Annotated in this window: 40 protein-coding genes and 1 riboswitch (1 of these 41 cut by a window edge); of the genes, 21 read left to right on the top strand and 19 right to left on the bottom strand. The window is 36.8% G+C overall.

Features of this window, described 5'->3' with window-relative positions; genetic code table 11:
* Nucleotides 1-422: 422 nt before the first annotated feature.
* The 13 genes from ACIQ2D_RS14295 to ACIQ2D_RS14235 all read left to right on the top strand — a co-directional run bounded on the left by ACIQ2D_RS14295 (nucleotide 423) and on the right by ACIQ2D_RS14235 (nucleotide 13237).
* Complete coding sequence (locus ACIQ2D_RS14295) at nucleotides 423-1655, top strand: substrate-binding domain-containing protein (protein ID WP_402865106.1); 1233 nt, start codon at nucleotides 423-425, stop codon at nucleotides 1653-1655.
* A 103-nt stretch (nucleotides 1656-1758) separates the two neighbouring features.
* A complete protein-coding gene (locus ACIQ2D_RS14290) occupies nucleotides 1759-2526 on the top strand; it encodes an ABC transporter ATP-binding protein (protein WP_402865104.1) in 768 nt (255 codons plus the stop codon).
* Nucleotides 2510-3217 (top strand): ABC transporter ATP-binding protein, encoded by a 708-nt coding sequence (locus tag ACIQ2D_RS14285; protein ID WP_402865102.1) that lies wholly within the window; start codon nucleotides 2510-2512, stop codon nucleotides 3215-3217. The genes ACIQ2D_RS14290 and ACIQ2D_RS14285 overlap by 17 nt, the downstream gene beginning before the upstream one ends.
* Before the next feature lie 15 nt (nucleotides 3218-3232).
* Nucleotides 3233-4105, top strand: coding sequence for a branched-chain amino acid ABC transporter permease (locus tag ACIQ2D_RS14280; protein ID WP_402865100.1), 873 nt, complete (start codon nucleotides 3233-3235; stop codon nucleotides 4103-4105).
* Nucleotides 4102-5121, top strand: coding sequence for a branched-chain amino acid ABC transporter permease (locus ACIQ2D_RS14275; RefSeq protein ID WP_402865098.1), 1020 nt, complete (start codon nucleotides 4102-4104; stop codon nucleotides 5119-5121). The genes ACIQ2D_RS14280 and ACIQ2D_RS14275 overlap by 4 nt, the downstream gene beginning before the upstream one ends.
* A complete protein-coding gene (locus ACIQ2D_RS14270) occupies nucleotides 5118-6122 on the top strand; it encodes a 3-oxoacyl-ACP synthase (RefSeq protein WP_402865096.1) in 1005 nt (334 codons plus the stop codon). Before ACIQ2D_RS14275 ends, ACIQ2D_RS14270 begins: the two co-directional genes overlap by 4 nt.
* Nucleotides 6123-6134: 12 nt before the next feature.
* A complete protein-coding gene (gene phaZ, locus ACIQ2D_RS14265) occupies nucleotides 6135-7046 on the top strand; it encodes an intracellular short-chain-length polyhydroxyalkanoate depolymerase (RefSeq protein WP_402865094.1) in 912 nt (303 codons plus the stop codon).
* Complete coding sequence (gene fabG, locus ACIQ2D_RS14260; protein ID WP_402865092.1) at nucleotides 7030-7761, top strand: 3-oxoacyl-ACP reductase FabG; 732 nt, start codon at nucleotides 7030-7032, stop codon at nucleotides 7759-7761. Before phaZ ends, fabG begins: the two co-directional genes overlap by 17 nt.
* Nucleotides 7762-7779: 18 nt before the next feature.
* Nucleotides 7780-9237 carry an AMP-binding protein gene (locus ACIQ2D_RS14255; protein WP_402865090.1) on the top strand — a complete coding sequence of 486 codons (1458 nt, stop codon included), beginning with the start codon at nucleotides 7780-7782 and terminating at the stop codon, nucleotides 9235-9237.
* A 225-nt stretch (nucleotides 9238-9462) separates the two neighbouring features.
* Nucleotides 9463-10017, top strand: a complete 555-nt coding sequence (locus tag ACIQ2D_RS14250) for a DJ-1/PfpI family protein (protein ID WP_402865088.1) — start codon at nucleotides 9463-9465, stop codon at nucleotides 10015-10017.
* Between the two features lie 193 nt (nucleotides 10018-10210).
* Entirely contained in the window at nucleotides 10211-10474 is a 264-nt protein-coding gene (locus ACIQ2D_RS14245; RefSeq protein ID WP_402865086.1) for a YhdT family protein, read from the top strand.
* On the top strand, nucleotides 10474-11919 hold the full coding sequence (panF, locus tag ACIQ2D_RS14240) for a sodium/pantothenate symporter (protein ID WP_402865084.1): 1446 nt from the start codon (nucleotides 10474-10476) through the stop codon (nucleotides 11917-11919). Before ACIQ2D_RS14245 ends, panF begins: the two co-directional genes overlap by 1 nt.
* Before the next feature lie 187 nt (nucleotides 11920-12106).
* Entirely contained in the window at nucleotides 12107-13237 is a 1131-nt protein-coding gene (locus ACIQ2D_RS14235; protein ID WP_402865082.1) for an NAD(P)-dependent alcohol dehydrogenase, read from the top strand.
* 47 nt (nucleotides 13238-13284) lie between these two features.
* Here ACIQ2D_RS14235 and ACIQ2D_RS14230 read toward each other — a convergent pair whose 3' ends face one another.
* The gene (locus ACIQ2D_RS14230; protein ID WP_402865080.1) at nucleotides 13285-13659 is read right to left on the bottom strand and encodes a nucleotide excision repair endonuclease; all 375 of its coding nucleotides are present in this window, start codon (nucleotides 13657-13659) and stop codon (nucleotides 13285-13287) included.
* Between the two features lie 303 nt (nucleotides 13660-13962).
* A riboswitch (SAM riboswitch) is annotated at nucleotides 13963-14073 on the top strand.
* A 94-nt stretch (nucleotides 14074-14167) separates the two neighbouring features.
* Between ACIQ2D_RS14230 and metA the strand changes: the two genes are divergently transcribed.
* Nucleotides 14168-15103, top strand: a complete 936-nt coding sequence (gene metA, locus ACIQ2D_RS14225) for a homoserine O-acetyltransferase MetA (protein WP_402865078.1) — start codon at nucleotides 14168-14170, stop codon at nucleotides 15101-15103.
* Nucleotides 15104-15136: 33 nt separating this feature from the next.
* Here metA and ACIQ2D_RS14220 read toward each other — a convergent pair whose 3' ends face one another.
* From ACIQ2D_RS14220 to plsY, 6 genes are all read right to left on the bottom strand, one after another.
* The gene (locus tag ACIQ2D_RS14220; protein WP_402865076.1) at nucleotides 15137-16297 is read right to left on the bottom strand and encodes a GerAB/ArcD/ProY family transporter; all 1161 of its coding nucleotides are present in this window, start codon (nucleotides 16295-16297) and stop codon (nucleotides 15137-15139) included.
* Nucleotides 16298-16343: 46 nt separating this feature from the next.
* Entirely contained in the window at nucleotides 16344-16580 is a 237-nt protein-coding gene (locus tag ACIQ2D_RS14215; protein ID WP_402865074.1) for a hypothetical protein, read from the bottom strand.
* A 6-nt stretch (nucleotides 16581-16586) separates the two neighbouring features.
* On the bottom strand, nucleotides 16587-17783 hold the full coding sequence (locus tag ACIQ2D_RS14210; protein WP_402865072.1) for a Ger(x)C family spore germination protein: 1197 nt from the start codon (nucleotides 17781-17783) through the stop codon (nucleotides 16587-16589).
* Nucleotides 17784-17800: 17 nt separating this feature from the next.
* The gene (locus ACIQ2D_RS14205; protein WP_402865070.1) at nucleotides 17801-19354 is read right to left on the bottom strand and encodes a spore germination protein; all 1554 of its coding nucleotides are present in this window, start codon (nucleotides 19352-19354) and stop codon (nucleotides 17801-17803) included.
* Nucleotides 19355-19483: 129 nt separating this feature from the next.
* Nucleotides 19484-19774, bottom strand: coding sequence for a HesB/YadR/YfhF family protein (locus ACIQ2D_RS14200; protein ID WP_402865068.1), 291 nt, complete (start codon nucleotides 19772-19774; stop codon nucleotides 19484-19486).
* Between the two features lie 19 nt (nucleotides 19775-19793).
* The gene (plsY, locus tag ACIQ2D_RS14195; protein WP_402865066.1) at nucleotides 19794-20396 is read right to left on the bottom strand and encodes a glycerol-3-phosphate 1-O-acyltransferase PlsY; all 603 of its coding nucleotides are present in this window, start codon (nucleotides 20394-20396) and stop codon (nucleotides 19794-19796) included.
* Between the two features lie 348 nt (nucleotides 20397-20744).
* Between plsY and parE the strand changes: the two genes are divergently transcribed.
* The 3 genes from parE (at nucleotide 20745) to ACIQ2D_RS14180 (ending at nucleotide 26641) form a co-directional block, all read left to right on the top strand.
* On the top strand, nucleotides 20745-22721 hold the full coding sequence (parE, locus tag ACIQ2D_RS14190) for a DNA topoisomerase IV subunit B (protein ID WP_402865064.1): 1977 nt from the start codon (nucleotides 20745-20747) through the stop codon (nucleotides 22719-22721).
* Nucleotides 22718-25147 carry a DNA topoisomerase IV subunit A gene (parC, locus tag ACIQ2D_RS14185; RefSeq protein WP_402865062.1) on the top strand — a complete coding sequence of 810 codons (2430 nt, stop codon included), beginning with the start codon at nucleotides 22718-22720 and terminating at the stop codon, nucleotides 25145-25147. The genes parE and parC overlap by 4 nt, the downstream gene beginning before the upstream one ends.
* 249 nt (nucleotides 25148-25396) lie before the next feature.
* On the top strand, nucleotides 25397-26641 hold the full coding sequence (locus ACIQ2D_RS14180; RefSeq protein ID WP_402865060.1) for a Fic family protein: 1245 nt from the start codon (nucleotides 25397-25399) through the stop codon (nucleotides 26639-26641).
* Nucleotides 26642-26982: 341 nt separating this feature from the next.
* Here the strand turns inward: ACIQ2D_RS14180 and ACIQ2D_RS14175 are convergent, their stop codons facing one another.
* From ACIQ2D_RS14175 to ACIQ2D_RS14155, 5 genes are all read right to left on the bottom strand, one after another.
* Nucleotides 26983-27162 carry a hypothetical protein gene (locus ACIQ2D_RS14175; protein WP_402865058.1) on the bottom strand — a complete coding sequence of 60 codons (180 nt, stop codon included), beginning with the start codon at nucleotides 27160-27162 and terminating at the stop codon, nucleotides 26983-26985.
* A 96-nt stretch (nucleotides 27163-27258) separates the two neighbouring features.
* Nucleotides 27259-28803 carry a solute symporter family protein gene (locus ACIQ2D_RS14170; RefSeq protein ID WP_402865056.1) on the bottom strand — a complete coding sequence of 515 codons (1545 nt, stop codon included), beginning with the start codon at nucleotides 28801-28803 and terminating at the stop codon, nucleotides 27259-27261.
* Entirely contained in the window at nucleotides 28800-29138 is a 339-nt protein-coding gene (locus ACIQ2D_RS14165) for a DUF485 domain-containing protein (RefSeq protein WP_402865055.1), read from the bottom strand. Before ACIQ2D_RS14165 ends, ACIQ2D_RS14170 begins: the two co-directional genes overlap by 4 nt.
* A gap of 433 nt (nucleotides 29139-29571) precedes the next feature.
* Entirely contained in the window at nucleotides 29572-31125 is a 1554-nt protein-coding gene (locus tag ACIQ2D_RS14160; protein WP_402865053.1) for a solute symporter family protein, read from the bottom strand.
* Nucleotides 31126-31461 carry a DUF485 domain-containing protein gene (locus ACIQ2D_RS14155; protein ID WP_402865051.1) on the bottom strand — a complete coding sequence of 112 codons (336 nt, stop codon included), beginning with the start codon at nucleotides 31459-31461 and terminating at the stop codon, nucleotides 31126-31128.
* Between the two features lie 603 nt (nucleotides 31462-32064).
* Here ACIQ2D_RS14155 and ACIQ2D_RS14150 point away from each other — a divergent pair.
* Nucleotides 32065-32652: an SCO family protein gene (locus ACIQ2D_RS14150; RefSeq protein WP_402865049.1), complete on the top strand. Its 588-nt coding sequence runs from the start codon at nucleotides 32065-32067 to the stop codon at nucleotides 32650-32652.
* A 169-nt stretch (nucleotides 32653-32821) separates the two neighbouring features.
* Here ACIQ2D_RS14150 and ACIQ2D_RS14145 read toward each other — a convergent pair whose 3' ends face one another.
* From ACIQ2D_RS14145 to ACIQ2D_RS14115, 7 genes are all read right to left on the bottom strand, one after another.
* On the bottom strand, nucleotides 32822-34528 hold the full coding sequence (locus tag ACIQ2D_RS14145) for a putative bifunctional diguanylate cyclase/phosphodiesterase (RefSeq protein WP_402865047.1): 1707 nt from the start codon (nucleotides 34526-34528) through the stop codon (nucleotides 32822-32824).
* A gap of 240 nt (nucleotides 34529-34768) precedes the next feature.
* Nucleotides 34769-35362 carry a P-loop nucleotide/nucleoside kinase family protein gene (locus ACIQ2D_RS14140; protein ID WP_402865046.1) on the bottom strand — a complete coding sequence of 198 codons (594 nt, stop codon included), beginning with the start codon at nucleotides 35360-35362 and terminating at the stop codon, nucleotides 34769-34771.
* Nucleotides 35363-35558: 196 nt separating this feature from the next.
* On the bottom strand, nucleotides 35559-35729 hold the full coding sequence (locus ACIQ2D_RS14135) for a transcriptional regulator (RefSeq protein WP_402865045.1): 171 nt from the start codon (nucleotides 35727-35729) through the stop codon (nucleotides 35559-35561).
* 1 nt (nucleotide 35730) lies between these two features.
* Nucleotides 35731-35886 (bottom strand): transcriptional regulator, encoded by a 156-nt coding sequence (locus tag ACIQ2D_RS14130; RefSeq protein ID WP_402756266.1) that lies wholly within the window; start codon nucleotides 35884-35886, stop codon nucleotides 35731-35733.
* Between the two features lie 209 nt (nucleotides 35887-36095).
* Nucleotides 36096-36245 carry a transcriptional regulator gene (locus ACIQ2D_RS14125; protein ID WP_402865043.1) on the bottom strand — a complete coding sequence of 50 codons (150 nt, stop codon included), beginning with the start codon at nucleotides 36243-36245 and terminating at the stop codon, nucleotides 36096-36098.
* A 153-nt stretch (nucleotides 36246-36398) separates the two neighbouring features.
* On the bottom strand, nucleotides 36399-37355 hold the full coding sequence (locus ACIQ2D_RS14120) for a tyrosine recombinase XerC (RefSeq protein WP_402865041.1): 957 nt from the start codon (nucleotides 37353-37355) through the stop codon (nucleotides 36399-36401).
* A gap of 175 nt (nucleotides 37356-37530) precedes the next feature.
* Nucleotides 37531-37809: a hypothetical protein gene (locus tag ACIQ2D_RS14115; RefSeq protein ID WP_402865039.1), complete on the bottom strand. Its 279-nt coding sequence runs from the start codon at nucleotides 37807-37809 to the stop codon at nucleotides 37531-37533.
* Between the two features lie 737 nt (nucleotides 37810-38546).
* On the opposite strand from ACIQ2D_RS14115, the gene ACIQ2D_RS14110 reads away from it, so the two are divergent.
* The 3 genes from ACIQ2D_RS14110 to ACIQ2D_RS14100 all read left to right on the top strand — a co-directional run.
* Nucleotides 38547-40037 carry a circularly permuted type 2 ATP-grasp protein gene (locus ACIQ2D_RS14110; RefSeq protein ID WP_402865037.1) on the top strand — a complete coding sequence of 497 codons (1491 nt, stop codon included), beginning with the start codon at nucleotides 38547-38549 and terminating at the stop codon, nucleotides 40035-40037.
* Nucleotides 39991-40956 carry an alpha-E domain-containing protein gene (locus tag ACIQ2D_RS14105; protein WP_402865035.1) on the top strand — a complete coding sequence of 322 codons (966 nt, stop codon included), beginning with the start codon at nucleotides 39991-39993 and terminating at the stop codon, nucleotides 40954-40956. Before ACIQ2D_RS14110 ends, ACIQ2D_RS14105 begins: the two co-directional genes overlap by 47 nt.
* 61 nt (nucleotides 40957-41017) lie before the next feature.
* Nucleotides 41018-41279: the beginning of a transglutaminase family protein gene (locus ACIQ2D_RS14100; RefSeq protein ID WP_402865033.1), read on the top strand. 593 nt of this gene lie beyond the right edge of the window; the window shows 262 of its 855 coding nt (coding positions 1-262); its start codon is at nucleotides 41018-41020; its stop codon lies off the right edge, out of view.

Here is a 41279-nt window from a genome sequence, read left to right as displayed (position 1 = left end):
ATAGAAAAACACCTCCACATTGATTATTTCAGGTTTAAATACCCGTTATTCAATGAAAGGTGTTTTTATTTGTCTCATGTTATTAGGTCAGTCCCGTAACGTGAATTTGCTAGAAAGATGGTGCTTTTATATTTCATCAAGAAGATCTGTCGCTTACAACTATTTATTAGCAAAATTAGATATCCCCACCGCCCTTTACTATCCTGAATAGTAAAAACCTCTTTTCTAAAAAATATCTAGTTGATTGGAGTGGAAAGCGTCCACCTGTAACGGAAATCAACGGGTTCTTTGGACAAACGTTCATAATTAATTTATTGACATAATTGCTTTTTGTAACTAATTTGTAACTTGCCTTTTATATAGTTAAAGCACAGCGAAGAAAGCGCTTACGAAACATCTCATATTAAGGAAGGGGTTTTGTAATGAAAAAATATTGGCTAGCTTTGTTATTACTTGTACTGACTCTGGTCGTTGCGGCATGCAGCGGGGATAAACCAGCAGATAATACTAAACCTGCTGATGATGACAAAGGGACAGAATCAACTGATGAAGGGGGCACAATTAAAATTGGTGTACTTGCCTCTTTGACGGGTGCACTCGAGTCTTATGGCAAGCAAACACAACGCGGTTTTGACTTAGGAATTGAGTATGCAACAGATGGCAGCATGGAGGTCAACGGCAAGAAAATTGAAATTATTTATGAAGATACCGAAACAAAGCCCGAGGTAGCTGTGCAAAAGGCTACAAAACTATTAGAAGATGATAAGGTTGATTTTTTAGTGGGTTCTTCTAGCTCTGGAGATACGCTAGCTGTACTGCCTTTAGCAGAAGAATACGAAAAAATCATGGTTGTTGAACCAGCGGTGGCAGACAGTATTACAGGTTCCGAGTTTAATGAGTATATCTTCCGCACAGGACGTAATTCATCACAAGATGCGTATGCTGCAGCAGCGGCGATTGCTGGAAAAGGTGTGAAAATTGCAACATTTGCACCTGACTACTCATTTGGTTGGGACGGTGTAGAAGCATTTAAAACTGCAGCAGAAAAACTTGGTGCTGAAATTGTACTAGAGGAATTTGCAGACCCAGCCGCAACAGATTTCACTTCAAATTTACAAAAAGTGATTGATGCTAAACCAGACTATCTATTTGTAGTTTGGGCGGGTGCAAACTCTCCGTGGAATCAAATTGCAGATCTTAAAATTCAAGAAAAAGGCATTAAAATTTCTACTGGTGCTCCAGATATTATTGCATTGAAATTCATGAATCCATTAGTGGGCATGGAAGGCTTCTCTGTTTACTATCACACACTACCACAAAATGATGTGAATAAGTGGTTAGTGGATGAACATCAAAAGCGTTTTAATGAAGTACCTGACTTATTTACACCAGGCGGTATGTCTTCTGCCATTTCAATTGTAGAAGCTTTAAAACAATCTGAAGGCGTTGCAGATGCGAAAAAGTTAATTGACATCATGGAAGGCATGTCATTCGAAACACCGAAAGGAACAATGACTTTCCGAGAAGAAGACCACCAAGCCTTACAATCGATGTATTCGATCCGTTTAGAAAAACAAGAAGGCTTAGACTATCCAGTGCCAGTGCTTATTCGTGAGCTAAGTCCTGAAGAGACGGCTCCACCAGTTATGAATTAGGCTAAACCAATTATTAGGAGACAGAATAATCATTACGTTCTGTCTCTCTTCATCTACTTTCAATTGAGAGCACGTGAAGAGAGATAGAGGGAGGGGATTTGTGATGGAGCCTATTTTGCAAACAAAAAATTTAACAATTCGATTCGGTGGGCACATAGCTGTAGACAAAGTGAATTTCAAAATGCCAGAGAAGCAATTGAAATCGATTATTGGACCAAATGGCGCGGGGAAAACAACATTTTTTAATTTAATTAGTGGTGAATTAAAGCCAACTAGCGGCGACGTTTACTTTAAAGGAGAATCACTTGCCCAAAAATCATCAATTGAACGAACTCGCATGGGGTTAGGGCGTTCTTTTCAAATTACAAATGTCTTTCCTAATTTGACTGTTTTAGAAAATGTACGATTAGCCGTCCAATCAAAAGAAAAAGTACGGTATCAAATATTTCGTCATTATAAAAGCTATAAAGCGATTACAGATAAAGCAGATGAATTATTAAAGCTAGTATTACTCGATAACAAGAGAGATGCAATTACCACAATGCTATCTCATGGTGAAAAAAGAAAACTAGAGATTGCCATGCTGCTAGCGCTCGATACTGAAATACTTTTGCTCGATGAACCGACTGCAGGGATGTCTTTAGAAGAGGTACCTGCAATTTTGGAAGTAATACGTACGATAAAGAATAATGGCGACAAAACAATACTTCTCATTGAGCACAAGATGGATATGATTTTAGATTTGTCAGATTCCATCATGGTGTTATTTAATGGGCAGCTACTTGCAGACGGGACGCCAGACGAAATCATGCAAAATGAAACCGTACAAAATGCTTACCTAGGGGGTCTTTACGATGAGCACCTTACTTAACTTAAAAGACGTTCATACGCATATTGGCCAGTACCATATTTTGCAGGGGGTGAATTTTGAAGCTAAGGAGGGGCAAGTGAGCGTACTCCTCGGTAGAAATGGCGCTGGAAAAACAACTACTTTAAAAACAATCATGGGATTAACACCCGCTTCTAAAGGTGATGTTGAATTTCAATCACACTCCATTAAGAAGATCCCCACTCATAAAGTTGCTAAATTAGGGGTTGGCTACGTGCCAGAGAATCAAGGGATTTTTGCAGATTTAACTGTCGAGGAGAATATGAAAGTAGCTATGCGTAAGGAGGATACGGCAGCACTTGAACGGCAAGATTATGTACTTGAGCTTTTTCCAGATTTAAAGAAATTTTGGCATAAAGCTGGCGGGCATCTTTCAGGTGGTCAAAAGCAAATGTTATCCATGGCACGAGCATTTATCAATGATAGTAAATTGATCTTGATTGATGAGCCTTCTAAAGGGCTAGCACCCATTGTCGTAGAGAAAGTGATGGAGGCAATTGTTGAGATGAAGAAACAGACGTCCATTGTTCTTGTCGAACAGAATTTCATCATGGCAAGCCGAATTGGTGATACGTATACCTTAATTGATGATGGTCGGACAGTACATGCAGGGAGAATGGAGGATCTTATCCATAATGAAGAGTTAAAACGAAGATATCTTGGAATCGGGTAGAGGAGGTGTTGCGCATTGGAATTATTAGCGAATTTAATTATTAACGGCTTAGCAACAGGAATGTTAATTTTTTTACTAGCAGCGGGACTAACCCTGATTTTTGGGCTGATGGATGTTTTAAACTTTGCGCATGGTGGTTTATTTGTCTGGGGTGCATATGCTGGGATTTTTACTTATATGTCGACAGAAAGCTTTGTAATTGGCATTGTGGGAGCTATTGTGACGGGTGCATTTTTAGGTCTTGTCACAGAGAAGTTCATTATTACACCGGTTTATGGCAATCATATTCAACAAATTTTAATTACGTTAGGTTTAATGCTCGTTCTTCAAGAGATGATAAAAGTTGTGTTTGGACCAAATGGAGTACCAGTGCAGACACCTAGTTATTTAGCAGGGAGCTGGGAAATCGGCGACGTTATTATCATAAAATATCGATTATTTATCATTGTAGTAGGCTTTGTTATCTTCGGTATTTTCCAATATATGCTGAAGCGCACGAAAATTGGGCTAATCGTTCGTGCTGGTGTACAAGATAAAGAAATGGCTCAAGCACTTGGTATTCATATTAAAAGAGTTTTTCTTTATGTATTTATGGTCGGAGCGGCACTAGCTGCACTAAGTGGAATGTTAATGGCTCCATATTCCGGGGTCATCTATGCGGAGATGGGAATGGAATACGCTATTTTAGGATTTATCGTTGTAGTAATTGGCGGAATGGGCAGCTTTTCTGGTTCTCTTTTAGCGGCAATATTAGTAGGTTTAGCGGGTAGTTTTATGGCGTATTATGTGCCCGTTTTATCACTTGCAGTCAATATGATTTTAATGGCTATCGTGTTAATTTTCCGTCCTCAAGGCTTATTTACACTAAGAAGGGAGAGATCAACATGATGAAAAAGCTCTCTAGGCAGCATTTATGTTTTTTTCTCATTCTCGTGTGCCTAATCCTTTTCCCGTTCATTAATGATTCTCGTACGCTTATCATTTTGCTAACGCAAATTTTCATATTTGGGATTTTAGCGATGAGTTATGACATTTTGCTGGGGTATACAGGTATTGTATCTTTTGGTCACGCAATGTTTTTTGGTATAGGGGCTTATACAACCGCCGTTATGCTGAAGCAAGTGGATACTACGATTGCTATCTTTTTATTATCAATTGTAGTCGGTATGGTTATTGCAGGGTTTATTAGCTTCCTTGTAGGGTTACTGACACTACGTTTGAAAAGTCACTTCTTTGCAATGCTTACCTTATCATTTTCAGGCTTGTTTTTAGTGGTTGCTGAGAAATGGCGTTCAATAACTTATGGAAATGACGGTTTTACATTTAGAGCTCCTGAAATTTTTAAAGATCGAATGACATTTTATTTCTTCGTATTAACATGTTTAGTCCTTATTTTTGTAGCGCTTTATCGATTTGTAAATTCTCCAACGGGAAGGATATTAATTGCTGTTCGAGAAAATGAACAACGAACAAGATCATTAGGTTATAACACGTTGCACTATAAAGTGATTTCTTCAGTAGTAGCTGGTGTTGTGGCAAGTTTAGCAGGGTCTTTATATTCACTGTCACTGCGCTTTGTTAATACGAGTGTTATGACAATGGATATTACCTTAGATGCGTTGTTAATGACGATCATCGGTGGGGTTGGTACATTAGTCGGTCCGTTACTTGGAGCGGCAGTGATTGAGTATGCACAGCACACGCTTTCAGGGTTAGCGAGAGATTATCCTATTTTTGAACGCTGGATTATTTTCTTTGGTATTCTCTATATTTTGGCGGTAATCTTTTTCCCTAAAGGGATAATAGGCTCTATTCGAATGCTATTTGTGAAATGGGGTTTCAAATTAAAGGAAAGAAAGAAAGCTCCAACTTCTCTTCCACAAGAAAAGGAGCGATTTGAATGACTGTAGGTATTGTAAGTACAGGAATTTATATTCCACAAACGAAAATGACATCAAAAGAAATTGCAGTACTATCTGAAATACCAGAAGAAATCATTCGTCAAAAAATGGGGATTTACGAAAAGCCGATTCCCGGTCCTGAAGATCATACAGTTCAGATGGGGATTTGGGCTGCACAAGATGCTTTAAAAAAGGCTAACATCGAACCAAAATCAATCGATGTTGTGATGTATATAGGAGAAGAACATAAAGAATATCCACTTTGGACCGCTTCTATCAAAATGCAAGAAGAACTTGGTGCAGTAAATGCTTGGGCCTTCGATGTCCAATTAAGGTGTGGCACGACAATAATGGCTCTGAAATTAGCAAAAAGTTTAATGGAATCTGATGAATCTATTCATACAGTTTTACTTGCTGGTGGCTATCGAAATGGGGATTTTATTGATTATCAAAATCCTAGAACTCGTTTCATGTATAATTTGGCAGCTGGAGGTGGTGCATTAGTTTTACAAAAGAACTATGAGAAAAACCAATTGCTAGAGGCAGATATTATTACCGATGGATCATTTTCAGAAGATGTACTTGTGCCGGTAGGTGGTACAAAGAAACCATTAACAGCTAGTACTTTAGAAAATAATTTATATCAATTAGATGTTCTTGACCCGGTAGGCATGAAGGAGCGTCTTGAACAAAAATCATTAAGCAATTTTCTAAAGGTGATTCGTAGTTCCTTATCGAAAAGTGGTTTATGTGAAAAAGATATGGACTACTTAGCTATGCTTCATATGAAGAAATCTGCGCATGATTATGTCCTGTCAGAGTTGGGGTTGAAGGAGGAGCAATCTATCTATTTACGAAACTATGGTCATATTGGGCAAATCGATCAAATATTATCGCTTCAACTTGCATTAGAAGAAGGGCGCATACAGGACGGGGATATTGTGACATTAGTTGGAGCAGGTATTGGTTATGTGTGGGGAGCTATAACAATTCACTGGGGATGAGGGGGAAGGTCAATGTTATTATCGGTACAACTATCAAATGGGGAATCTATTGCATATCGTAAACGTGACGGTGGTCCAAACCATTTACTTTTAATTCATGGAAATATGACTTCTTCAAAACATTGGGATGTATTGATTGAGGCATTAGATCCCAAATATACGATATATGCAATTGACTTACGTGGTTTTGGTGGTTCATCTTATCACAAACCTATTACTAGTATTAAAGATTTTAGTGATGATGTAAAACTTTTTGTGGATGCGATAAAGTTAACGCAATTTGATTTGATTGGCTGGTCAACAGGTGGGGCTGTAGGCATGCAGTTTGTAGCAAATTACCCTGGTTACTGTCGTCGGCTCGTCTTACTAGCATCCGCTTCTACAAGAGGATATCCGTTCTATACCGATCTTGGCACAGGGAATCAGGAATCCATAAAACGAGCGACTACTTACGAAGAAGTATTACTTGATTCATCCAAAACCAAATTAGTGCAAGGTTTTTACGACACTCATAACATGGAAGGCTTAAAAGCAGTTTGGAATGCACTTATTTATACTCATAATCAACCAGAAGCAAATCATTATGGTGACTATGTGGAGGATATGTTCACTCAACGAAACCTTGCTGAAGTTTATCATGCATTAAATACCTTCAATATCAGTTCGATTGATAATGAAGTAGCAAAGGGGACAAAGGGAGCTCAGTATATTAACATTCCAACTTTAGTGTTAAGAGGAGAACGGGATTACGTCATTACAGAACAGATGAATAGTGAAACACTTGAAGATTTAGGTGAAAATGTCCAATTTCAAAGTTTAGAAAACTGCGGCCATTCACCGCTGATTGATGATTTACCACAGCTTATTTCAAAAATTGAGAGTTTTTTAGAAATAGGAGGAAAAAATTATGCGTTTAAACAATAAAGTGGCGATTATTACAGGTGCAGCAAACGGAATTGGTTATGCTGCAGCTGAGCGTTTTATAGAAGAAGGTGCAATAGTGTTTATCGCTGATTTTGATGAGGATGCTGGTATTACAGCTGCGAATAAGCTAGGCAGTCAAGCAATTTTCGCTAAAGTAAATGTTGCGGATAGGAAGAGCGTAAAAGATTTAGTAGCAACTGTGATGGAGCAAGCAGGTCAAATAGACATTTTAGTGAATAATGCCGGTATAACGAGAGATGCCATGCTGACGAAAATGACGGATGAACAGTTTCAGCAAGTTCTAAATGTTAACTTAAGTGGCGTTTTCCATTGCACACAAGAAGTCATTCCGCATATGGTTGCCGCTGGCGGTGGTAAAATCATCAATACTTCTTCGGTTAGCGGAATTTATGGTAATGTCGGTCAGACCAATTATGCGGCGGCAAAAGCGGCTATTGTAGGTATGACGAAAACATGGGCGAAAGAGCTGGGACGTAAAGGCATCAATGTCAATGCAGTAGCACCAGGGTTTACTGAAACAGAAATGGTGAAAAAAATGCCAGAAACGATACTCGATCAAATGCGTTCTGTCGTTCCATTACAGCGATTAGGTGCACCGCGAGATATTGCCAATGCTTATTTATTTTTAGCGTCAGATGAGGCTTCTTATGTCAGTGGACACACGCTTCATGTGGATGGCGCTATTATGATGTAGTAAAGGAGGCCGTTCAAGATGAATGTGGAGCAAGCTTGGATATTGAAACGTGCAACCTTAACCCCTACTAAAATAGCACTGATCAACCTCGAAACAAATGAACAATGGACTTATCAACATTTAGCCGGTGAAATAGCAAAGTGGAGTCATTATTTTGAACGCGAGAACCTCCAAGTTGGTAGTCGTGTAGCCGTTTTTGCAAGGAACAATATTCATTTATTTGCAGTGATGTTTGCCTGTGGGCTTAGAGGACTTATTTATGTTCCTTTAAATTGGCGCATAAGTACCGAGGAATTGAACCATATCCTTGCTGATGCGACACCTTCATTACTTATTTACGATCAAGAAATGCCATGTCCTATTTCTTTAGATAAAATGCAACCATTGCAACTAAGTAGTGAAGCTATAACATCCCCTACGATTACGTCAATGGATTTAAATGATCCTTGGCTAATGATTTATACTGGAGGAACGACTGGAAAAGCAAAAGGTGTCGTACTTTCCTTTAATTCGATTAACTGGAATGCTCTAAATACAATTATTAGCTGGGGAGTAAGTGAACAGGATTGCACGTTAAATTATTTGCCTATGTTCCATACAGGGGGCATTAATGCATTGTGTATCCCACTATTAATGGCAGGCGGGACAGTGATTATTGGAGATAAATTTGAGGCAGAAAAAGCATTGACAGCTATTAACCATTTTAAGACAACGATTTCACTTTTTGTGCCTACAATGTATCAGGCAATGATTGCGACTAATTACTTTAAAGAAAACACGTTTCCGACAGTGAAAGTATTTTTATCCGGAGCCGCTCCATGTCCCCATCCAATTTATGACGCCTTTTATAAAAAGGGACTTTACTTCAAAGAAGGTTATGGATTAACAGAAGCGGGGCCAAATAATTTTTACATTGCACGTGAGGATGCCTATGTAAAAAAGGGTGCAGTAGGGAAAAGTATGCAATTTAATGAAGTCCAAATTGTTAACGAAGCTGGTAATATTTGTACACCAAATGAAGTCGGCGAGCTATTCATAAAAGGAAAGCATATGTTTAGATTTTATTGGAATAATCCATATGAAACGGAACAAACCATCCTAAATGGTTGGTTGAAAACTGGTGATTTAGCCAAGGTGGATAGCGATGGGTATTATTATATTGTAGGAAGAAGGAAGGAGATGATTATTAGCGGAGGTGAAAATGTCTACCCGCAAGAAGTGGAACAATGTATTTTACGCCATCCATTAGTAACAGAGGTTGCTGTAATTGGCGCACCGGATGACTATTGGGGCGAAATTGTCACAGCCTTTATTGCATGTAATCTTCAAACAAAGGCTATTTTAGAAGAAGTGGAATCACTTTGCAAGACACATCTAGGACACTACAAAATGCCCAAAAAGATTATTTTCATTGATGAATTACCAAAAACAATCGTTGGGAAAATCGATAAGCAAGCATTACGCATGAAAATATAAGATAAAATGAGAGCAGTAATAATTGTATATAAATTTTAATATAAAGGGCCTTTTAGAGGTCCTTTTTTGTTTTTTACAACAGTTCTCCACATACCTGTTCAAAGTATAGAAGGAGCGGATTAAAATGATTCTGCGTATTTTGCGAAAATTAAAAAAGTTTAGCAGGGAATCTCACTTAAGTGTCGAATTAAGCTACTAGATTCACAAAGAAAAGGGGATGGGAAGATGGCAAAAAACGTATTAATTATTGCTGGCGACGCAGTAGAGGCGTTGGAGATTTATTATCCATATTATCGTAGCTTAGAAGCGGGCTATAATGTGACGATTGCAGCACCTTCAGCGAAGAAATTGCAAACCGTATTACATGATTTTGTAGATGGGGTCGATACATATATCGAGCGTCCCGCATATGGGTTAGAGGCCCATGCAGCATTTGCAGACATTGATCCAGCGCAATTTGATGGGTTGATTATTCCAGGTGGTCGTGCGCCTGAATATATTCGTCTGAACGAGTATGTCCCAGCGATTGTACGCCATTTTTTTGATGAGAATAAGCCAGTTGCAGCCGTTTGTCACGCAGCACAGATTTTTGCGACAATTCCAGAGGTGCTACAAGGGCGTGAACTTACGGCCTATATCGCTTGCAAACCTGAAGTTGAAGTAGCAGGAGGTACTTACATTAATGCTAATCTGCATACTGATGGTAATCTTGTAAGTGGTCATGCATGGCCAGATTTACCGGGTTTAATGCGAGAATTCATCCGAAAACTAGAAGATTAAATATTGAGTGTGTCCGAGTGAATCATATCGGACACACTTTTTTTATGATTCTCAACATTGAGGAAACGCTAGGTTTATAATTTGTTTTCTCGCATACCATATACAATTATTATTTTTTTACGATAATTCCTTCACAATACTTCCCATAATGAGTGCAGGTCGGTAAAATAGGGTAGGTTAGGGGGATTCAACTTTGAAAGATCAACGTTTTAAAATTGCGCATAAAGAGGCGCTTATTGGCATTGGACTCGTTATTGTCAACTTTGCCATTTGGTACGGCTTTGCATACGGTTTGGGCTCAGGTGATCCGACAGAATATAAATATGTATTTGGCTTCCCGGCTTGGTTTTTCTATAGCTGCATTGCTGGTACCGTTTTTATGATTTTCCTGGTTTGGATTGTCATGAAGCTATTTTTCACAGAGGTGCCCTTTGATGACGAGGAGGTGGATGAGTAATGCATGGACAAGTTATTATTCCGCTATTTTTATTCTTAGTCATTATTTTTGGTATAGGGATTTGGGCAAATAAACATGTACGTTCTTCTAATTCGTTTTTACAGGAATATTTCCTTGGTGGACGTGAAATGGGTGGCTTTATCCTTGCGATGACGATGATAGCAACGTATGGTAGTGCGAGTAGCTTTATCGGAGGACCTGGTGTTGCTTACAATAAAGGCCTTGGATGGGTATTACTTGCGATGGCGCAGTTACCTGCAGGTTATTTTGTACTGATGATTTTAGGGAAAAAGTTTGCCATTATTGCAAGACGCTATCAAGCAATTACGTTAATTGACTTTTTACGTGAACGCTATAAAAGTCATGTCATCGTGATACTGTCGGCAATAAGTATTATTATATTCTTATTCTCGGCAATGATGGCTCAGTGGGTTGGCGGCGCTCGTTTAATCGAATCACTCACAGGCTTGAACTATACCGCAGCACTATTTATCTTTGCCATTTCAGTGTTAGTGTATGTGATAATTGGTGGTTTCCGTGCTGTGGCATTAACAGATATGGTACAAGGGACGATTATGGTCATTGGTACTGTCATCTTGCTCATTGGAACAATTGTAGCTGGAGGCGGTATTGACAATATTATGGCGTCTCTTGTAGCTGAAAATCCTAAACTTATTTCACCATTTGGTGCAGAGGGTGAGTTAACGCCATTATATGTATCAACGTTTTGGATTTTAATCGGGATTGGGGTAGTTGGGTTACCCCAAATTGCTGTACGTGCGATGAGCTATAAAGATTCGAAAAGTATGCATTTAGCGATACTAATCGGTACAATTGCCATCGGTACCATTATGTTAGGGATGCATCTTATCGGGGTATTAGCTCGCCCTGTCATGCCAGGAATTGAGATTGGTGATAAAGTTATGCCACTACTGACACTCAAGGTGCTACCACCATTTTTAGCTGGGATTGTCTTAGCTGCTCCTATGGCAGCAACTATGTCTACGGTCAACGCACTACTTATGCTAGTAAGTTCAACTGTCGTGAAGGATATTTATTTAAACTACGTAAAACCAACTGCAAGTGATTCAGAAATTAAGCGTGCAAGCTTTATTGTCACAACTGTAATTGGCTTAGCGGTTGTCCTTTTTGCGCTAAATCCACCAGATTTGCTTGTATGGCTGAACTTATTTGCATTTGGTGGGTTAGAGGCAGTATTTATTTGGTCAGTGGTGCTCGGTCTATACTGGAAAAAGGCAAACAAATACGGGGCAATTGCTTCGATGATTACGGGTATGACGCTTTATATTGTCATTGACCGTTTTTATCCATCCGTATTTGGCATGCACACTGTAACCATTCCAATTGTCACTTCGCTAATTGTCTTTGTAATTATTAGTTTATTAACTGCACATAAATTTAAGGATGAAAAGTTATTTATCTAGAAAGTAAAATGCCACAGATGTTATTTCTGTGGTGTTTTTTTATGTTAAAACTCACTTGATTTCTATTAAATAAACCTCAGAAATGTTTCTTAAGGAAGAATATTTTTACATGAACATCTATTTAGTATATATGAATAGACGAATTCATACATTGAAGAAATCTTGAAAAAATATGGGGGGGTTATTGATGAAAGTATTAGCAGCTGTTGTAAATGGTATAAATGAAGAATACAAATTTGAAAAGTTATCGTTAGCAGAAATGCAACCCGATGAAGTGCTTATAAAAGTAGTTGCGACAGGTATTTGTCATTCAGATGAAGCATTACGTGTCGGTGACGCAGCATTTCCGTTACCAGCAGTACTTGGACATGAAGGCGCTGGAATTGTTGAACAAGTTGGAAGCGCTGTCAAACATTTTAAAGCTGGCGATCAAGTTGTCATGTCCTATAAATATTGTGGTCATTGTACAAATTGCCGTTCTGGTAGACCAGCCTCTTGTGATAGCTGGGCCAAGTTAAATATGTTTGGTACACGTGAAGATGGCACACATACTTTTTTCAAAGAAGATGGTACGCCAGTTTCAAATTTCTTCAGTCAGTCTTCATTTGCAACACACACATTAGTACATGAGCATAATTTAATTAAAGTTGATGATGCTGCAGATTTACGCTATATTGGGCCATTAGGATGTGGGTTTTTAACAGGCTGTGGTACCGTTGTGAATGGTTTACAGCCGAAATTTGGTTCGTCCATTGCCTTATTTGGCACTGGGGCAGTTGGCTTAGGGGCATTAATGACAGCAAAAATTGAAGGCTGTAAGACCATTATCGCCATAGATATTCATGACTCACGTCTAGAACTTGCTAAGGAACTTGGTGCAACGCATACAATTAATAGCAAGACCGAGAATTTAGGGGAGCGTATGCTTGAAATTACTGGGGGACAAGGCGTTAATTATTCCATTGATACAACAGGTGTTGCGGCAGTAATGAAGGCAGCAATTGACGTACTTGGTGTAGGTGGTATATGTGCACCCGTAGCTGTCACACCTAATAGTATTGAAATTAGTACACTTACTGATTTAGTATTTGCAAACCGTAAGCTTATTGGTGTACTAATGGGTGATACTGTACCACAAATTGCGATTCCACAATTAATTCAATACCACCAAAGTGGGCAATTCCCATTTGAAAAGCTCGTAAAGTTTTATAAATTTGAGCAAATTAATGAAGCTTCTGCTGATTCAAATAACGGCTCTACAATTAAGCCGATACTCATTGTTGATGAATCTTATCGTGCGGACGAGCCACTCATCTAAATAAAGAAGAGACCAACTCAACGGGGAGCTGGTCTCTTTTTTATCTCTTATTCAAAAAACACTTTATCTGTATTGTATTTTGCACGGAATGTGTTAATCGCATATGTTTCATAAATTTCACGTTCCATTGGGTCGTCAATTTCATATACTTCAATTTTGAAAATCTCGGCACGGTGCTTTTGCATCGGTGACACGTTATCTTCAAAGTGCTTTTTAATACGTTGACGAATTTTACGTGCTTTACCTACAAATAATAATTCGTTTTTTTCATTGTAGAAAAAGAAAATACCGCCTTTTTCACGTGTGATTTTATGGAAGTCGATAAAACCATGATAAGGTGTGATTTCTACATCTCCTGGTTTTAATACTTGTTCACGTTGACGAATAACTAAGTCTGGTTTTGGTAGTTCGATTTTAATCAAGATATTCACGTTCCTCTCTATTACATAAAGTATATCCTAACATAATTCAAGCGCCGTGGCTATTACGAACTGAATTATGACATATTAATAACATAAAAACTTGCGTGTGTAAAATTTTTAAAACTGTTTTTAAGGGTAGGCTATTCTAATCTATTGATGAATAAAATAATAATGACTACTATTTATCGAAAAGAACTAATGTAAAAGATCCATACTTAACTCCTCTAACTTACAAAAAACAAAATATTCTATGTTTTATTGAAATTCTGTATTATCCATGGTACAATTCAGCTTAATTAAATAGTCTTATCAAGAGAAGTCGAGGGATTTGGCCTGTTGACGCTTCAGCAACCTCTAACTTAGTTAGAAAGGTGCTACTTCCAGCAAAGGATTTTTTCCTTTGAGAGATAAGAGTGATCGTGATTAAAACCCTCTCATTCTATCTCACATGGAATGAGGGGGTTTTTTAATTTATATAAAGAGAAATTGATGAAATGGGGAATGCAAGATGCCGATTAATATTCCGAAAAACTTACCAGCTGGAGAACATTTACGTGAGGAAAAAATCTTCGTAATGGAAGAGGACCGTGCGAGGACACAACAAATTCGTCCGTTAAATATTTTGATTTTCAACTTAATGCCTGAAAAAGAAAAAACTGAGTTGCAATTACTACGTTTACTGGGGAATACGCCGCTTCAAGTAAATATTACGTTTTTAAATACAGCAACACATGAGTCTAAAAATGTTAGTAAATCACATTTACAGTTATTTTACTCAACATTTAATGAAATACGTCATCGCCGCTTTGACGGTATGATTATTACCGGTGCACCTGTTGAAAAAATGGAGTTTGAGGACGTCAATTACTGGGACGAAATCGCTGAAATTATGGACTGGTCAGCGAAAAACGTGACATCTGTTCTACATATTTGTTGGGGGGCGCAGGCTGCTCTTTACCACCATTACGGTATCGGGAAATTTGAACTGCCTGAAAAATGCTCAGGCGTCTATTCACATGTTATTACAGACTTGACGGTTGATTTAGTTCGTGGGTTTAGCGACGCATTTACTGCGCCACATTCTCGCTATACTTCAGTTTCCATTGATGATGTACGCGCTCATCCTGATTTACGTTTATTATCATATTCTGAGGATGCAGGCGTCTTTATTGTCCAATCAAAGGATAATAAAAATATTATGATTACTGGCCATCTAGAGTACGATGCGACAACACTTGCAGACGAGTATAGCCGTGACGTTGCTAAGGGACTTGATATAGATGTACCTGTTAACTATTTCCCTAACGATGATCCAGCAAAAGAGCCAATTAATACATGGCGTGCTCATACACATTTACTATTCTCAAATTGGTTAAACTATTATGTATACCAAGAAACACCATATGAATGGGATTTTGTCGAAGAAATCGAATATCATATCTAGAAAAAACCCCTCCTTTGTTCACCAAAGGGGGGGTTACTCTGTTTGTCTTTGTGAATGTTCTTCATTACCCTTATCTAAAGGGCTTGGTTTTATGTTTTTTTCTTTGTCTGAAATCTTACGTATTTTTGCAACGATTAATAATAGAAGCGGTAGGAAAACAGCGAATATTGAGGCATATGGTAACCAAATTTCCTTAATGAAAATTTCTGAATGTACGATGTTTGGATGAACAATTTGAGATAGTGCGACTGTAATCATCCCTAGGGGTAATATGAGTGGTCGATGATCTTTTGTATTAAGTAGTTGTCCCAACCCCTTTACTGCTGCGTAAAAATAGATGAACGATCTAATATAGATTGTAGTAATCCACATAAACGTCATAATAATCTCAATACGCTGCAAAAAATTCCCGATTGAAATTCGTTGAGCTAATGTATAACTTGGAAAAGTTCGTAAGGATGTATTCGTTGACCCTAGGACTAAAATAGACAAAGAAATCAATATGATTAAAAACAAGCCGCCTACTAAGGTGCCTATGTAAAATCCTTTTTGAGCCGCCTTTTTCACATTGACGGTCGAAGGAAAGATCATTAACAAGACAACAAGCGGGAAAGCAAAAGTACTAACAAAAAGTAAAATACCGTATATGAATGACCCTGGCGTTGCTTCAAAGAGAGGTTGTATATTTTTAATCTCGATATTTGGAGTAATGAAAAGAACGAACATGACAAATATGAATAAAAATATTGGAAATAGTATTTCTGCGGATCGTGCAAAGACTTCTAAACCCAAATAAGTAGCAAACATAATGATTAACATAAACAAAAGTGCAAATGCAACTGTTGGTGTCTCTGGCATGACTTCGGTTTGCATAAAATTCCCGATGTAATAAAGTAATTCTCCTGCAGCCAGAAAAGTAAATAGTGTAAACGCAATAGATACGACTTTACCAATAAATTTCCCTAATATTTTTTCGTTTGCCTCCACTAAAGATAAGCTGGGTGTTGTATTTCCGACTGAAATATATAACTTTACGAGCAATAAGCTTACAGCAACACCCATAATAGCTACTATCCAAGCATCCTGTTTAACTACTTGTGCGATGCTTGATGGTATTATTAAAATAGTTGTACCTATGGAACAGAGCAAAGTAATTATTGTAAATTGACGTGCACTTATAACTTGTTTTTCCATAACTTTTCCTCATTTACTTAATATATTTCAATGGACAGAACGAATATTAATCCTTTAATAATGTTTTCAACAAATCTGCAAAAGGATTAAAAATAGAGGTAATCAAATCCAATGGGTTAGGAATATTGAGATTTAAAGCCACTCCTATATTCAAGGCTGCTCCAATAATTAATAATATCAAGAACATCCAAATTGTTTTCCTTTCACCACTTTTCAATAACTTTGGCTTTTCGAAGTAAATAATTAACGCTGTAACGGTTAATATTCCCAATGTACTAAACATTTCATATTACTCCTTTAACTTTCGCGATAGTGCGTTTTGCATCGTGCCTAATCCACGCGTGCTAACATTGACTTCCACGATAACTTCTAACTCAGGAAATAACGTTGACCAGTCATCTTTTATTTTTTTCCACTCTTTAGGGTTTTCTCGATGCAGTACCTCATTAAACCCTAAGTTATCCACTTGATATTTTTGTTGCATCGTATGAAGTACTTTTTCTACTTCACCCTTAATTAATTTACTTGTTTTTTCGTTTATCATAGGAATTGTTTCATTCTCCGCTAAGTTGATAGTGCAATTAACTTCTGAAACATTTTGATCAATATCAATACTGACATTAATTTTTGGTGTACCGTTCTGTATTTTGCCTTTTATTTTAGTTTTGGAATTTATGATTTCAGTTGATAGCTCTCCTTCATTCGGACAAGAAATCACTTCAATTGTGTTATTGATGTTATCATTCAAAATATTGAAGCTTTTACTTTCTTCCTCGCTTAAAACACCCATTAATCTATCTTGCTGAAAAACTGCTAGTCCTGTAAATTCCAAAAATACTGGGGTGTCAATTCTTTCAACATTGGCCATATCAATGCCTATTTTTTGATCGCCAATTACCTCGATGACTGACAAAACTGGACTATTTCCATCATTTCTGAGTGCAGTTATTATTTCATCAATATTGACAGACCTTGTAGATCCCCAATATTTCTCTGAATTTTTGATAGAATTAGCCATCTTTTGTGCAGGTATTTTTTCTATTGAGGTTAAAACATTTAAAACTGCTTTGGCAGTCGTTTTATTTGCCATTATGACATTAAAATCGTTTCTAATTTCATGGTCCCTCGCTAAAAAGTCTATTATTGGACTAATCCCTTCAGAAGCTAATTCCTCACCGATTACAATAATTTGAAGATGTGAAAAGTATGGTTTTCTTGGAGAAGATGTCGTTACTTTCCTTATTGCTTCAAACACTGTTTTCCCTTGAGCATGGTAGGTAATGACTGGTGCACGACCACTCGTAGCTTGCTTTGAAGAAATTTCACTAGGATCTACTACTTGCACAGATATCTCATATTCATCGTCCACTTTATCCACACCAAGTGCCACAGCTATAGCAAGCTCATTTAACTCACGTTTACTCCAACAAGCACTCAATACAAGGGTAAGCGTAGTTAGTAGGATAATGGTTAATACCTTTTTCATATCGGATACCTCTATATTCAATGATTATTTTTATTTAATGACTTCTGACTTCTAATCTTGTTAATCTGATTAACTAAGCGAGGTCGCGTTAATAAAGACCCACGTGGAAATAATAGTATGGCATCCTTTTGATCATCGGGAATTATTGGTGCAAAAGGACTCATATAAGGGACTCCAAAAGAGCGCAAACTGCATAGATGCAGGATTAACGCCATCACACCAATCATCACTCCAAATAAACCAAAGCCTGCTGCTAATATCATTAAAGGGAAACGTAGGACACGAATCGTGTTCGACAGGCCGTAAGCAGGGAAAAGAAAACTACAAATGGCCGTTAATGAAACGATGATTACCATTACTGACGATACAATACCAGCCTCTACAGCTGCTTGCCCAATAACCAATGTCCCGACAATTGAAATTGCAGGACCTATCGTTCTTGGCATTCGAAGACCAGCTTCTCTTAAAATTTCAAATGCAACCTCCATTATTAGTGCTTCAACAACAGCTGGAAAAGGGACTCCTTCTCGTTGGGAAGCAAGACTAATCAACATAGCTGTGGGCAACATTTCTTGGTGAAAAGTCGTAATTGAAACATATAGGGAAGGGACAATCAAAGAAATGGTTATACCGAAAAATCTTAATAGACGTATAAGGGAACTAATAATGAAGTTTTGGTAATAGTCCTCTGAAGATTGTAGAAAAGATGTTAGTAGGGCAGGGACAATAAGAACAAAAGGTGTACCATCCACGAGAATAGCAATTTTCCCTTCTAATAATTCAGCTGCAATGACATCGGGACGTTCAGAATTATAAATTGTTGGGAAAATTGTATATTTGGAATCTTGTATTAATGCTTCAATATATCCACTTTCCAGAATGCCATCAATGTCTATACTGTCTAAACGTTCAAGAACCTCATTTACAATTTTTTCGTTTGCGATGCCATTAATGTACATAACTGCAATATCCGTTTGCGTTACTTTCCCAATAACCCTAGATTTTATCCAAAGATTTGGGTTTTTAATCTTACGACGAATTAAGGCGGTGTTAGTACGAAGTGTTTCAGTAAAAGACTCTCTTGGACCTCTAATGACAGATTCTGTAGTAGGTTCAGTGATAGCTCGATCCTTTGAACTTTTAGTACTTGCAGAAATACCTTTTGATGCGCCATCTAGCAAGATGACAGTTTCTCCATTCATAATGGCACTAAATACCCCTGTGAAATCTTCAATATCCTTCACATCACCAACTGTTAAACAAGTATCTTTTAAATATTGGTTGATTGCTTTGGTTTTGTTTGCAAGAGATTCGTCTAATTCCAACATAAGAGATTCCATTATAAAATCTGTAATAGCTGTTTGATCAGCTAATCCATCTGTATAAATAATTGCAATAAGATGTTTTTCAGATTTTCCGATAGTAACCTCACGAATTATAATATCGTTGCTATTATCAACTGTTTGTTTAATCGTTTGAATATTATTTGAAAGAGAAGGATTAAGTAAATCCTTCGATGAATTTGCTGGTGTTTGAGAGGGGTCATGATTGTTATTTGTTGAACTGCTCACTTAATAATCCTCCTCCATCTATTCATAGGGCTAATTAGAGGATATACAACTTTATATCGAGATAAACAAAAAAATAACGGTAGTAAACAAAAAGAGATTGTCTCAAAAGCCTGAGACAATCTCTTTTTGTTATTTTGTATAATCGTACTTTAGTTCATCAATCGTATCATCGACATCCACATGGAGACTATGCTTATTAAAAAACCATAAGTCTTTTTCGTCAATGTAGTACGTAATCCCGTCGATAACCGTTTGAACACCAATTTCGATTGGTTCCTCACGTGTCATACCAAGGGAAAATCCTTCGTGGAAAGGACTTGAACCACCATATCTAGCATAGAAGCGAATGTTATCACCTTTTTCTACTTCCATTTCATGTTTAAACCATTCAAGAGCCGCATCAGTTAGTGTAATTTTCATGTTATGATCCATCCTTACCTTAAATCCATTTCACTTTCGGTTCAGTACCATTTTTAATACGAGAGATATTTGCACGATGGCGGTAAACAATAAAACTAAATAAACACGCCACTAAGATTAATAATGCAAAATCACCTGTAACAAAATAATATACGATTGAATAAATAAGTGCCAACCCAGAGGCAACGATTGATGTTAAACTAACAATTTTCGTAATTTTCAATGTGAGGAAGAATGTAAAGAATAATACGATAAAAAATGGCCAAGAATAGCCGAGTACCACACCGGCAGATGTAGCAACTGCTTTACCGCCACGGAAACTTGCAAATACAGGAAACACATGACCGACTACCGCTATAACCCCAAGAATCAGTGGATGGATCGTTGTCTCAGTAAATATAGGTAATGATGCTAATAATACAGCAGCTGTTCCTTTTAAAACGTCCATAATCGTTACGATCAGACCTGCTTTTTTTCCTAAAACACGAAAAGTATTTGTAGCACCTAAGTTACCGCTCCCATGTTCTCGTATATCCATTTTGTAAAAGATTTTGCCAATCCATAACCCAGAAGGTATAGAGCCGATTAGATAAGCACATAAAATAATAAAACTATTTATCATTGATAAGCTCCTTTCAATTCATACAAAAATTATCACTTGGTACTAATACTTTGTGATGAACATTTTACACTTTTTCTTTACAATTCACAATGGCATGAAGGAGATTTCCAAGCCAATCGGGAATTCATTAACAATAAGATAAAAGCTTTCTTTAAAATATAGGCTAAAAGGGAATTTTGTCAATATTACTTTCCTTTGGTAGAATAGAAGTCTATCTTTATATTTTCTAAGTCAAGGAATAATATTATAAATTTATTTGCGCCTGGTACTGGCTATTGACAGGGAATGCTATTATTATTAGGATGAGAACGTTATCAGAACATGCGTTTGTTTTTGGAGGGGAATCTTTTGGCGAATAAACAGTCACCTAGCGTCTATAATGATGACGCGATTCAAGTTTTAGAAGGATTAGAAGCAGTGCGAAAGCGACCCGGCATGTATATTGGTTCCACAGATGGTCGAGGGCTTCATCACCTTGTATATGAAATCGTAGATAATGCGGTAGATGAAGCACTTGCTGGCTTTGGTTCTCATATCATTGTCACTATACATCAAGATCAAAGTCTAAGCGTTCGAGATTTCGGACGAGGTATGCCTACTGGTATGCACAAAATGGGCAAGCCGACACCAGAAATAATTTTCACAGTGTTACATGCAGGTGGAAAATTTGGACAAGGCGGTTATAAAACGAGTGGTGGTTTGCACGGTGTAGGTTCATCTGTTGTGAACGCCTTGTCGACATTTTTAGAAGTAACGATTCATCGTGATGGAAAAAAATATAAACAACGTTTTGAAAATGGCGGTAATCCTGCAACAACACTTGAAGAAATCGGTAATACGAAGCAAACAGGGACACTTGTACATTTCTTACCAGATGACACGATATTCTCTGTAACAAAATTCAACTATGATACGCTTGCAGAACGTTTACGCGAGTCAGCTTTTTTACTGAAAGGTTTAAAAATTGAATTAATCGATGAACGCGAGGAAGGCAAAGGGGATGTTTTCTATTATGAAAACGGCATAGAAGCTTTCGTTGCGTATTTGAATGAGGAAAAAGATATACTTCATCCCGTGAAATACATTGAAGGAACACAAGATGAAATCGAAGTTGAATTTGCCTTCCAGTATAATGATGGCTATTCAGAAACTATTTTATCATTCGTTAATAATGTGCGTACACGTGATGGTGGTACACATGAAACAGGTACGAAAGCTGCATTAACACGTGTATTTAATGAATATGCGCGTAAAATCGGCTTATTAAAAGAAAAAGACAAAAACCTCGAAGGTTCAGATATACGAGAGGGCTTAGCAGCTGTCATTTCAGTTCGTATTCCTGAGCATTTATTGCAATTTGAAGGGCAAACGAAAAGCAAGCTAGGTACTAGTGAAGCGCGTTCAGCTGTCGATTCTGTTGTATCTGAGCAAATTTTATATGTGCTTGAGGAGAATGCTGAGCTATCAGCTTCACTTGTTCGTAAGGCAATTCGTGCGCAGCAAGTTCGTGAAGCGGCTCGTAAAGCACGTGAAGATGCCCGCAACGGGAAGAAAAACAAAAAGGCAAGTACACTTCTTTCAGGGAAGTTAACGCCAGCACAGTCCCGTAATGCAGCTAGAAATGAACTATACTTAGTCGAAGGTGATTCTGCAGGAGGTTCAGCAAAGCAAGGCCGTGATCGTACGTTCCAAGCAATCTTACCTCTACGCGGAAAAGTTATTAATACTGAAAAGGCGAAGCTACAGGACATTATGAAGAATGAAGAAATCTCAACAATCATTCATGCAATTGGTGCAGGTGTTGGGACTGACTTCTCTGTAGAAGATGCAGCTTACGATAAAGTTGTCATCATGACCGATGCCGATACAGATGGTGCACATATTCAAGTCTTGCTATTAACGTTCTTTTATCGTTATATGCGCCCTCTAATTGAGGCTGGAAAAATATTTATTGCATTACCACCGCTTTATAAGGTTTCTAAGGGTGCAGGTAAAAAAGAAGTTATTGAATATGCTTGGACAGAAAATGATTTGCAATCAGCTATTAAAAAAATAGGGAAGGGCTATATCCTTCAGCGTTATAAAGGACTTGGTGAGATGAACGCCGATCAATTATGGGATACAACGATGAATCCTGAAACGCGTACATTGATTCGTGTAACAATTGAGGACGGTGCTCGTGCTGAACGACGTGTTACAACGTTAATGGGTGACAAAGTAGAGCCGCGCCGCAAATGGATCGAAGCAAATGTAAACTTCGGTATGGAGGATGATTCAAATATTCTAGATAACGAATTCATCCAACAAGAGGAGGACCAAGCATGACTAGTACGGAAAAGTATCAAGATTTGCCTTTAGAAGAAGTAATGGGTGACCGTTTTGGTCGCTATAGTAAATATATTATTCAAGACCGCGCGTTGCCTGATGCACGCGACGGTCTTAAACCAGTACAGCGCCGCATTTTATTTGCCATGTTTACAGAGGGGAATACCAATGAAAAACCTTTCCGTAAATCTGCAAAAACAGTCGGGAACGTAATCGGTAACTACCATCCGCATGGTGATAGTTCAGTTTATGAAGCAATGGTACGTATGAGTCAAGATTGGAAAGCCCGTCATATGCTCATTGAAATGCACGGTAATAACGGTTCTGTCGATGGGGATCCTCCTGCAGCAATGCGTTATACAGAAGCAAGGCTTTCAGCGATTGCTTCTGAGATGCTTCGTGATATCGGTAAAAACACAGTTGAATTTGTACCAAACTTTGATGATCAGGATATGGAGCCAACTGTTTTACCATCGCGCTTCCCGAATCTACTTGTTAATGGTTCTACAGGGATCTCAGCAGGGTATGCGACAGATATTCCGCCCCATGCACTTGATGAAGTTCTTGATGCTGTCTTAATGCGCTTAGAGAACCCATCAGCGACTGTTGATGACCTAATGACGGTTATCAAAGGTCCTGATTTTCCTACAGGTGGGATTATTCAAGGAGTAGATGGTATTAAGAAAGCGTATGAAACAGGCCGAGGCAAAATTATCGTACGTGCACTAGCAAATATTGAACCGCTAAAAGGCGGGAAAGAGCAAATTGTCATCACAGAGTTGCCTTATGACGTCAATAAAGCGAATCTCGTGAAAAAGATTGACGAACAGCGTGTCGACAAACGTCTTGATGGTATTGCCGAAATTCGTGATGAATCGGACCGTACAGGCTTACGTGTTGTAATTGAGCTAAAAAAGGATATTCCAGGTCAAGGTATTTTAAACTACTTATTTAAAACGACAGATTTGCAAGTTGCCTACAATTTTAATATGATTGCCATCCATAATCGTCGACCAACAATGATGACTTTACCGTTGCTTTTAGATGCCTATATTGCTCACCAAAAGGAAATTGTCACTAATCGTTCTATCTATGATTTGCAAAAGGCGAAAGACCGCTCACATATTGTAGAGGGACTTATAAAAGCATTGTCGATTTTAGATGAAGTTATCGCAACAATCCGTTCATCTAATGATAAACGTGATGCAAAAACAAATTTACAAGAGAAATTTCAGTTTACGGAAGTTCAGTCAGAAGCGATTGTTAGCTTGCAATTATATCGTTTAACAAATACCGATATTACAGAGCTTCGCCATGAACAAGATGAACTCAATGCACTCATCACAAAACTTGAAAGCATTTTAAATAGTGAGGCAAAGCTAATTCGTGTCATTAAACAAGAACTACTAGACATTAAAAAACGCTTTATACAACCTCGTCGTTCTAAAATTGAACGTGAAATTGAAGAAATAAAAATTACATTAGATGTGCTTGTACCGAGTGAAGAAGTAGTGGTGACTGTAACGAAAGACGGTTATATTAAACGAACGTCTACACGTTCACATGCTGCTTCAAATGGGAAAGATATTGCGATGAAAGAATCGGATTACTTATTGTATGAGGGTAACTTAAATACGCAGCACCATTTACTACTCTTTACAAACCGAGGAAATTATATTTACCAGCCAGTACATGAACTGCCTGATATTCGTTGGAAAGATCTTGGTCAACATATTTCAAGTATCGTGCCAACAGGAGAAGACGAGTCAATCATTAACGTATATGGCTTCGAAACATTTGACCAACCAAATAAATACATTCTAACAGCGACAAAAGATGGTCAAATTAAACGTTCGCTATTATCAGACTATGCTGTGACACGTTATTCTAAGCCTATTAAGACGATGAATGTCAAAGCCGGTGATGAAATGATTATCGCAGATTTCGTCACGGATGAAGCGGAACTGTTATTAACGACGGATACTGCTTATGCGATTCGCTTCCCAATTGATGAATTACCTGTCACAGGTGTTAAAACCGGTGGGGTAAAAGGTATAACGTTAAAAGACGGGGAAGCATTAGTTGGCGTCAATATTCTAAGTCCGAATGAAACAGAGTATGTTGTCATCGTGACGCAACGTGGAGCTGTTAAGAAAATGAATGTAGCTGAGGTAGATGCTACAAATCGTGCAAAACGAGGTTTAAAAGTACTTACTGAACTGAAGGCAAATCCACATCGTATTATTGATGTAGTAAAAGCAGATGATGATGAGCAATTGATTGTAGAGACGGAGAAGGGCGTACAAGAGGTTTTAGACGTTAAAGCACTAACACGTGCCGACCGCCATTCAAACGGCTCCTTCAAAGTCGACGTAGCCTCTGACGGTGCAATTTCACATGTATTAAAAGAGAAAAAAGAAAAATAATCAATTAAGCCCATGTTCCTTTCGAGGACAGGGCTTTTTTTATACTAAAAAGGTTATGTAGTATATTTGATAGAAGCCAAGTCTAGATTGAAGTATTATCGCATATATTAAAAGTGGCTAGTTTTTTTAATAAGGTCGGTAATTAACATTCCTTAATTAAAAAAACCCTGTTTTTTTACATTAAGAGATAATTTAAGATATAATTAAAATCAAAAACAGCGTATTTTATCATTAAGGTGGTGTAGGTTAATGACTTATGAAAAATTATCGAAGCTATTTTATAAAAGTGAAGGTTTGTATAAACAGGAATATGAAAAAAGATTCAATGGATACGGAACATATCAAACAGGATTAAAAATTCGTCCTGTGCAAAAAGGACAGCATATAGGACAACCCTTGGAACTATTTATTGTTAATACGCATAAGTTAATGGATCTTCACGAAGAAATATTTATAAGTAGTTTTCAAATACGATCAATGGTTCAACAAATGCCTGCTGTAGCTGTACAGCCTTATTTTGATAAGCTACTCATCAACGAACTGCAAAGTACAAATGAAATTGAGGGCGTTCGTAGTACAAAAATGGAGTTAACTCAGGTTTTACAGAGTGTTAAGGAGAAAAACCTGCCAAAGGATAAACGCTTTATTGGACTAATGAAGACTTATCAATATTTAGATGACATTAAACCTTTCGAAACTATAACAGACTTTCGTAAGCTTTATGATGAGATTGTAGCAGAGGAAGTTGACTCAGCATCGCAACCCGACGGTGAGCTATTTCGAAAAGATTCAGTGAGCATTACGGATGGTCATAAAGCAACACATATCGGGGTATTTCCTGAAGAGCAAATAAAATGGCATCTTCAAGAACTAGTCGAGTTCCTGGAACATTCTCAAATACCAGATTTGTATAAATTCATGCTTGCTCATTACTATTATGAGTACATTCATCCGTTTTATGATGGCAACGGTCGAACAGGGAGATTACTCGTATGTAGTTATGTAGCTCGTAAACTGGATAAGTTCACAGCGATTACACTTTCTTATACTATCAATCAAGATAAACAAAAGTATTATAAAGCGTTAGAGGAACTCTCTCATCCTCTTAATAAAGGAGAGGGGACATTTTATATGCATAGTTTGCTGGAATTACTACGTGATGGTCAAAAACACGTAATCGAGGATTTAGAGTTAGGGTTAGCTAAACTCCAAAAAATTAATACGCATCTCCTTCAGTTAGACTGGGCAGATCATGACCAGAAGCGGCTACTAGCAACCTTACTTGAAGTGTCCGTTTTTGCAGGGACATATCATCATTTAACTAACTCTGAATTAATAGAAGCCACATCACTTTCTCGTTATAAAGTAAACACCTATTTAAATGCATTTGAGTCAATGGGAATCGCAACTAAAATCCGTCAACGACCTGTTACCTATAAACTTAATGACAACTATATCGATAAGGTACTTAGTGCTTCTTCATCTAGCATGTAGATTATTAAAAGTCTACGTGCTGGGTTGTTAATGGTATAGTAAAAAAAAATTTCCTACGTGAATTTGACTAGAGTAGTGGATGACTTGTAATGAAAATTCTGTAAGATGTTGTTGATCCTCTTTAAAACGCTTTTAGAGCCTGTAGAATAGCTTCCTCGTCCATTGATTACTAAGTTTTCACCAAGTAGCTTACACAAGCTGATAATGCATCTACAAGGTCCTTACATAATCATTAGTTTGGATATAATATCTGAGTGAATAAATTAGATCGGGATTAGATACTCTGCTATATACACTTCATGATATTCATAAACTTTAATTAAAAAAACACAACCACTATTTTAATCATCAAAGTGGTTGTGTTTTTTGTATTTTGTGAAATTTTGTTCAATACTCTCTTTTTTAGTTTTTGTTACACGTTCATGCGTACTGAAAGGGGAGGATTGGCGTTCTTTTTCAACATCCATACCTCTCGTTCGCTTAAGATGCAGTCGTTTCTTTTTTGCATTTGATTGTGTCATGCTACACCTCCAACTTCTACTAACAAATAATACAGAATACGGGAAAAAAAGTAAAACCTCGCATGCAGAGTGCCTACGAGGTTTTCGTTATAATTATCAGTGTGATACGTCTTGTACTGAAATACCAGTGTTTGCTTTAACATCAACTTCACGATATTTCGCTTCGTCGCTCTCTTTAGAAAGTAATGTCCCAATAACACCACCTAAGAAGCCGAGTGGTACAGAGATAAGTGCTGGGTTCGTTAACATAATTAACGGATCACCAACGAAGATAGCTTTTCCTGCAACCGGATTCCAAATGTTAGGAGATACAGCTACTAGAATTAAAGCAGAGATTAAACCTGTTAACATTGCTGTAACCGCACCAGCTGAGTTGAAACGTTTCCAGTAGATCGTGTAAATAATTACTGGTAAGTTAGAAGAAGCTGCAATACAGAATGCTAGTGATACTAAGAATGCTACGTTTAATGTTTGTGCACCAAGTGCAAGTAAGATTGAAACAACAGAGATGATAATTGAGCCAACACGAGCAGCCATAACTTGCTCTTTCTCGGTAACTTTTCCTTTTTTAATGATTTGACCGTAAATATCATGTGATAGGGCAGATGCACCAGAAAGTACAAGACCTGCTACTACCGCTAAGATTGTTGCGAAGGCTACTGCACAAATGAATGAGAATAAAATTTCGCCACCAAGCGCCTCTGCAAGTAGTGGGGCAGCCATGTTACCAGCAGCATTTGCCGCAATAATGTCTTCAGAGCCTACTAATGCAGCTGCACCGAAGCCTAAGAAAATTGTTAGAACGTAGAAGATACCTACAATCCAAGTTGCCCAAATTACTGAAGAACGGGCAGTTTTTGCATCTTTTACTGTGAAGAAACGCATTAAGATATGTGGAAGACCCGCAGTACCTAATACAAGTGCGATTAACATCGAGATCGTATCTATACCATTTGTATATTTTAGACCTGGATTTAAGTATGCTGCACCATGTTCAGTTTTAGTTGCCATTTCAGTGAACATCGTTGAAATACTGAAACCAAACTCTTTTAACACTAAGAATGAGATTATAATAGTACCTAACATTAAAAGAGCAGCTTTAATGATTTGAACCCAAGATGTTGCTGTCATACCACCGAATAATACGTAAATTGTCATCATGATACCTACAAGTATTACCGCTGCCCAGTAATCAATACCTAATAGTAATTGAATAAGTCCGCCTGCACCAACTAACTGTGCAATCATGTAGAACAATACAATTGTAATTGTACTTAATGCTGCTGTACCACGAACTTTTGAGTTGTTGAAACGTGCTGTGATCATGTCAGCTAATGTGAATTTACCAAGGTTACGTAGTGGCTCAGCTACGATGTAAAGTACCACTAAGTAAGCTACTAAGTATCCGATAGAGAAGAAGAAACCATCGAAACCGAATAATGCAACGGCACCAGCGATACCTAGGAACGATGCTGCTGATAAGTAGTCACCACCGATAGCTAGTCCATTTTGCCAACCAGTTAAACCGCCACCTGCTGTGTAGAAATCACTTGCAGAAGAAGTACGTTTAGATGCCCACCATGTAACAGCTAATGTAAGACCTACAATTGCGACGAAGAAAGATAATGCAATCATGCTCATCGGCGGCCACCTCCATTTTCATATTCAGCGATAATCGCCTTAACATCTCTGTCAAAGCTGTTTGCTTTTGCAACATATAAATGCGCTAATCCCCAAGTCATAAGAAATAATCCAGCTGAGTAGATCCACACCCACGTAATATCCCCAATTGCCTGTTGGTGTAAGATCTTTGTGTACGAAGTGAGAATTGGTAGTAACATGTAAGCTGCTAAGAAGAGTACTGTTATCGACCAAAGAAACGCTGACTTTTTTCGTACAAGTGCTTTAAACGATTCTTGTTTTGCAATTGCCTCGTAATCAATAACGATGCTTTTACTAGTTTGATTGTTCGCCATAAACATTCCCCATTTTGTGTTTATTTTTACTGCTTCAATACTTGTTTTTGCTAGCTTAGTGAATTCACATCTTAATTTTATGAGACAGTTCACAAAATTGCAATACATTTCAGAAAAATTATGCAAAAAAAATTTTTCGGAAAATAGACTTTAAACAGAAAATACATGACAAAGCCTAGAAAATAAAGGGTTTTGGAAAATTCAGAAAAATAAACAAAGGTTGGATAATACTAGATTCTTGACAGTAACTAAGTAGAGATTTTCTAGAAAATAAGGTTTTTTTCTAGAAGGAAATTTCGTTTTTTTTTCTCTGGAAAATACATTTTTTATGATTTTTTTGAAACGAATAGTATTGCTCAATAAATAAATTGCTATGGATTCTCTAATAAAAAACAGAAAAAAACTCGATCGAAATCGAGTTTTTTTCTGAAAATTAATGAGAAATATCTGAAACTGATACGCCAGTATTTGCTTTTACGCGAATTTCCTTATAGATACGATCAGCTTCTTCTTGAGAGATTTTGTTCGTAGATAGAACAGAACCTAAATAACCCGCAATGAAGCCAAGTGGAATTGTAATAATTGCTGGTACCGATAGTGGCACAAGTGGATTACCAACGAAAATAGCAGCGCCTTCAATTGGACTCCAAATATTTGGCCCCATTGCCCCTAAAACTAAGCATGATACTAAACCTGTTACCATAGCTGTAACTGCACCAGTAGAGTTGAATTTTTTCCAGTAAATTGTGTAAAGGATAACTGGAAGATTTGCAGAAGCCCCGATACAGAAGGCAAATGACACTAAGAATGATACGTTTAAGCTTTGTGCAAATAACGCAAGGATAATTGAGACAATTGCAATTGAAATAGAACCCGTACGAGCTGCTAATACTTGTTGTTTCTCTGTTAATTTACCGTCTTTAATGATTTCACCGTAAATATCATGAGAAATTGCAGAGGCACCTGTTAATACTAAACCAGAAACTACCGCTAAGATTGTTGCAAATGCTACTGCCCCGATAAATGCCATCAATACATCGCCACCAAGGTAATGAGCAAGAAGTGGGGCAGCTGTATTACCAGCTTTACTTTCAGCAAGAATATTGTCTAAACCTACAAAATGCATAGCACCAAAGCCTAAGAAAATTGTTAATGAGAAGAAAATAGCCGTAATCCAAGTTGTCCAAGAAATAGATGAACGTGCAGTTTTCGCATCTTTAACTGTAAAGAAACGCATTAAAATATGCGGTAAACCAGATGTACCTAATACAAGAGCCATCATCATTGATACAGAGTCAATAGAACTTGTATATTTTAAACCTGGCACTAAAAACTCTTCGCCATGATCTGTAGCGATTGTATTAAACATAGTTGTTAAAGAGAAATCGAATTTAATAAGAACTAGTGTTGCAAGTAAGCCGGTACCAAATAAAAGTAGTGCAGCTTTAATAATTTGAACCCAAGAAGTTGCTGTCATACCACCGAATAATACATAAACAGTCATCATGACACCTACGATTAAAACAGCAATCCAGTACTCAATGCCAAATAATAATTTAATAAGTGCACCCGCACCAACTAATTGCGCGATCATATATAGAATAACAATAATTATTGTACCTGTCGCAGCAACACCACGAATACGTTTTTCGTTGAAACGAGCAGTTAACATATCTGCTAATGTAAAACGACCTAAATTACGCATAGGTTCTGCAATTACATATAGAAGAACTAAGTTTGCTACTACATAACCCACCGAGAAGAAGAAACCATCAAACCCAGTTAATGCAATCGCTCCGGATACCCCAAGGAACGCTGCTGCTGATAAGTAGTCACCAGCAATGGCAAAACCATTTTGCCAGCCTTTAAGACCACCACCCGCTGTATAGAAGTCACTAGCAGAAGAAGTACGCTTTGCTGCAATATATGTAACTATTAATGTTAAACCTACAATTCCTAAGAAGAAACTTACTGTTACTAAATTCATTTATTTTCCGCCTTTCGCATGATACTCCGCAATAACTGCAGCCGCAGCCTTATCAAATGAAGCTGCTTTTTTTATATAGACTGTACAAAGAACAATTGTCATGATGAATAATCCTGCTGAGTATACCCAAACCCCTGTAATACTTCCAATGACTTTTTGTTGTAGTACAGGTTGGAAAGCAAGGATTGGAAGTAAGATATAAAGAAATAAAAATCCTGCAGTCATCGAGAAAAGGAAAGTGTTTTTCTTTTTCACGAATTTGTTGAACGATTCCATAGCTTCAATTGCATTATAGTCAATTGATTGTATGTTTTTTTCTCCAGTAATGTTAGCCATTATTATTCCCCCTAAAGTTATATATTTCTGTTTTAAACGGTATATTTCTTTTTGTTCCGCCGCTATATTCACTTATTTTAGGAGGTATAAACCTATAATGCAATACTAAATTTTAAGTTTTTCAAATTTTTTGTCTAATTTAGAGGTTGGAAATAATGTAGAAATAATGAGGGTTTAGCAGAAATATCACGTTTAAAAGAGAACCTAACTTTTCTTTAGAATAATATTTCGATACTAGTAATACGAGAATATTTCTGAATTGTTTAGAAAATATAATCACAAAAGAGAAAATTGCTCGAATTACTATTTTGCAATTAGAATGAACAAAAAAATAAACAGCAGGAATCTGTTGTTGTATAACAACTATTTGACGCGTTGGGAAATAACGAAATAATGGGAAAAAACCCTAAAAAAAAAGAGGGAAAAAATTCTTAAACCCTTGATATATATGGGAATTAAAGGGTTTTATAATTCCAAAAATATACAATTGTTTACGATTAAACTATTTTCATAACACAGTTTGAAGTACATTATCTTGTTTTTAACTTCTATTCTATATACAATAAACAGCGACACATAATTGAAGGGAAGTGCACCAAAAACATGAAAAAGAAAAGTATGATGCTTGTTGTGGTAATTATTGTTAGTAGTTTGTTAGCATCATGTGGAACTTATAAATTCCAACCAGAGCTAAACATTCAAGTGGAAGATTTCACACAAACAAATCAAAATAATGAAGAAGTAACATTAGAGACTTTAAAGGGTAAACCTTGGCTTGCGATGTTCATATTCACAAACTGTAATACAGTATGTCCGCCAATGACTTATAATATGAATGAAGTGCAACAGGCACTGATTGACGAGAAAGTAGAAGACTACAACATAGTAGCCTTCAGCATTGATCCAGAGGTCGACACACCTGAAGTATTAACTGAGTATTTGAATACATATTCCGTTGCTGACACGAGTAAATGGCAGCTTTTAACGGGCTATAAACAAGAATACATTGAGCAATTTGCAAGAAAATCATTTAATTCACACGTGAGGAATGATCCAAAGACCGACCAAGTCATGCATATGTCGAGTTATTATTTAGTAAATGCAGACGGTGTTGTTGTAAAAGACTATAACGGCACTACAGATGTACCAGTAGATACAATTGTTGAAGATATTAAAGTCTTAACAAAGTAAACAAAAACGAACCTAGAAATCACATTTGAATTTCTAGGTTCGTTTTTTGTATTCCGTCTCACTAACATAAGTATACTTTTGGATGATACGTAACTTCCTATAATATATATTATGTAAACTAAAAAAGAATCATAAAAAACAGAGCTCGATACTTGAGCCCTATTTCTCATTAATGTATATCTACTTTATCCAGGATGTCCTTTGTAAAATCTGCTACCGATAATGGCTTGCTAAAATAATACCCTTGTACAAATTCACATCCGTGTTTGCGTAAGACATTTAATTCAGCTTCTTGTTCAACACCTTCAGCAACAACTTTTAATTCCATTGCGTGAGCTAATGAAATCATTGCTGAAATCATTGCGACACCAGACTTTCCAGAAATGATATCTTGAACAAACGCTCGGTCAATTTTTAACACATCAACCGGGAATTTTTTTAAATAATTGAGAGATGCATAACCTGTGCCAAAGTCATCGATCGAAATTGTAATACCAAGAGCCTTTAATTCTCCAATTGTTTCAATCAATTTCTCTGTATAATCAAGCATACTCATTTCTGTAATTTCGATTTCAAGAGTATTTGGATTAACCTTAGTTTCAGCTATAACATCACGCACCATATCTACAAAGCCGTCTGTGCTTATATGAATAGGAGAAATATTGACAGCCACTTGTAAATTCAAACCATACTGCTGGTTCCAAATGTGAGCTTGAGTACAAGCCTTTCTTAGCACCCATACCCCAATATCATTGATAAGGCCACATTCCTCCGCAAATGGAATAAAGCGATCTGGTGGCAAATGCCCTAATTCAGGGTCGTACCAGCGTAATAACGCCTCCATACCTACTACTGTACCTGTTTTTAAGTCTATTTTCGGCTGGTAATAGAGCTCTAATAAATCTTTTTTCAATGCTTGGTGTAATTTTGTTTCGAGCATAAGCCACTTATCAGTATCGTCATCCATATTTGGTCGATATAATTTATAATAATTGCCACGTGTAGTTTTCGCAGCATACATAGCGATATCAGCATTTTTTAATAATTCTTCAATAGAATTTGCTTGATCTGGAAAAACACAAATTCCTACACTAATACTCGCGTAAAACTCATATGTATCAATGATAAAACTTTCGCGAAAAATCGATAGAATTTCTTTCGCCATTTCATCTATACGACTCGTATCATTTAAAATAAACACAAATTCATCACTGTTATGACGGTAGAATGAATTAGACGTGAAATCAATATTCTGTAAGCGATTTGCCATTTCAACCAAGAACATGTCGCCAATAATATGCCCAAGCCCATCATTAATGTGTTTGAAACGATTCACATCGATATAGAACAATGCGAATTTCTCACCTGTTCGTTTTGATTGATGAAACTCATTTTCTAGTCGTTGCTCTAGTTTACGACGATTCGGTAAGCCTGTTAGCTCATCATGATAAGCAATATGTGTAATTTTCTTTATATCCTTTTGTGCGGTAATATCTACACGAATGGCTATGTACTGGTATGGCTTATCGTTTTCATCAAGGAAAGGAATTATCGTCGTTTTTACCCAGTAAAGGCTTCCATCTTTCGCACGATTACAAATCTCACCATTCCACATTTCCCCTTTACCAATTGTTTTCCACATCTCTCTGAAAAATGACTTTTGGTGAAAGCCTGAATTTAATAGTCGATGATCTTGCCCTACTAAATCTTCTCGTTTGTATTTCGAAATTGTACAAAAGTGATCATTCACAAATGTAATTTTCCCTGTGCGGTCTGTAATTGCTACAATAATCGAACTATTTAATGCTGAAAATATATCCTGTAACTCCTTCAGGCTATAGTTAGCCTGACTGAAACTATTAGGCGCGATATTCATCGGTATCACTCTCCGTTCATTAAAATAAAAAGTGTTTAGTGCTTTAGTTTTACCAATTTGTAGGCAAAAAGCACCGTAATAAATACCCACTTTTATGTAACTTCATTATAGTCTTAGAAATACAGTAAATTCAACCCAAATATATAGTTGGATTTATTCAATTTGTCCTCTAAATCGCAAAACAAAACAGATTGTGCAAAATAATATTTGACTCAATCTGTTTTGTTACAGTAAAAAAAATCAAAGTGTTTTGATAAGATTATTAACTTTTATATCATAAAGAATTGGCAGTGAGTCACTATTATCAAAACTCAGGTTTGTGAAATCTGTATCATTCCATGAAATTTTCATAGCTGCAACCTGTTTTAGATAGGCATCCCAGTTGTTTAATTTCCATGTATCACGTAGCTCATTACGCATAATTAATCGATTTAATAGTGTTTGTTTATCGACAGTTACCATAACAACCTTAAGATCGGCTAATTCACGAATTTTCATAATATCGGGATTCGTGTGTAGCCAATTTTCATCTTGAATTTCAAGCTCAAATCCGGCGGTTAATACGACATTATTTCCTAGTTCTATATTTTCAAGTGCTAATGCTAAAATTGTTTTGTATTCTAATGGTCTCACTGTACCTAAGTAAAAAACGGATTCTCGGTCGTGTTTATTCTTTGTCGGCGAACATTCTTCAAGATATTGCTCTGTCAGACTAATAGTGGCTGTATCTTTATCAATATATGTATATTTCTTTTCCTGTGAAATTAACTTACCTACTGCACTTTTTCCTACACCAGCTTCACCGATAACGAAAATTATACTTGGTCGTGCCATGCTATAGACCCCCGTTTAGATTTCCCTATTTTTTGTGAATTCCTTACTTATACTACCACATGTTATAGCTAAATGAACTAGATAATGTCAGAAATAATCCATTTTTCATTTGCAAATTACATTCACTTTAGTTCCTTTGATACAAAATGAAAAATGCCCTACTGTCACAGTTGGCAGCAAGGCATTTCACAATCGATTAATACATTTCATATTCATTTTGCCCTCCTAATAATATTGCTTGTTCATTGTATGCATCTAGTTGCTCTTGCGATAAATTCAAAAGATAATAGTTGAAATTAATAGGCTCTAACCCATGCTTTTCACACATTTTGCGGTAAAACTCATAGCCTTCTCGATAATCTGCCATCTTAATAACTTCCCTTCACGCGTAACGCAGCTTCGTTGTAATACTCCAATTGTTCTTGCGATAACTGATTTACGTAATAATAGAAGTTAATTGGCTCCAAATCAAATTGTTCGCATTTCTCTAAATAAAAATCAAAACCATCTCGATAATGTGACATAAGGTTTCCTCGTTTCTTTGTACTATAACAGAATTTAATTTGTATAAATAATATATAACAGAAAAAACCGAAAGTCAATAAATAGTCAGAAATTTCTTACTGGCATATAAATGCCCAGTCCATTAAATTTATAATGGCTGGGCATTTATACAATATTCACATCGGCTTTCGTGATAATCACATCCTTTTATACGATAACAACGATAATGTTAAACGCCTAGTTGCTTTGCTTGCATGTTATATGCTGATAGTTGTTCATGTGATAACTGGATTACATAGTAACGGAATGAAATCGGCTCCATTCCATAACGCTCACACATTTCACAATAAAATTCATAACCATCTCGATACTTTGACATAAAAATTCCTCCTCGGTTTCTTCTGTATTATAACAGTTTTGTTAAGTTCTTTATAATATATAACAGAAGTGTTTGTAAGTCAATTGTTTTGGTTTAATTTTCCGAAAATTAAAAATCCAAAAGAAAAAACGACCGCGAGTCCCCGCAGTCGCCTTATCGCACAATATTAAATGGATTGTTTTCAATTACATGTTGTAGCTCTTCATCCTCGATATGCGTATATATTTGCGTTGTTGCAACGCTTGAATGGCCTAAAATATGCTGCAAGCTACGTATATCTGCCCCTGCCTTGTACATCATCGTTGCAGATGTATGACGAAGCTTGTGTGGTGTTAAGTGATCCTTTTGTAAACCAGATTGATTGTTAATTTGCTTTACAATTTTTGCGACGGTTTGACGCGTTAAACGAGTTCCTTTTTGAGAAACGAATAATGGTTCTTCACCAGCCCCTTTAAACGCATGCTTCCCGCTGTGTTCATAGTCGGATAGCGCTTTTACACAGCTATCATTTAAATACACTGTACGCTCTTTATTCCCTTTCCCGACAACTGTTAAATAGCGTCCCTGGATAGATGACTTATTTAGATTACACAGCTCGGTTACACGGATACCAAGATTTAAAAAGAACATCATCATGCAGTAATTACGTGGAGATGCAGTATTTGGCCGGATTCCTTCGATAAACTGTGTCGCTTCCTCTAAATTCATGTAAATCGGCTTCTTACGTCCGATTTTAGGTGTTTCAAGCTCATCGGCTGGATTTTCTTCAATCAGTCGACGTTTGCCTTTTATGTATTTAAAAAACGATTTTAACGTTGCGACTTTACGTGCTCTTGCTGATGCAGAATTATTGCGCTGCACCTCGCAATACTCCATAAACAAATACAAATCTTCTAATGTAATTTCACGAATTTCTTCTATATTAATAGTAGAAATATCAATTTCCGGAATGCGCTCTAATTCTATATCATTTTGCAGTGCCAAGTGAAAGCGGAAAAATAACGTTAAATCATATTCATATTCTTTTCTCGTACGATGGGACTTCCCTTTAATCGTCGTTAAGTACACAAGAAAATCTTTCATAATTTTCGGGAGTTGTGTCTTTTGCAAAAAAATCACCTCTATATGCTCTATTTTACCACGAAAAAACGTTCCCAAATATAAATTTGGGAACTTTATTGCAAAAAAATGCCCTTTTTCACATAACAGAACAAATGTTCTTATGTGATTCGAAAGAAAAAAAGACTATTTTCTCTACTCTCAGAAAATAGTCTTTCATGTTGTTTTACCATAAGAAATAATATATTGCGCCTAATACATAGATCCCCTTCACTATGTGGAAAAGAATTGCTAAACGCTTTACATCGCTTATATTTGATTTGGTAACAATATATATAGCCCGGAATGAAAATACAACACCAGAAACAAGCATTAAATATTTTATGATATCATGCAGAACAGAATCTTTTGCTACAAAAGAGGTAATAACAGTTATAAACATCGTAATCGTAAAGATGCAAATGATTCCTAAATTTGTTCTCGTTTTAACGTTTTGAACCTCCAAAGTTCCCATCTCCCCCGAATAAGACATCGGACATATAAAATGTATTGAATATTCAGAAAAACGATCGCATTAAAATAAATAAAACATTGCTATAATATGAATTTGTATTTTTAGGAATATTTCTCATCATTGATGAATATTTAAATCTATTAACACTAAATTTTAAGTAATTTGCTCTTTGCTGTGAAACGATTCGAAAATCGATCGCGTGGATAACTATACACCTCGAATCGTCTCACAGCACGCATGGTATTATATGGATTTTGTGTATCTTTTGAAGAAATGTAAAATTTATCATTAGTTTATTTGTAGATTTCCCAATTGATAGATAATATTTTTCCCGGCTGTTAAATACTTCATTTTCAAAGGATAATTGGCCAATACCCTTATTTTGTAATTAGGAATCTTCACATTCTTATAATTAGAAAAATTTGTAATAACTCTTGGGAGCCAGATGTTGTAACATACTAAATTTGATAGTCAACAAGAATTACATTTAAACAGAGTAGCTTTCCTTCTTTATAAAGTGCCATCATAATTCAGTTCTTTTCCTGCCAACTAGATATATCTTCACTTTTTAATATATGCAATATCTCTCATCCGTTAAACCAAATTTTAATAGTTTGTCCAGCACATATGCTTGCAATAAATTAATGATCGTTGTTTCGTTAGCTCTTATCTTGTTTTGTTGTTTTGGTGTAACACTATTTGTATTTCTTAAATTGGAGGCGATTTACATGATTAACTTATACGAGTCTGGTTTGTTTTTTGATGAAATGTTAGATGGTCATCAACCGAAACCACATTATCAATCTTTCTATCGTAAATTAAGTGGGTTTTCAAAGGAACAGCTAGAAGAAAAACATCAGCAAGCACAGTCAAGCTTCCTGAGGCAAGGTATTACGTTTACGGTTTATGGAGCACAAGGTGGTACCGAACGCGCAATGCCATTTGATTTTGTCCCTATTATTATTCCACATGAACAGTGGAAAATGATTGAAGCGGGTATGAAACAGCGTGTTGAGGCTTTGAATCGATTTTTACAGGATGTATATCATGAACAATTGATTATACAAGATGGTGTTATTCCAAGATTACTCGTTGAAAGCAATCCATACTACTATAAGGAAATGCTTGGTGTACAAGTACCCATTAATAATCATATCTTTTTAGCAGGCATTGATCTAATACGTGATGAAAATGGTGTATATCGTGTACTTGAAGATAATCTACGTAACCCCTCTGGTATGTCATATGTATTTCAAAATCGCCATGTAATGAAGGAAGTGTATCCAGAATTCTTCTCAAGACATACGATACATTCATTGGAAAAACAGATGGTGAATATGCAAAAAGCGTTACTTGCCCACCGTCCTCAGAATTTAGAGGAACATTCCGAACCCAAAGCTGTTTTATTAACGGCTGGTATGTACAATTCAGCTTATTATGATCATGTTTTCTTAGCGCAGCAACTGAATATTCAGTTGGTAGAAGGAAGAGATTTAGTAGTACAAGATAACAAAGTGTATATGAAAACGATTTACGGATTAGAACGCGTTGATACCATCTATCGTCGGATTGATGATGATTTCTTGGATCCAACAGTATTCCGTGAAGATTCATTACTAGGCGTCGCAAACATTATTGATGCCTATAAGGCAGGAAATGTAGCAATACTCAATGCAATTGGTAACGGAGTAGCCGATGATAAAGCTATGTATACGTACGTACCAGATATGATTCGTTACTATTTAAACGAAGAGCCAATTTTAGAAAACGTCACGACGTTTCATTTAAGTGATGATAAACAGTTAGCGTGGGTGCTTGATCATTTACAGGAGCTAGTTATCAAGAATGTAGGTGCTTCAGGTGGCTATGATATGCTAATTGGTCCGCATGCTAATGAAGAAGAAATTGCTAAATTCCGCGAGAAAATAATACAAAATCCACATCAATATATTGCACAGCCAACAATTCAATTGTCACGTGCTCCTGCTTACCAGGATGGACGATTCTACCCTTGTCATATAGACCTTCGTGTATACGTTATGAAGGGAGATGACACATACGTTTTACCAGGTGGCTTATCACGTGTTGCTTTAAAAGAAGGATCTCTAGTCGTCAATTCTTCACAAGGTGGAGGCGCAAAAGATACATGGATATTAAAGGAGGAATTGCAGCATGCTGAGCAGAGTAGCGGATGCACTGTATTGGATGGCACGGTATAGTGAACGAACAGAAAACAATGCACATATATTACAAGTACAGCTTTTAAATATGCTAGAGCAATCTGGCAAGGAAAATGAGTATATCGATCATTGGGAATCGATTTTAGATATTTGTGCTTCGAAGGAAGAATATGCGTCATATAACGGAAAAATACGGGTGAGTTTACTTATTGATTACTTATTGTTTTCTGAAACTAATAGTAATGCATTGCTTACAACTTTATTTGCCGTTCGTGAAAACGCCCGTATTTCAAGAGACAGTATCCCTATTGAGCTATGGGAGCTGCAAAATGCCTTCTATTTATATTTACAACAAGAAATTATCGCCAGAGAAAAGCCGTTTCCACTAATTTCACTCAATTACTTTTTGCAAAATGTACGGAAGACTTCAATGACCGTTACAGGGTTAATTGAGGGCTCGATGGACCGTGATTTACCTTTTTATTTAATCCAAGTTGGGAAATGGCTAGAACGCGCGGAAAAAACGATTCGAATGGCACTTATCACGCTTGAGCATCAGCAACAATTAGATGTTTCTTTACAGGAAGCGGACGGTGCATTTTTACTCGATTTATCGAGAGCAACAGAATCATACTTCCGTAAACAGCGAGAAACAAATCTAACTTCTGTTATTCAATATTTGTTGCATGATGAACATTTCCCTCGTTCGGTAGCATTTTGCTTAAAAAAAATTGAGGAGGCATTAATGAATATCGAAAAAGACCATTTATCCGTACGCTTTCTAGAACTAAACAATCAGTTAAAATCTTTATTAATTTCTATCATAAAATTGGATTTATTGACGATTACTATAGAGGAAGCTATTTTTTTAATGGAGGAAAGATTGTACCAATGCACGGATTTTAGTCTGGCATTTGCGACAATTTATCATTTATATGAACCTATCGAACAGCCTTGAAAGGAAGAATGCACAAGTCCCTTTCAAAGCGCTAGTCAATAGCCGGAAGGAAGCGGACACGATGAAGTTTGAGATACAACATTCGAATATTTTTCAGTATGAATCAGAAGTTGACCAAAGTTTAAATACTATTCGCTTAAAGCCTCGTGGTGATGAGCGTCAACGGTTGCTATCTTATCGTATTGCGATTTCGCCCACTTCACTTACTCGTGAGCATTTAGACATTTGGGGTAATACAGTTGGAACTTTCTACATCCCAGAGCAACACCAGGAGCTTGAAATTCAATCGACATCTATCGTTAGTATACAAAGGGCGCCATTCA

The organism is Lysinibacillus sp. NPDC097287, from assembly GCF_044761695.1.
Classification (GTDB): domain Bacteria; phylum Bacillota; class Bacilli; order Bacillales_A; family Planococcaceae; genus Lysinibacillus.
This window is presented reverse-complemented; position numbering and strand designations above follow the sequence as displayed.

What these genes read in the sequence shown, in the direction of transcription:
- ACIQ2D_RS14295 (WP_402865106.1), top strand. Translation starts at nt 423, where the DNA reads ATGAAAAAATATTGGCTAGCTTTGTTATTACTTGTACTGACTCTGGTC.
- ACIQ2D_RS14290 (WP_402865104.1), top strand. Translation starts at nt 1,759, where the DNA reads ATGGAGCCTATTTTGCAAACAAAAAATTTAACAATTCGATTCGGTGGG.
- ACIQ2D_RS14285 (WP_402865102.1), top strand. Translation starts at nt 2,510, where the DNA reads ATGAGCACCTTACTTAACTTAAAAGACGTTCATACGCATATTGGCCAG.
- ACIQ2D_RS14275 (WP_402865098.1), top strand. Translation starts at nt 4,102, where the DNA reads ATGATGAAAAAGCTCTCTAGGCAGCATTTATGTTTTTTTCTCATTCTC.
- ACIQ2D_RS14270 (WP_402865096.1), top strand. Translation starts at nt 5,118, where the DNA reads ATGACTGTAGGTATTGTAAGTACAGGAATTTATATTCCACAAACGAAA.
- phaZ (WP_402865094.1), top strand. Translation starts at nt 6,135, where the DNA reads ATGTTATTATCGGTACAACTATCAAATGGGGAATCTATTGCATATCGT.
- fabG (WP_402865092.1), top strand. Translation starts at nt 7,030, where the DNA reads ATGCGTTTAAACAATAAAGTGGCGATTATTACAGGTGCAGCAAACGGA.
- ACIQ2D_RS14255 (WP_402865090.1), top strand. Translation starts at nt 7,780, where the DNA reads ATGAATGTGGAGCAAGCTTGGATATTGAAACGTGCAACCTTAACCCCT.
- ACIQ2D_RS14250 (WP_402865088.1), top strand. Translation starts at nt 9,463, where the DNA reads ATGGCAAAAAACGTATTAATTATTGCTGGCGACGCAGTAGAGGCGTTG.
- panF (WP_402865084.1), top strand. Translation starts at nt 10,474, where the DNA reads ATGCATGGACAAGTTATTATTCCGCTATTTTTATTCTTAGTCATTATT.
- ACIQ2D_RS14235 (WP_402865082.1), top strand. Translation starts at nt 12,107, where the DNA reads ATGAAAGTATTAGCAGCTGTTGTAAATGGTATAAATGAAGAATACAAA.
- metA (WP_402865078.1), top strand. Translation starts at nt 14,168, where the DNA reads ATGCCGATTAATATTCCGAAAAACTTACCAGCTGGAGAACATTTACGT.
- ACIQ2D_RS14220 (WP_402865076.1), bottom strand. Translation starts at nt 16,297, where the DNA reads ATGGAAAAACAAGTTATAAGTGCACGTCAATTTACAATAATTACTTTG.
- ACIQ2D_RS14215 (WP_402865074.1), bottom strand. Translation starts at nt 16,580, where the DNA reads ATGTTTAGTACATTGGGAATATTAACCGTTACAGCGTTAATTATTTAC.
- ACIQ2D_RS14210 (WP_402865072.1), bottom strand. Translation starts at nt 17,783, where the DNA reads ATGAAAAAGGTATTAACCATTATCCTACTAACTACGCTTACCCTTGTA.
- ACIQ2D_RS14200 (WP_402865068.1), bottom strand. Translation starts at nt 19,774, where the DNA reads ATGAAAATTACACTAACTGATGCGGCTCTTGAATGGTTTAAACATGAA.
- plsY (WP_402865066.1), bottom strand. Translation starts at nt 20,396, where the DNA reads ATGATAAATAGTTTTATTATTTTATGTGCTTATCTAATCGGCTCTATA.
- parC (WP_402865062.1), top strand. Translation starts at nt 22,718, where the DNA reads ATGACTAGTACGGAAAAGTATCAAGATTTGCCTTTAGAAGAAGTAATG.
- ACIQ2D_RS14180 (WP_402865060.1), top strand. Translation starts at nt 25,397, where the DNA reads ATGACTTATGAAAAATTATCGAAGCTATTTTATAAAAGTGAAGGTTTG.
- ACIQ2D_RS14175 (WP_402865058.1), bottom strand. Translation starts at nt 27,162, where the DNA reads ATGACACAATCAAATGCAAAAAAGAAACGACTGCATCTTAAGCGAACG.
- ACIQ2D_RS14170 (WP_402865056.1), bottom strand. Translation starts at nt 28,803, where the DNA reads ATGAGCATGATTGCATTATCTTTCTTCGTCGCAATTGTAGGTCTTACA.
- ACIQ2D_RS14165 (WP_402865055.1), bottom strand. Translation starts at nt 29,138, where the DNA reads ATGGCGAACAATCAAACTAGTAAAAGCATCGTTATTGATTACGAGGCA.
- ACIQ2D_RS14160 (WP_402865053.1), bottom strand. Translation starts at nt 31,125, where the DNA reads ATGAATTTAGTAACAGTAAGTTTCTTCTTAGGAATTGTAGGTTTAACA.
- ACIQ2D_RS14155 (WP_402865051.1), bottom strand. Translation starts at nt 31,461, where the DNA reads ATGGCTAACATTACTGGAGAAAAAAACATACAATCAATTGACTATAAT.
- ACIQ2D_RS14150 (WP_402865049.1), top strand. Translation starts at nt 32,065, where the DNA reads ATGAAAAAGAAAAGTATGATGCTTGTTGTGGTAATTATTGTTAGTAGT.
- ACIQ2D_RS14145 (WP_402865047.1), bottom strand. Translation starts at nt 34,528, where the DNA reads ATGAATATCGCGCCTAATAGTTTCAGTCAGGCTAACTATAGCCTGAAG.
- ACIQ2D_RS14140 (WP_402865046.1), bottom strand. Translation starts at nt 35,362, where the DNA reads ATGGCACGACCAAGTATAATTTTCGTTATCGGTGAAGCTGGTGTAGGA.
- ACIQ2D_RS14135 (WP_402865045.1), bottom strand. Translation starts at nt 35,729, where the DNA reads ATGGCAGATTATCGAGAAGGCTATGAGTTTTACCGCAAAATGTGTGAA.
- ACIQ2D_RS14130 (WP_402756266.1), bottom strand. Translation starts at nt 35,886, where the DNA reads ATGTCACATTATCGAGATGGTTTTGATTTTTATTTAGAGAAATGCGAA.
- ACIQ2D_RS14125 (WP_402865043.1), bottom strand. Translation starts at nt 36,245, where the DNA reads ATGTCAAAGTATCGAGATGGTTATGAATTTTATTGTGAAATGTGTGAG.
- ACIQ2D_RS14110 (WP_402865037.1), top strand. Translation starts at nt 38,547, where the DNA reads ATGATTAACTTATACGAGTCTGGTTTGTTTTTTGATGAAATGTTAGAT.
- ACIQ2D_RS14105 (WP_402865035.1), top strand. Translation starts at nt 39,991, where the DNA reads ATGCTGAGCAGAGTAGCGGATGCACTGTATTGGATGGCACGGTATAGT.